General features: G+C 64.0%; 52 protein-coding genes, 1 pseudogene and 1 riboswitch (2 of these 54 cut by a window edge). Of the genes and pseudogenes, 24 read left to right on the plus strand and 29 right to left on the minus strand.

Going from position 1 to position 56197, the window contains the following annotated elements:
• The 17 genes and pseudogenes from ACT4OC_RS00275 to ACT4OC_RS00355 form a co-directional block, all read right to left on the minus strand.
• Nucleotides 1–667, minus strand: the beginning of a protein-coding gene (locus ACT4OC_RS00275) for a cation diffusion facilitator family transporter (protein WP_444837089.1). 722 nt of this gene lie to the left of the window's left edge; the window shows 667 of its 1389 coding nt (coding positions 1–667); the start codon lies at nucleotides 665–667; the stop codon falls past the left edge of the window.
• Nucleotides 668–786: 119 nt separating this feature from the next.
• Nucleotides 787–1755, minus strand: a complete 969-nt coding sequence (locus ACT4OC_RS00280; protein ID WP_444837090.1) for a zinc-binding dehydrogenase — start codon at nucleotides 1753–1755, stop codon at nucleotides 787–789.
• 30 nt (nucleotides 1756–1785) lie between these two features.
• Nucleotides 1786–2781: pseudogene (locus tag ACT4OC_RS00285) on the minus strand (NAD(P)H-dependent flavin oxidoreductase).
• Nucleotides 2782–2968: 187 nt separating this feature from the next.
• The gene (locus ACT4OC_RS00290; RefSeq protein WP_444837091.1) at nucleotides 2969–3742 is read right to left on the minus strand and encodes a fumarylacetoacetate hydrolase family protein; all 774 of its coding nucleotides are present in this window, start codon (nucleotides 3740–3742) and stop codon (nucleotides 2969–2971) included.
• Nucleotides 3739–4758 carry a 2-dehydropantoate 2-reductase gene (locus ACT4OC_RS00295; RefSeq protein ID WP_444837092.1) on the minus strand — a complete coding sequence of 340 codons (1020 nt, stop codon included), beginning with the start codon at nucleotides 4756–4758 and terminating at the stop codon, nucleotides 3739–3741. Before ACT4OC_RS00295 ends, ACT4OC_RS00290 begins: the two co-directional genes overlap by 4 nt.
• A 96-nt stretch (nucleotides 4759–4854) precedes the next feature.
• Nucleotides 4855–5316 carry a CBS domain-containing protein gene (locus ACT4OC_RS00300; RefSeq protein ID WP_444837093.1) on the minus strand — a complete coding sequence of 154 codons (462 nt, stop codon included), beginning with the start codon at nucleotides 5314–5316 and terminating at the stop codon, nucleotides 4855–4857.
• Between the two features lie 254 nt (nucleotides 5317–5570).
• Entirely contained in the window at nucleotides 5571–6866 is a 1296-nt protein-coding gene (oxlT, locus tag ACT4OC_RS00305) for an oxalate/formate MFS antiporter (protein ID WP_444837094.1), read from the minus strand.
• 307 nt (nucleotides 6867–7173) lie between these two features.
• Nucleotides 7174–8679: a tripartite tricarboxylate transporter permease gene (locus tag ACT4OC_RS00310; RefSeq protein ID WP_444837095.1), complete on the minus strand. Its 1506-nt coding sequence runs from the start codon at nucleotides 8677–8679 to the stop codon at nucleotides 7174–7176.
• 36 nt (nucleotides 8680–8715) lie between these two features.
• A complete protein-coding gene (locus tag ACT4OC_RS00315; RefSeq protein WP_444837096.1) occupies nucleotides 8716–9213 on the minus strand; it encodes a tripartite tricarboxylate transporter TctB family protein in 498 nt (165 codons plus the stop codon).
• Nucleotides 9214–9306: 93 nt separating this feature from the next.
• Nucleotides 9307–10302 carry a Bug family tripartite tricarboxylate transporter substrate binding protein gene (locus tag ACT4OC_RS00320; protein ID WP_444837097.1) on the minus strand — a complete coding sequence of 332 codons (996 nt, stop codon included), beginning with the start codon at nucleotides 10300–10302 and terminating at the stop codon, nucleotides 9307–9309.
• 505 nt (nucleotides 10303–10807) lie between these two features.
• A complete protein-coding gene (locus ACT4OC_RS00325) occupies nucleotides 10808–10945 on the minus strand; it encodes a hypothetical protein (RefSeq protein ID WP_444837098.1) in 138 nt (45 codons plus the stop codon).
• A gap of 255 nt (nucleotides 10946–11200) precedes the next feature.
• On the minus strand, nucleotides 11201–11539 hold the full coding sequence (locus ACT4OC_RS00330) for a DUF190 domain-containing protein (RefSeq protein WP_444837099.1): 339 nt from the start codon (nucleotides 11537–11539) through the stop codon (nucleotides 11201–11203).
• 2 nt (nucleotides 11540–11541) lie between these two features.
• Nucleotides 11542–11973 carry a fluoride efflux transporter CrcB gene (gene crcB / locus ACT4OC_RS00335; protein ID WP_444837100.1) on the minus strand — a complete coding sequence of 144 codons (432 nt, stop codon included), beginning with the start codon at nucleotides 11971–11973 and terminating at the stop codon, nucleotides 11542–11544.
• Nucleotides 11974–11981: 8 nt separating this feature from the next.
• Nucleotides 11982–12380, minus strand: a complete 399-nt coding sequence (gene crcB, locus ACT4OC_RS00340; RefSeq protein ID WP_444837145.1) for a fluoride efflux transporter CrcB — start codon at nucleotides 12378–12380, stop codon at nucleotides 11982–11984.
• A gap of 194 nt (nucleotides 12381–12574) precedes the next feature.
• Nucleotides 12575–12638: riboswitch (Fluoride riboswitch) on the minus strand.
• Nucleotides 12639–12757: 119 nt separating this feature from the next.
• Entirely contained in the window at nucleotides 12758–14035 is a 1278-nt protein-coding gene (frc, locus tag ACT4OC_RS00345; protein WP_444837101.1) for a formyl-CoA transferase, read from the minus strand.
• Between the two features lie 67 nt (nucleotides 14036–14102).
• Nucleotides 14103–15830: an oxalyl-CoA decarboxylase gene (gene oxc, locus ACT4OC_RS00350; RefSeq protein ID WP_444837102.1), complete on the minus strand. Its 1728-nt coding sequence runs from the start codon at nucleotides 15828–15830 to the stop codon at nucleotides 14103–14105.
• A 56-nt stretch (nucleotides 15831–15886) separates the two neighbouring features.
• Nucleotides 15887–16585, minus strand: coding sequence for a GntR family transcriptional regulator (locus ACT4OC_RS00355; protein ID WP_444837146.1), 699 nt, complete (start codon nucleotides 16583–16585; stop codon nucleotides 15887–15889).
• Nucleotides 16586–16857: 272 nt separating this feature from the next.
• Here ACT4OC_RS00355 and ACT4OC_RS00360 point away from each other — a divergent pair, with 272 nt between their 5' ends.
• Together ACT4OC_RS00360 and ACT4OC_RS00365 are read left to right on the plus strand one after the other, a co-directional pair.
• Complete coding sequence (locus tag ACT4OC_RS00360) at nucleotides 16858–18984, plus strand: acetate--CoA ligase family protein (RefSeq protein ID WP_444837103.1); 2127 nt, start codon at nucleotides 16858–16860, stop codon at nucleotides 18982–18984.
• Nucleotides 18985–19127: 143 nt separating this feature from the next.
• Nucleotides 19128–19958, plus strand: coding sequence for an IclR family transcriptional regulator (locus tag ACT4OC_RS00365; RefSeq protein WP_444837104.1), 831 nt, complete (start codon nucleotides 19128–19130; stop codon nucleotides 19956–19958).
• A 15-nt stretch (nucleotides 19959–19973) separates the two neighbouring features.
• Here the strand turns inward: ACT4OC_RS00365 and ACT4OC_RS00370 are convergent, their stop codons facing one another.
• Nucleotides 19974–21812 carry a tetratricopeptide repeat protein gene (locus ACT4OC_RS00370; protein WP_444837105.1) on the minus strand — a complete coding sequence of 613 codons (1839 nt, stop codon included), beginning with the start codon at nucleotides 21810–21812 and terminating at the stop codon, nucleotides 19974–19976.
• Nucleotides 21813–22038: 226 nt separating this feature from the next.
• Between ACT4OC_RS00370 and ACT4OC_RS00375 the strand changes: the two genes are divergently transcribed.
• From ACT4OC_RS00375 to ACT4OC_RS00410, 8 genes are all read left to right on the plus strand, one after another.
• Nucleotides 22039–23007, plus strand: a complete 969-nt coding sequence (locus ACT4OC_RS00375) for a Bug family tripartite tricarboxylate transporter substrate binding protein (protein ID WP_444837106.1) — start codon at nucleotides 22039–22041, stop codon at nucleotides 23005–23007.
• Nucleotides 23004–23501, plus strand: coding sequence for a tripartite tricarboxylate transporter TctB family protein (locus ACT4OC_RS00380; RefSeq protein WP_444837107.1), 498 nt, complete (start codon nucleotides 23004–23006; stop codon nucleotides 23499–23501). Before ACT4OC_RS00375 ends, ACT4OC_RS00380 begins: the two co-directional genes overlap by 4 nt.
• Before the next feature lie 29 nt (nucleotides 23502–23530).
• The gene (locus tag ACT4OC_RS00385; RefSeq protein ID WP_444837147.1) at nucleotides 23531–25000 is read left to right on the plus strand and encodes a tripartite tricarboxylate transporter permease; all 1470 of its coding nucleotides are present in this window, start codon (nucleotides 23531–23533) and stop codon (nucleotides 24998–25000) included.
• A gap of 248 nt (nucleotides 25001–25248) precedes the next feature.
• Nucleotides 25249–26469 (plus strand): SMP-30/gluconolactonase/LRE family protein, encoded by a 1221-nt coding sequence (locus tag ACT4OC_RS00390; protein WP_444837108.1) that lies wholly within the window; start codon nucleotides 25249–25251, stop codon nucleotides 26467–26469.
• A gap of 199 nt (nucleotides 26470–26668) precedes the next feature.
• A complete protein-coding gene (gcl, locus tag ACT4OC_RS00395; RefSeq protein WP_444837109.1) occupies nucleotides 26669–28456 on the plus strand; it encodes a glyoxylate carboligase in 1788 nt (595 codons plus the stop codon).
• A gap of 34 nt (nucleotides 28457–28490) precedes the next feature.
• Nucleotides 28491–29276, plus strand: coding sequence for a hydroxypyruvate isomerase (gene hyi / locus ACT4OC_RS00400; protein WP_444837110.1), 786 nt, complete (start codon nucleotides 28491–28493; stop codon nucleotides 29274–29276).
• Nucleotides 29277–29285: 9 nt separating this feature from the next.
• On the plus strand, nucleotides 29286–30173 hold the full coding sequence (locus ACT4OC_RS00405) for a 2-hydroxy-3-oxopropionate reductase (RefSeq protein ID WP_444837148.1): 888 nt from the start codon (nucleotides 29286–29288) through the stop codon (nucleotides 30171–30173).
• Between the two features lie 213 nt (nucleotides 30174–30386).
• Nucleotides 30387–30773: a DUF1236 domain-containing protein gene (locus tag ACT4OC_RS00410; protein WP_444837149.1), complete on the plus strand. Its 387-nt coding sequence runs from the start codon at nucleotides 30387–30389 to the stop codon at nucleotides 30771–30773.
• A 53-nt stretch (nucleotides 30774–30826) separates the two neighbouring features.
• Here the strand turns inward: ACT4OC_RS00410 and ACT4OC_RS00415 are convergent, their stop codons facing one another.
• From ACT4OC_RS00415 to ACT4OC_RS00425, 3 genes are all read right to left on the minus strand, one after another.
• On the minus strand, nucleotides 30827–31180 hold the full coding sequence (locus ACT4OC_RS00415; RefSeq protein WP_444837111.1) for a VanZ family protein: 354 nt from the start codon (nucleotides 31178–31180) through the stop codon (nucleotides 30827–30829).
• An 84-nt stretch (nucleotides 31181–31264) separates the two neighbouring features.
• Nucleotides 31265–31870, minus strand: coding sequence for a thiamine pyrophosphate-dependent enzyme (locus ACT4OC_RS00420; protein ID WP_444837112.1), 606 nt, complete (start codon nucleotides 31868–31870; stop codon nucleotides 31265–31267).
• An 8-nt stretch (nucleotides 31871–31878) separates the two neighbouring features.
• Complete coding sequence (locus ACT4OC_RS00425; RefSeq protein ID WP_444837113.1) at nucleotides 31879–32412, minus strand: thiamine pyrophosphate-binding protein; 534 nt, start codon at nucleotides 32410–32412, stop codon at nucleotides 31879–31881.
• A gap of 182 nt (nucleotides 32413–32594) precedes the next feature.
• Here ACT4OC_RS00425 and ACT4OC_RS00430 point away from each other — a divergent pair, with 182 nt between their 5' ends.
• The gene (locus ACT4OC_RS00430; RefSeq protein ID WP_444837114.1) at nucleotides 32595–33644 is read left to right on the plus strand and encodes a hydroxyacid dehydrogenase; all 1050 of its coding nucleotides are present in this window, start codon (nucleotides 32595–32597) and stop codon (nucleotides 33642–33644) included.
• 29 nt (nucleotides 33645–33673) lie between these two features.
• Here ACT4OC_RS00430 and ACT4OC_RS00435 read toward each other — a convergent pair whose 3' ends face one another.
• Together ACT4OC_RS00435 and ACT4OC_RS00440 are read right to left on the minus strand one after the other, a co-directional pair.
• Nucleotides 33674–34297 (minus strand): LuxR C-terminal-related transcriptional regulator, encoded by a 624-nt coding sequence (locus ACT4OC_RS00435; protein WP_444837115.1) that lies wholly within the window; start codon nucleotides 34295–34297, stop codon nucleotides 33674–33676.
• A gap of 481 nt (nucleotides 34298–34778) precedes the next feature.
• Nucleotides 34779–35306: a hypothetical protein gene (locus ACT4OC_RS00440; protein WP_444837116.1), complete on the minus strand. Its 528-nt coding sequence runs from the start codon at nucleotides 35304–35306 to the stop codon at nucleotides 34779–34781.
• A 143-nt stretch (nucleotides 35307–35449) separates the two neighbouring features.
• Between ACT4OC_RS00440 and ACT4OC_RS00445 the strand changes: the two genes are divergently transcribed.
• The 6 genes from ACT4OC_RS00445 (at nucleotide 35450) to ACT4OC_RS00470 (ending at nucleotide 44609) form a co-directional block, all read left to right on the plus strand.
• On the plus strand, nucleotides 35450–36022 hold the full coding sequence (locus ACT4OC_RS00445; RefSeq protein ID WP_444837117.1) for a hypothetical protein: 573 nt from the start codon (nucleotides 35450–35452) through the stop codon (nucleotides 36020–36022).
• A 517-nt stretch (nucleotides 36023–36539) separates the two neighbouring features.
• Nucleotides 36540–37319, plus strand: a complete 780-nt coding sequence (locus tag ACT4OC_RS00450; protein WP_444837118.1) for a hypothetical protein — start codon at nucleotides 36540–36542, stop codon at nucleotides 37317–37319.
• 122 nt (nucleotides 37320–37441) lie between these two features.
• Nucleotides 37442–39361: a hypothetical protein gene (locus ACT4OC_RS00455; RefSeq protein ID WP_444837119.1), complete on the plus strand. Its 1920-nt coding sequence runs from the start codon at nucleotides 37442–37444 to the stop codon at nucleotides 39359–39361.
• A gap of 362 nt (nucleotides 39362–39723) precedes the next feature.
• Nucleotides 39724–41613: a type I secretion system permease/ATPase gene (locus ACT4OC_RS00460; RefSeq protein WP_444837120.1), complete on the plus strand. Its 1890-nt coding sequence runs from the start codon at nucleotides 39724–39726 to the stop codon at nucleotides 41611–41613.
• Between the two features lie 7 nt (nucleotides 41614–41620).
• Nucleotides 41621–42979, plus strand: coding sequence for an HlyD family type I secretion periplasmic adaptor subunit (locus tag ACT4OC_RS00465; protein WP_444837121.1), 1359 nt, complete (start codon nucleotides 41621–41623; stop codon nucleotides 42977–42979).
• Nucleotides 42980–43049: 70 nt separating this feature from the next.
• Nucleotides 43050–44609, plus strand: coding sequence for a GNAT family N-acetyltransferase (locus ACT4OC_RS00470; protein WP_444837122.1), 1560 nt, complete (start codon nucleotides 43050–43052; stop codon nucleotides 44607–44609).
• Between the two features lie 365 nt (nucleotides 44610–44974).
• On the opposite strand, the gene ilvD is transcribed toward ACT4OC_RS00470, so the two are convergent.
• The gene (gene ilvD / locus ACT4OC_RS00475) at nucleotides 44975–46816 is read right to left on the minus strand and encodes a dihydroxy-acid dehydratase (protein WP_444837123.1); all 1842 of its coding nucleotides are present in this window, start codon (nucleotides 46814–46816) and stop codon (nucleotides 44975–44977) included.
• 192 nt (nucleotides 46817–47008) lie between these two features.
• Here ilvD and ACT4OC_RS00480 point away from each other — a divergent pair, with 192 nt between their 5' ends.
• Complete coding sequence (locus ACT4OC_RS00480) at nucleotides 47009–47569, plus strand: carboxymuconolactone decarboxylase family protein (protein WP_444837124.1); 561 nt, start codon at nucleotides 47009–47011, stop codon at nucleotides 47567–47569.
• A 37-nt stretch (nucleotides 47570–47606) separates the two neighbouring features.
• Complete coding sequence (locus ACT4OC_RS00485; protein ID WP_444837125.1) at nucleotides 47607–48134, plus strand: VOC family protein; 528 nt, start codon at nucleotides 47607–47609, stop codon at nucleotides 48132–48134.
• 110 nt (nucleotides 48135–48244) lie between these two features.
• Here the strand turns inward: ACT4OC_RS00485 and ACT4OC_RS00490 are convergent, their stop codons facing one another.
• Complete coding sequence (locus ACT4OC_RS00490; protein WP_444837126.1) at nucleotides 48245–48931, minus strand: CBS domain-containing protein; 687 nt, start codon at nucleotides 48929–48931, stop codon at nucleotides 48245–48247.
• Nucleotides 48932–49143: 212 nt separating this feature from the next.
• On the opposite strand from ACT4OC_RS00490, the gene ACT4OC_RS00495 reads away from it, so the two are divergent.
• Nucleotides 49144–49599, plus strand: coding sequence for a host attachment protein (locus tag ACT4OC_RS00495; RefSeq protein WP_444837127.1), 456 nt, complete (start codon nucleotides 49144–49146; stop codon nucleotides 49597–49599).
• Nucleotides 49600–49695: 96 nt separating this feature from the next.
• Here the strand turns inward: ACT4OC_RS00495 and ACT4OC_RS00500 are convergent, their stop codons facing one another.
• Nucleotides 49696–50112, minus strand: coding sequence for a DUF3775 domain-containing protein (locus ACT4OC_RS00500; RefSeq protein ID WP_444837128.1), 417 nt, complete (start codon nucleotides 50110–50112; stop codon nucleotides 49696–49698).
• A 249-nt stretch (nucleotides 50113–50361) separates the two neighbouring features.
• Here ACT4OC_RS00500 and ACT4OC_RS00505 point away from each other — a divergent pair, with 249 nt between their 5' ends.
• The 4 genes from ACT4OC_RS00505 (at nucleotide 50362) to ACT4OC_RS00520 (ending at nucleotide 53645) form a co-directional block, all read left to right on the plus strand.
• On the plus strand, nucleotides 50362–51450 hold the full coding sequence (locus ACT4OC_RS00505; RefSeq protein WP_444837129.1) for an alpha/beta fold hydrolase: 1089 nt from the start codon (nucleotides 50362–50364) through the stop codon (nucleotides 51448–51450).
• Nucleotides 51451–51510: 60 nt separating this feature from the next.
• Entirely contained in the window at nucleotides 51511–52365 is an 855-nt protein-coding gene (locus tag ACT4OC_RS00510) for a 3-hydroxybutyryl-CoA dehydrogenase (protein WP_444837130.1), read from the plus strand.
• 181 nt (nucleotides 52366–52546) lie between these two features.
• A complete protein-coding gene (locus ACT4OC_RS00515) occupies nucleotides 52547–53089 on the plus strand; it encodes a YeeE/YedE thiosulfate transporter family protein (RefSeq protein WP_444837150.1) in 543 nt (180 codons plus the stop codon).
• Between the two features lie 10 nt (nucleotides 53090–53099).
• Entirely contained in the window at nucleotides 53100–53645 is a 546-nt protein-coding gene (locus tag ACT4OC_RS00520) for a YeeE/YedE thiosulfate transporter family protein (protein WP_444837131.1), read from the plus strand.
• Here ACT4OC_RS00520 and ACT4OC_RS00525 read toward each other — a convergent pair.
• From ACT4OC_RS00525 to ACT4OC_RS00535, 3 genes are all read right to left on the minus strand, one after another.
• A complete protein-coding gene (locus ACT4OC_RS00525; protein ID WP_444837132.1) occupies nucleotides 53642–53959 on the minus strand; it encodes an ArsR/SmtB family transcription factor in 318 nt (105 codons plus the stop codon). The genes ACT4OC_RS00520 and ACT4OC_RS00525 overlap by 4 nt on opposite strands.
• Before the next feature lie 74 nt (nucleotides 53960–54033).
• On the minus strand, nucleotides 54034–54969 hold the full coding sequence (locus tag ACT4OC_RS00530) for a hypothetical protein (RefSeq protein WP_444837133.1): 936 nt from the start codon (nucleotides 54967–54969) through the stop codon (nucleotides 54034–54036).
• Nucleotides 54970–55139: 170 nt separating this feature from the next.
• On the minus strand, nucleotides 55140–56197 hold the 3' portion of the coding sequence (locus ACT4OC_RS00535; RefSeq protein WP_444837134.1) for a TRAP transporter large permease. Its footprint extends 322 nt past the window's final position; only the last 1058 of its 1380 coding nucleotides appear in the window; the start codon falls outside the window, past its right edge; the stop codon is at nucleotides 55140–55142.

A 56197-nucleotide genomic window follows, 5' to 3' on the forward strand; every position in this document is an offset into this window, starting at 1 on the left:
CGGCTTCCGCCTGTCCGGCGATGCCTTCGGGGGCGCGGTCGAGCAGGGTTTCCACCGTGGCGCGGGTCATCTTCAGCCCGAGCAAGCCGATCATGATGGCGACCGCGATGGCAGCGGCCGCATCGCCCCACCAGAATCCCAGGCCCGCGAGGATCAGGCCGGCGATGACGGCAAAGGAGCCGAGCATGTCGGAGGCGAAGTGCAGCGCATCGGCCTCCAGCGCCTGGCTGCGCGTCTCGCGCGCGGCGCGATGCAGCGCGCGCGCCCGCCAGTAGTTCACGACGATGTCGATGACGAGCACGATGAAGGGAATGGCCGAGACGGTCGGCGGCGGCGCGCCCGCGCGCAGCCGGCTATAGGCTTCGACCAGGATGCCGCCGGCCAGGAGGTAGAGCAGGGCGGTGACGCCGAGCGCGGAAAGGCTCTCGAACTTGCCGTGGCCGTAATGATGCTCTGCGTCCGCCGGCTGGTCCGACACCCGCACCACCGCCCAGGTGACGCTGGTCGCGACCAGATCGATCGAGGAATGCAATGCCTCCGAGATCAGCGCCAGCGAGCCGATGGCGATGCCGACCACGAGCTTGGCCAGCGCCAGGCTGCCGCTGGCCAGGACCGAGATCGCCGCGACGGAGGTCTTCTGGCCGTTGTGCCGGGTGAGGGAGGTCATGGGCGGCGGTTTAACAGCCCACGGGGCAACATCAAGCGGCCATCCACAAGAGCACGTCGCAACAAGCCCGCAGAAGCGCTCTTGTTGCGAATTGTTCTGATTAAGGCACGAGAGCGGAGCTACATCGTCACCACGATCTTGCCGAGGTGTTTGTTGGCCTCCATGTGCTCGAACGCCTTGCCGATGTCGGCGAATTTGAAGACCTTGTCGATCGGCAGCTGCAGCTTGCGGCTTTCCACCGCGCCCCAGATGTCCTTGCGCACTTCCTCGAAGATTTCGCGGATCTCCTCGATAGAACGGGTGCGGAAGGTAACGCCGATGTAGTTGATGCGGCGCGCGGCGTGCAGGTCGAAATTGAAGTCGCCATGGGTGCCGCCGAGGCGGCCGACATTGACGATGCGGCCCTTGACCCTGGTGGCCTTCAGGTTCTGGTTGGCGACGGGGCCCGACACCTGATCGACGATGAGGTCGACGCCTTCGCCATTGGTTGCCTTCAACACCTCGTCGACCCAGCCGGGATCGGAGGAGTCGACGGCAAGATCGGCGCCGAACTCTTTCAATCGGCTGCGCCGCATCGCGTCGGTGGAGGAACCGACCACGAGTCTTGCGCCCTTCAGCTTCGCAATCTGCATCGCCATCAGCCCGACGCCGGAGCTCGCGCCCTGAACGAGCACGCTCTGGCCCGGCTGCAGCGCGCCGTTGGTGACGACGGCGTTGTGCATGGTGGCCAGCGCCACGGGCAGGGTGGCCGCCTCGTCGAAATTCATGTTGGACGGCGCGCGGAACAGGCGGCCGTGATCGGCAAGGGTGTACTCGGCGAACGCCGCGCCGCCGGAGCCCATGACGCGGTCGCCGACCTTCACACCCTTGGCGTCGGGCCCGAGCTCGGCGACTTCGCCGGCCCATTCCATGCCGAGCACGGTGCCGGCGCCGCCGGCCGAACCATGCACATGGCCCTTGGTCATGCCGAGGTCGGCGCGGTTCAGCCCGCAGGCGTGAACCTTGACCAGCACCTGGGTGCCCTTGGGCGAGGGTTTTGCGACGTCAGCAATCGCGGGGCCGGCGGCCCCATAGACATAAGCCTTCATGGGAGCCTCTTTTTGTTGCTCGGCGCGCGATTACTCGGCCGCCTGGCGCTGCGCGCCGGACAGCATGCCTTCCAGCCGGCCGCGCACGATCGCCTCCGCCTCGCGCATGATGCGGGAGACCAGCTCGGCGCAGCTCGGGATGTCGTGGATCAGGCCCTGCACCTGGCCGGCCGACCAGATGCCGTGATCGGCATCGCCGGTGGCGTAGACCATCTTGCCGCGCGCGCCCGCGACGAGCTCGCGGATGTCCTCGAACTTGGCGCCTTCCTTCTCCATCGCCACCACCTTGGTGGAGACGGCGTTCCTCGCCACGCGCGAGGTGTTGCGCATGGTCCGGAAGATCAGCTCGGTCTCGCGCTCGTCATTGGCGACGATGCGCTCCTTGACCAGCTGGTGGATCGGGCTCTCCTTGGTGCACATGAAGCGCGTGCCCATGTTGATGCCGTCGGCACCGAGCGCAAGGGCGGCGACGAGGCCGCGGGCATCGCCGAAGCCGCCGGAGGCGATCATCGGGATCTTGATCTTGTCGGCGGCCGCCGGGATCAGGATCAGGCCGGGCGTATCGTCTTCACCGGGATGGCCGGCGCATTCGAAGCCGTCGATCGAAATGCCGTCGACGCCCATGCGCTCGGCGGACAGCGCGTGCCGCACGCTGGTACACTTATGCAGCACCTTGATGCCGTGCTTCCTGAACTCGTCGACATGCTCCTGCGGCTAGTTGCCGGCGGTCTCGACGATCTTGATGCCGGCCTCGATGATGGCCTGGCGGTATTCGGCATAGGGCGGCGGCTTGATCGCGGGCAGGATGGTAAGGTTCACGCCGAACGGCTTGTCGGTCATGTCGCGGCAGTGCGCGATTTCCTTGGTGAGGTCTTCCGGCGTCGGCTGCGTCAGCGCGGTGATCATGCCGAGCGCGCCGGCATTGGCGACGGCTGCGACCAGTTCGGCGCGGCCGACCCATTGCATGCCGCCTTGCACGATCGGGTGTTCGATGCCGAACGTTTCGGTGAAGCGCGTTTTGAACATTGCCTGCCCTCTGTTTTCGGCGGCGATAACGCCGCTTATTCCGCGGCGCGGACGGCCGCGCACGCTCTCGTTGGCAGGGCAGGATGCCGTCCGGACCGTCAAAAGTCTATCCTGCACGGGCCCAGGTCCCATGCGGAAACGGCAAGGCGAGGGGCGGAAATTCGCCCGGCTTTGGCGGCAGTTGGGCCTACTGGCGAAACTCGTTTGTGAGCTCGCCGATTCCGTCGATTGCGATCGTGATGGTGTTGGCCGGCTCCTTCATGACGCCGACGCCGACCGATGTGCCGCAGGCAATCAGGTCGCCGGGCAAGAGGGTCATGTCGCGCGATATCAGGCTGACCAGCTCCTGCGCGCTGAAGATCATGTCGGAGATCGGGTAGTTCTGGCGCTCTACGCCATTGAGGATGGTGCGGACGACCAGCGTTGCCGGATCGATGCCGGCGACGATGACGGGACCGAACGGACCGTAGCCGTCGATGCCCTTGGAACGCGCCCACTGCGCGAAGGTGGAATCGCGGGTCAGGATGTCGTTGGCGGTGATGTCGTTGACGCAGGTGTAGCCGAAGATGAAGTCGTCGGCCTCGCCGGGAGAGACTTCGCTGCAGATCTTGCCGATGACGATGCCGAGCTCACCCTCATAGGTCGTCTTGCCGGAATATGCGGTGGGAGGACGGATCACGGCGCCGGGGGCGGCGACCGAGGTCGTCGCCTTCAACAGATAGAGCGGCTCGGGCGGCTTCGGCTGGTCGAGCTTGGCTGCGAGGGAGTGAAAATTGTTCCACAACGCGACGATCTTGCTCGGCTCGCTCGGCGCCAGCAGCTCGACGTCGTCGAGCGCCAGCCGCTTTCCGGTGGGCCGGGATGCGCCGAACATGTCGCCGTCATGGACGGCGATCCCGCCGCCCGTCAGCGTGCCGAAACCGGTCTCGCCGTCATGGCAGAAGCGAAGCCACGCGGTCATGCGAACGCGGCCGCCCTGGGCTCGGCGGAACGGACGCTGGCCTCGTACAGCCCGGCGATGCTGGCGCGCTGGGCCACCAGCGCCAGCACGGCGTCGAGCGCCGGCGTGGATATCCCGGTCAGGCGGCCCATCTCCTGCACCACGGTGACCAGGGGATCGATCTCCATCGGCCGGCTGCGCTCGAGATCCTGCAGCATCGAGGTCTTGTGCGCGCCGACCTTGCGCGCGCCTTCGATGCGGCGCTCGACGTCGACGCGAAATTTGACGCCGAAGCTTTCGGCGATGGCCTGGCTCTCCAGCATGATCGCCTTGGACAGCGCGCGCGTGCCGGGGTCGCTGCAGATGACGTCGAGCGTGCCATGGGTCAGTGCGCTGATCGGGTTGAAGCAGACATTGCCCCACAGCTTCAGCCAGATCTCGTCGCGGATGCGGTCGAGCACGGGGGCCTGCATGCCGGCCCTGGCGAAGGCGTCGGAGAGTCGCTGCACGTCAGCCGTGGTCTCGCCGGAGGGCTCGCCGAGCGGAAAGCGGTCGCCATAGACATGACGGATCACGCCGGGCGCCTCGATTTCGGTGGCGGGATAGACGATGCAGCCGATGGCGCGCTCGGGGCCGAGCTCGCGCCACTGCCTCCCGCCGGGATCGATGCTCTCCAGCGTCGAGCCTTCGAGCGCGCCGCCGTGCTTGTGGAAATACCAGTAGGGGATGCCGTTGACGGCGGTGACGATGCGGGTGTTCGGCCCGAGCAGCGGCTGCATCTGCTCGAGCACGCCGGTGATGGAATGCGCCTTCAGGCAGATGATGACGTAGTCCTGCGGCCCAAGCTCGGCGGGCCTGTCGGTGCAGCGCGGATGCACGACGTGCTCCTCGCCGCCGATCAGGAGCTTCAGCCCGTGTTGCTTCATCGCCGCCAGGTGGGCGCCGCGCGCCACCAGGCTGACTTCCACGCCTGCCCTCGCAAGCTGCACGCCGAGATAGCCGCCGATCGCGCCGGCGCCGTAAATGCAGATCTTCATGTGACCCTTTGAATTCGGGAAGATGGGATTTCCGGCAGGTCGGACGCGCCTGCGCCGAGCGAGGGCCTTCGGGACGGCGCGCGTTGCTGCTGGGGCTCAGGTCGCGGAGTAGGCTACGCGCTGCGCCTCTGCTGCGAAGGGAGTTGCTGCCGCGGATGCCGCCTCGTCGAACGCCGTCGAGATGTCGCGGATGCTGATGACGCCGATCAGGCTGTAGTTCTCGATGACAGGCAGGTGGCGGATGTGGTGCTTTTTCATGAGATGGCGGGCATCCTCGAGCGTGTCGGTCGAGGAGCAGGAGACGAGCTGCTGCACCGAGATCAGCTGCGATACCTTCATGCTGACGCCGGCAGCGCCGTGCTCGGCGATGGCGCGGACCACGTCGCGCTCGGTGAACATGCCGACGGCGGTGTTGCCTTCGGTGCGCACGACGTCCTTGACCACCAGCGCGCTGATATTGCCCGAGCGCATCAGTTGGGCAGCGATGGCGACGGTCTCATTCATCCGGACCGTTGCAACACGGGCAGCCTTCTTTCGCAGGATATCTCCGACTTGCATCGCAACCTCCATGGCTAAGTGACCGGGCCATTCTGGTATACATAATGCCAATTGTCAAGGTGGTCGATGTGAAATTGGGAGTGGAGGCGGATATTTTAAGTGTCAGTAATATTGACTGTTTTCCCGGTAGCGGCGAATTCCTGCCGCTTCAGCAGTCCGGATCGGCCGCGCTAAACCGATCCCAGGTATGCCAAAGCGCCAAAAGAAAACGCGCCCACCCGGAGGTGGACGCGTCAGCGAGGTTCGGCGTGGCGTCAGGCTTCGCGGGTCTGCGCCGCGACGACTGCCTTGCGCCAGGGTTTCAGGACCAGCAGCGCGAGCAGCGAAGCCAGGATGTTGGCGCCGGCCGCGACCCAGAACACCATGTCCCAGTTGCCCGAGGTCTGCTGCATGTAGTTGCCGACCGGCACCAGCAACGCCGCCGTGCCCTTGGCCGTATAGAGCAGGCCGGCATTGGTGGCGGCGAATTTCGCGCCGAACGTATCCGTGCAGGTCGAGGGGAAGAGCGAGTAGATCTCGCCCCAGGCGAAGAACACGAAGCCGGAGAGCAGCACGAACCACACCGGATCGTGGCCGAGCATGTAGAGGCCCCAGATGCCGATGCCTTCCATGCCGAAGGCGATGAACATGGTGTTCTCGCGGCCGATCATGTCGGAGATCCAGCCAAAGAACGGACGGGTCAGTCCGTTGAGGATGCGGTCGATGGTCGCTGCGAAGGTCACCGCGGTCATGGTCATGCCGACCAGCGTCACCGGCACGACGTCGACCTTCCAGTCCACGCCGATCGGCTTGAGGTTCGCGGTCACCAAGAGGCCGCCGGCGCCGACGATCACGAACATGAAATACATCAGCCAGAAAATCGGCTGACGGATCACCTCGGTCGGCGCGTAGTTGCGGCGGCCCTGGATGACGTTGACGTTGGCAACCGTGGCCGGCACCTGGCCGGGCTTCGGCGAGAACAGGAAGAAGGCGAGGATGACGATGACGATGCCCTGGCCGAGACCGAAATAGAGGAAGGTGGTCTGGAAGCCGGAGTCCTTGATCATCGCCTGGATCGGCGCGACCGTCAGCGCAGAGCCCGCGCCGAAACCGGCGGCGGTGATGCCGGCCGCAAGACCGCGCTTGTCGGGAAACCACTTCAGCGCGTTGCCGACGCAGGTGCCATAAACGCCGCCGGCGCCGATGCCGGCGATGATCATGCCGAGATAGAAGCCGCCGAGCGTGGTGGCGTAGGCGTTGATCGCCCAGCCGATGGCGCAGAGGATGCCGCCGAGCAGCACGACGATACGCGGGCCGTATTTGTCGACGAACCAGCCCTCGACCGGCACCAGCCAGGTCTCGAACAGGACGAAGAGGGTGAAGGCCCACTGGATCGAGGCGCGATCCCATCCGAAGGTTTTCTGGATGTCGGGGACGAAGAACGTCCAGCCGTATTGGTAGTTCGCGATCATCACCATTGCGGCGACGCCGATGGCCAGCTGAGACCAGCGATAGGCGTCGCTGACGCGGGCCGATGATGCGGGCGCCGCTACCTGAACCGTGTCCGTCATTTTCCCTCCATTGTTGTCCGCTGCTCTATCTGGATGTGACAGCTGGTCGCAAACACTGGTATATATTATGCCAGTAGACAAGAGAAAATTGGCGACGTCACCGGATTAATCTTGGTGCTTGTGAAAAATCGAGCTGGACCAAAAGTTTAGGGCAGTGCCGTGGCTACGGCACCGCCCTAAAGCGTGTGGTCGGTGGTATTTTTAGTCTAGAGCGTGACCCGGAAAAGTGTGAAGCGGTTTTCCGAAAAGAGCATGCTCGAACACCAACCCAAAGCGCGATGACGATTCATCCCAACCGCATCGCGCTTTAGGCCGCCACGGTACGCGTGCGAATGCGCGTGTAGCCTTCCTGGATCGCCGACCAGAACAGGGCGATCAGGCCCAGCACCATGATCGAGGAGACCAGCCCGTTCGAGAAGAACACGCCGAGCGAGCCGCCCGATCCCAGCAGCGACTGCCGGAAGGCTTCTTCCGCCTTGTCGCCGAGCACGATGGCGAGCACCAGCGGTGCGAGCGGATAGTTGCACTTCTTGAGCAGGTAGCCGATCACGCCGAACACCAGCATCAACACCACGTCGAAGGTGCTGGAGTGCACCGAATAGGCACCGATTGCGCAGAGCACCAGGATCAGCGGCGCGATGATGCTGAAGGGTACGCGCAGGATCGCCGCGAAGATCGGCACGCAGGTGAGCACGACGATGAGGCCAACGAGGTTGCCGAGATACATCGAGGCGATCAGGCCCCAGACGAACTCCTTCTGCTCCACGAACAGCATCGGCCCGGGCTGCAGGCCCCAGATCAGGAGACCGCCGAGCAGCACGGCCGCCGTCGGCGAGCCGGGTACGCCGAGCGAGAGCATCGGCAACAGCGCCGCGGTGCCGGCGGCATGTGCCGCGGTTTCCGGCGCGACGACGCCTTCGATCTCGCCCTTGCCGAAATTCTTGCCGTTCTTGGCGACGCGCTTGGCGATGCCGTAGCTCATGAAAGAGGCGGGGGTTGCGCCGGCCGGCGTCACGCCCATCCAGCAGCCGATCACGCACGAGCGCAACGAGGTGATCCAGAATTTCGGCAGCCGCATCCAGGTCTGCAGCACGACGCGCAGGTCGATCTTGCCGTTGCCGCCGCGGAAGGCGAGACCTTCCTCCATCGTGAGCAGGATTTCACCGATGCCGAACAGGCCGATGACGGCGATCAGGAAGTCGAAGCCGTTGAGCAGATGGGTGAAGCCGAAGGTCAGGCGCAACTGGCCGGTGATGGAATCGAGCCCCACGGCAGCGAGCGCAAAGCCGATCATCATGGCGGCAATGGTCTTGAACGGCGGCTCCTTGCTGAGACCCACGAAACTGCAGAACGCGAGGAAGTACACCGCGAACTTTTCCGCAGGTCCAAATTGCAGCGCAAAGCTGGCGACCAGCGGCGCCACCAGCGTGATCATGATGACGGCGAACAGCGCGCCGACGAAGGAGGAGGTGAAGGCAGCCGTCAAGGCTTCGCCGGCCTTGCCCTGCTGCGCCATCGGATAGCCGTCGAATGTCGTCGCCACCGACCATGGCTCGCCCGGGATGTTGAACAGGATCGAGGTGATCGCGCCGCCGAACAGGGCGCCCCAATAGATGCAGGACAGCATGATGATGGCCGACGTCGGCGACATGCTGAAGGTGAGGGGCAGCAGTATCGCCACCCCGTTGGCGCCGCCGAGGCCGGGCAGCACGCCGATGAGGACGCCGAGCACGATGCCCAGCACCATCACCATGATGTTGAACGGCTGCAGGGCGACCGCGAAACCGTGAAACAGATTGACGAGTTCTTCCATGGGAGTGAGTCCTGCAGCCGCGAGCTGTTGCTGAAACTAGAGACCGAGCCATTCCTCGATCGGGCCTTTGGGCAACGGGACCAAAAACCAGCGTTCGAAGATGAAATAGGTGACGATCGGCATTCCGAGCGCAACACCGGCGACCATCGGCCAGCTGTACTTGCCGAGCCATCGCATGAACCAGCCGATGAAGATCATCGATGCGAGGTACAGCCCGGTGAACGGCATCGCGCCGACGTATATCGTGGTAGGGACCACGACGCTCAGCACCTGGCGAAGCTGGCCCCATTCGGCAAACAGCCCGCGGCCGTTGTCATGCAAGCCGTGCCAGAGATTGATGATGCTCGAGACGACGATGAGCAGGCCGATATAGAACGGAAAGAAGCCGGCACGCGGCCCTTCCGCGCCCCAGTTGATGCCGGCCTTGAGGCTGCCGACGATGACGATCACGCCGAACAACGCGATCGCCACCGCCACGCCGGCTTCCACGGACTTGTGGGTGGGGCCGGCGGCTTTGTGGCTATTCGTAGTCATGGAAACTCCGTGCGGACCGCGGCGTGTGCCGCGGCCGTTGCTGGGTCGACTTGCAAACTTCCAGACGCTGCTACTTCCCGACTTCTCGCGGGATTAATTTCCGGCGCTGATGAAGCCGGCTGCTTTCATCAGGGTCTCGTGCCGCTTTTCCTCGGTCTCGACCCACTTGGCGTATTCGGCGCCGGTCATAAAGGTGGTGTTGAAGGCGCCGCTCTTCATGAAGTCCTGCCACTCCGGCGTGGCGCGCACCTTGGTGAAGAGGTCGATGTAGTATTGAACCTGGTCCTTGGTCGCTTTGGGGCCCATGAAGATGCCGCGCAGCATCACATATTCGAGGTCGAGGCCTTGCGACTTGCAGGTCGGAATGTCCTTCCAGGCCTTGCCGTCGGCAATCTGCTCGGCGTAGTTCATCGGCTTGCCGTCAAACACGCAGAGCGGGCGAAGCTTGCCGCCGCGCCATTGCGCGACCGCCTCGATCGGATTGTTGACAGTGGAGTCGACGTGGTTGCCGACCAGCTGAACGGCGACTTCGCCGCCGCCCTTGTATGGAATGTAGGTGAACTTGGCGCCGGACGCCTTTTCCATGCCGACCGTGATGATCTGGTCTTCCTGCTTGGATCCCGTGCCGCCCATCTTGAATCCGCCGGCCTTGGCGGCATCGACGTATTCCTTCGCCGTCTTGTACGGCTTCTCGGCGTTGACCCAGAGCACGAACTCGTCGAGCGCCAGCATTGCAACCGGCGTCAGATCCTTCCAGTTGAAGGGGATGCCCGTCGCCAGCGGCGTGGTGAACAGATTTGACAGCGTGATGATGATCTTGTGCGGGTTGTTGGCGGACGCCTTGACGTCGAGAAAGCCCTCGCCGCCGGCGCCGCCGGACTTGTTGATCACCACCAGCGGCTGCTTCATCAGATTGTGCTTGGTGACGATGCCCTGGATGGTGCGAGCCATCTGGTCGGCGCCGCCGCCGGTCCCCGCCGGCACGATGAACTCGACCGGTCGAACCGGCTCCCAGGCGGCCGAAGCCGCCATGCTGCTTGCGCCTAAAACGGCTGCCGTGAACGCGATCTTGAGGACTGAACTGCTCATTGGTTTCTCTCCCGTCCGATATTTGTCAGATGGCCGGTCTACGCCGGCTTGACCATCCACCAGGCTACTTGCGCGCTAGTCGTCTTGCTTTATCTCCTTAGGATAGCTGCCGCCATCGCAGAGAGTCCGCGAGGAGGAATTGTAGGGAAGCGCGGCAAGCGCGGCATCCGCGTCTTTGGGATAATCGGAGAGTCCGCGCAACGTGGTTGGCCGCCCCATTGTTGGGCGAGCCACTGAAGCGCATACGGTGCTGGTGAATTGCACCCCTCCATCCCCGCTTTAAGCTCCAGTCTAGGCAAGAGCGTTCCGGCGAGTTTGGTATTTTAAATGCCAGCAGGCAAGCGCCCTGTTGCGCTTTTCTTCGCGATGGCCAATTTGTCGCAGGGGGCAAGTGGCGGCGCATAGCGGGCACAAAAAAAGGCCCCGGAAGAACCGGGGCCGCAAGTCTTGGGAGGAAACTGGGAAAACCTCGGCGCATGGCGCCGAAGTCCTTAATGCTGAAGCCTTAGAGGCCGAAGCGGGGCAGATCGCCGTTGCGCAGCGCGATGCGGGCAGAGGCCATCAGCGCGCGATCGATCGCAGCCATCAGACGCGAAAGGACAGGGGTGTTGGGCGCGAGCCCGATAGCGGCAGTCTTGGCCATGACAGTCCTCTTCCTGGAGTACGGCGCGCTGACGTCTCGCTGTAGCGGTTATGTATGTATACCAGATGCCAAGATGCAACGACTTCGTTTGCATGGCAGCAATAATGCTCTTGCAACGCGATATCCGGATCATGGGCGCTGCGATAATCCGATCGCGCAGGGTCCGAGATCGGCAGCCAGTTCGACAGCAGGCTCGCGATCGATGCGAGACCGCGGCCCGCCGCAAGCGTCCGCACGCGGTCGAGCGGCGCCCGTCTATTCCACTTTTTCTCCGTACTGCAGGACCTGGACCTTCTCCAGGGTAATGAGGCCGCTGGTCATCATGCCGTCGAGCACGGGAAGGAAGCGGTTGATGTTCTCCTCGCTGTCGACGATCTCGATGACCAGGGGCAGATCTTCGGATAATCGCAGGATCTTGCTGGTATGGAGCCGGCTTGACTTGCCGAATCCCATGGGGCCGCGGAGCACGGTAGCGCCGGCTAGATGCTGCTCTCGCGCCTTGACCACGATCGCTTCGTACAGCGGCGAGCCGTCGCAGCGATCGTCCTCGCCGATGAAGATGCGGAGCAGAAGCGCTTGTCTTGGAATCTGCATGATCAGCTGCCTTTCAACCGATTGAGGCGGGTGGCGAGCATGTGCCCGAGCCAGACGGCGAGCAACCAGCAAGTGACCGAAACCGCGATGTAGGCCCAGCCAGTCCACGACAACCCGGTACGAAACAACATGAAAGTCTCGAGGCTGAACGCCGAAAACGTCGTGTACCCGCCGCAGAATCCGGTCATGATGAATTGTCGCTGCCGGGCGCCGGCGAAAATCCGCCCCTCCGGGCCGCTGAGCGTGCCGTAGAAGCCGATGATGAACGAACCCGTCACGTTGACCAACAGCGTCGCCCACGGCAATCCCGGCCCGGTTGCAAGTGCCAGGGACACGAGGTAGCGCGTAACTCCGCCGACGACACTGCCGGCGGCCACAAAGGCATACAGCACCGCGATGCGCCGCCGATCCGGGACGTTGGTTGGGGGCGTCATCGCTCGCCTCACACTCCCAGCCATTCGGTAAGGGCGAATCCGCATGCCACCGCGAGAAGGCAGAGCGCAACCGAGGATACGACATTTCCCGCCGCACGCCGCATCTCGCCGTCGTGCAACAGGTTCAGTGTCTGCAGGCTGAAGGAGGAAACGGTGGTGTAGCAGCCGAGGAAGCCGGTCACGGCAAGCAGCCAGGGTTGGGGCGATGCTAGCAGCGAGGCGTCTTTCGTCGCCAGCGCGGCGAAGATTCCGATCAGGAACGCGCCGCTGACGTTCACCGTCATGGTGCCCCACGGGAACGTCTCGCCAATACGCCGCGCGACCAGCCCGGATACGAAGTACCGCGCAGTTCCGCCGGCTATGCTGCCGATCACGACGCAGATCAATCCGGCAAGCACGTTTCCAATCCTCTCGCTGACCGTCGCAAGGCCGACACCGCAATCGAAACAAGTCCCAGCACGCAGACCTTTCGTGGAATCCGGGCCGGCAAGGTAGGTGGTCTTGCTTCTGCGGTCACGTCTTGCCTCGCTTGTTTCGAGGCAACAAAAAACCCGCCACGGGCGGGTTCACCACGCTCCGCCGCGGCGAGGCTTCGCGCCTCACCTCAGCAGGAGTCATCAGCCCACGGCGGGCGGGTATCGGGGGACTCCATCCCCATATTGTTGGACAAGTTTATCATCCAACGCGCAGCAAAGGGAAGCTCAAACCCGCGGCAGGCGCTGGTTGCGAAAAAGGCCGCCGGTTTTCGGCGGCCTCTTGTTCGTTTTCGGGGATGCTTGCCCGTCTACTCCGCGGCCTGCTTGCGCGGCGGTTCGAGGGCGCCGGAGTCGTGGATCTCGGCGACCTGGTGATCGCTGAAGCCGAGCACCTGGCGCAGGATCTCGTCGGTGTGCTCGCCGAGCAGCGGCGAGCGGGTGACATCGCTCGGTGAATCCGACAGCTTGATCGGGTTACCGACCGAGATGTACTTGCCGCGGGTGGGGTGGTCGACCTCGACCACCGTGCCGGTGTCGCGCAGCGACTGGTCCTCGATGATCTCCTTCATCGAAAGGATCGGGCCGCAGGGGATGTCGTCCTTGTTGAGGATTTCCATCGCCTCGAACTTGGTCTTGGTCATCGTCCACTGCTCGATGCGGGCGAAGATCTCGTTCAGCCGCGACAGCCGGGCAGGCGGCTTGGCGTAGTCGGGATGGGTCTTCCAGCCGGGCTCGCCGATCACGTCGCAGATCTTTTCCCACACCGGCGCCTGGGTGATGAAATAGAGATAGGCGTTGGGATCGGTCTCCCAGCCCTTGCACTTGACGATGCGGCCGGGCTGGCCGCCGCCGGAATCGTTGCCGGCGCGCGGCACGGCATCGCCGAACGGAATGCCTTCGCCGAACTGGCTGTATTCCTTCAGCGGGCCGTGGGCGAGGCGCTGCTGGTCGCGCAGCTTGACGCGGCAGAGGTTGAGCACGCCATCCTGCATCGCGGCCGTAACCTTCTGGCCCTGGCCGGTCATGGTGCGCTGGAACAGCGCGGCGAGGATGCCGATCGCGAGATGCAGGCCGGTGCCGGTGTCGCCGATCTGTGCGCCGGTGACCAACGGGAGCCCATCGTGGAAGCCGGTGGTGGAGGCGGCGCCGCCGGTGCATTGGGCGACATTTTCATAGACCTTGCATTCTTCGTACGGGCCCGGGCCAAAACCTTTGATGGAGGCCACGATCATCTTCGGATTGATGCTGTGGATCTTCTCCCAGGGGAAACCCATGCGATCGAGCACGCCGGGGCCGAAATTCTCCACCAGCACGTCGCAGCTCTTGATCAGCGCGGTGAGGACTTCCTTGCCCTTGGGGTTCTTGGTGTCGAGCGTGATCGAGCGCTTGTTGTGGTTCAGCATGGTGAAATACAGGCTGTCCACGTTGGGAATGTCCTGCAGCTGGCCGCGCGTGATGTCGCCGACGCCGGGACGCTCGACCTTGATCACGTCGGCGCCCAACCAGGCGAGCAACTGCGTGCAGGTCGGGCCCGACTGGACGTGGGTGAAATCGAGAATGCGAACGCCCGTAAGCGCCTTGGTCATAGTGTTTGCTCCGTAACTCTCTGTCTGCTCCTGCAACCGCAGGGAATATTTTGGATTGAGGGGTGACTTACTTCTTCTTCAGAACGCTCTGCGGATTGAGGTTGCCGATGCGGCCGCTCTCGGAGCCGGCCGCCGGATCGATCACCGCGTTGATCAGCGTCGGCTTGCCGGAATCCATCGCCTCGTTGACGGCGCGCTTGAGCTCGTCCGGGGAGGTGGCGTTGACGCCGACGCCGCCGAAGGCCTCCATCATCTTGTCGTAGCGCGCGCCCTTGACGAACACGGTGGTCGCCGGATCGGAATTGACGTTGTTGACGTCGGTGCCGCGATAGATGCCGTCGTTGTTGAAGATGACGACGCAGACCGGAAGGTTGTAGCGGCAGATGGTCTCGATCTCCATGCCGGAGAAGCCGAAGGCGCTGTCGCCTTCGACCGCGAGCACGGGATGGCCGGTCTCGAGCGCGGCCGCGATCGCCTGGCCCATGCCGATGCCCATCACGCCCCAGGTGCCGACGTCGAGACGCTTGCGCGGCTTATACATGTCGATGACGCCGCGGGCGAGGTCGAGCGTGTTGGCGCCTTCGTTGACGAGGATGGCGTCGGGACGTTCCTTGATGACGTTCTTCAAGACGCCGAGCGCGCCGTGATAGTCCATCGGCGACTTGTTGTTCATCAGCTTCGGCGCCATCTTGGCGACGTTCTCTTCGCGCTTGGACGTTACGGTCTTGATCCAGTCGGCGGGCGCGGTCCAGCCGCTGCCCATGGCCTGGTTGAAGGCGGCGACGCAGGAGCCGATATCGCCCACGACGGGCGCGACGATCTCGACGTTGGAATCCATTTCCTTCGGCTCGATGTCGACCTGGATGAATTTCTTCGGCGCCTCACCCCAGGTCTTGCCCTTGCCGTGCGAGAGCAGCCAGTTGAGCCGCGCGCCGATCAGCATCACGACGTCGGATTCCTTCAACACCGTGGAGCGGGCCGCTCCGGCGCATTGCGGATGGGTGTCCGGCAGCAGGCCCTTCGCCATGCTCATCGGCAGGAACGGCACGCCGCTCTTCTCGACGAAGCTGCGAATCTCGTCGTCGGCCTGCGCATAAGCCGCGCCCTTTCCGAGGATGATGAGAGGACGCTTTGCACCCTTCAGCACGTCGAGCGCGCGCTTGACGGAGGCAGGGGCGGGGATCTGCGCGGGCGCTGCGTCGATCACTTTCACCAGCGACCTCTGGCCGGCGTCGGCATTCATCACCTGACCGAACAGCTTCGCAGGCAGGTCGAGATAGACACCGCCGGGACGGCCGGAGACCGCGGCGCGGATCGCGCGCGCAAGGCCGATCCCGATGTCCTGGGCGTGCAGCACGCGATAGGCCGCCTTGCACAGCGGCTTTGCGATCGCGAGCTGATCCATCTCTTCATAGTCGCCCTGCTGCAGGTCGACGATTTCGCGCTCGGACGAACCCGAAATCAGGATCATCGGATAACAGTTGGTAGTGGCGTGGGCGAGCGCCGTGAGGCCGTTGAGAAAACCCGGCGCCGAGACGGTGAGACATACGCCCGGCTTCTTGGTGAGGAAGCCGGCGATGCCAGCGGCATATCCGGCGTTCTGCTCGTGACGAAAGGAGATCACGCGAATACCGGCGGCCTGCGCCATGCGGCCCAAATCCGTGATCGGGATACCCGGCACATTGTAGATCATCTTGATGCCGTTGAGCTTGAGCGCATCGATGACGAGATGAAAGCCATCGGTGAGCTCCTGCTCGGTGCCCGGTGCTTCGGACTTGACTGCAGTATTCAGCATGGGCGTGGTCTCCCTGATCCCTGGTTCGGACGAGTTCTTCGTCTCTGGGTGAACGGTTACGTGAACAGCTCCTGGCCGTGCGCCTCGACGTAAGCCGCAAGGCCCAGCGTGTGGTCGCGCGCGCGCTTTTCGGCAAGCTCGGTATCGCGTGCTTCCAGCGCCTCGATGATGGCGAGGTGCTCGGGAAGGGAGGTGGCGGTACGATCCCTTCGTCCGATGGTGAGCTGGCGATAGCCGCGCACGTGCAACAGAATGTCGTTGGTCATGTCGATCAGCGTCGGCGACTCCGACAGCGAGATCAGCGCCTGGTGGAAAGCGATGTTCGCCTTCGAATATTCCTCGACATGGTCCTGCGGCAGGCGATTCTTCAGGTCGAAGTCCTTGAAGAAATCGCGTAGCGCCGAGATGTCGCGCTTGCGCGCGGTGGTGGTGATCAGCCGCGCCGCCATGCTCTCCAGCGCCGCCCAGGCGCGGATCATGTCGACGATCTCGGTCTTGGTGCGGCGGACGACGATGATGCCGCGGCGCGGCACCGTCTTCACGAAGCCGTCCTGCTCGAGCATCGCGATGGCTTCGCGGATCGGCGTGCGACTCACGCCGAGCCGCTCCGACAGCGCGCGCTCGTCCAGCATGACCGGTTCGGGCGTGGAATAGATGTCCATCTTGAGAATGGCATCCTTCAACGCCTCGTAGGCCTTGTTCTTGAAACTGGTCTCTGGCGCAATCCGAACGATCGCTATGTCTGCATCAGCCATGGTTGGCGGCGCCTTGGTTACCTTGCTCTGGGGCACGATTCGTCTCCTCCATGTGGGAGACACGTTCTACCAGAAGATAGTCACGGAGGTTTTTGGCATACCAAATACCAGTATGTCAAGTTGCCTCTGTTTTCCGTCAATCGACTCGCTAAGCTGGCTTGACAAGTCTTCTTGTGGCATACCAAATACCATGAGTTTGGCAGCGCCAGGAGGAAGCCCAGATGTCAAATGCCAAGGAAGCCACCGCCAGAGTGCTCCAGGAGGAACCCCCGATGTCGAACAAAGACGCCGTCCGCAAAGTGCTTGACGCGGTCAAAGCGGAAAAGCGCGCCAGCCTGACTGCGCCCGAGGGCAAGCTGGTCTGCGACGCCTACGGCATTCCGGTTCCAAAGGAGGGCGTGGCGAAGTCGGCCACGGAGGCCGGCAAGCTCGCCAGCGGCATGGGCTTCCCGGTCGTGATGAAGATCGTCTCCCCGGACATTCTCCACAAGACGGAGGCCGGCGGCGTGGTGGTCGGCGTGAAGACGGCAGAGGACGCCCAGAAGACCTACGACGCGATCCTGGCCAATGCGAAGAAGTACGAGGCCGACGCCAGGATCGAAGGCGTGCAAGTGCAGCAGATGCTGGCCGGCGGCACCGAGGTCATCGTCGGCTCCATCACCGACGGCTCGTTCGGCAAGCTGGTCGCCTTCGGGCTCGGCGGCGTGCTGGTCGAGGTGTTGAAGGACATCACCTTCCGCCTGGCGCCCGCCACCAGGGAAGATGCGCTATCGATGCTCGACGGCATCCAGGCCCATGACATGCTGAAGGGCGTGCGCGGCGGCGATCCTGTCAACCGCGACGCGCTTGCCGACGTCATCGTCAAGGTCTCGCAGCTGGTCAGCGATTTCCCCGAAATCGTCGAGCTCGACCTCAATCCAGTCTTTGCGACCAAGAAGGACGCGATCGCCGCCGACGTGCGCATCGTCGTCGATTTCGACTACAAGCCGCGCCCGGCGCCGCGGCCGACCGAGGAAATCGTCGCGGCGATGAACCGCATCATGCAGCCGAAGGCGGTCGCCGTGATCGGCGCCTCCGCCGAGGACGGCAAGATCGGCAATTCCGTGATGAAGAACCTGATCAACGGCGGCTACAAGGGCGAGATCTACCCGATCCATCCGAAGGCTGCCGACATCCTGGGCTACAAGGCCTACAAGAGCGTCAAGGACGTGCCCGGTGTGATCGACACCGCGGTGTTTGCCATCCCCGCCAAGTTCGTCGCGGGTGCGCTAGCGGAATGCGGCGAGAAGAAAATTCCCGGCGCCGTGCTGATTCCGTCGGGCTTCGCCGAAGCCGGCGCCCCCGAATTGCAGGCCGAGATCGTCGAGGTCGGCAAGAAGTACAACGTCCGCCTGATGGGCCCGAACATCTACGGCTTCTACTATACGTGGTCCAACCTCTGCGCCACCTTCTGCACCGCCTACGACGTCAAGGGCCATGCGGCACTGTCGTCGCAGTCGGGCGGCATCGGCATGGCGATCATCGGCTTCTCGCGCTCGGCCAAGATGGGCGTCTCCGCCATCGTCGGCCTCGGCAACAAGTCGGACATCGACGAGGACGACCTGCTCGCCTTCTTCGAGCAGGATCCGAACACCAACCTGATCGCGCAGCACTGCGAAGACCTCAAGGACGGCCGCGCCTTCGCGGAAGCCGCCAAGCGCGTCGCCAGGAAGAAGCCGGTGATCGTGCTGAAGGCGGGCCGCACCTCGGCGGGTGCCAAGGCTGCGTCCTCGCATACCGGCGCGCTCGCCGGCAACGACAGGATTTACGAGGACGTGTTCAAGCAGTCCGGCGTGATCCGCGCACGCTCGCTCCGGCAATTGCTGGAGTTCGCCCGCGGCGTTCCGGTGCTGCCGACGCCGAAGGGCGAGAACGTGCTGATCATCACCGGTGCCGGCGGCTCGGGCGTGCTGCTGTCGGACTCCTGTGTCGACAACGGCCTGTCGCTGATGGCGATGCCGCCGGATCTCGATGCCGCGTTCCGCAAGTTCATTCCGCCGTTCGGTGCCGCCGGCAACCCCGTCGACATCACCGGCGGCGAGCCGCCGATCACCTACATCAACACCGTGAAGCTCGGCCTGTCCGACGATCGCATCCATTCGCTGATCCTCGGCTACTGGCACACCATCGTCACCCCGCCGATGGTGTTCGCCCGCAACATGGTCGAGGTGAAGAAGGAGATGGAGGCCAAGGGCTTCGTGAAGCCGATCGTGGCCTCGCTTGCCGGCGACGTCGAGGTCGAGGAGGCCGCCGAATATCTCTACCAGAACGGCATCCCGGCCTATGCCTACTCGACCGAGCTGCCGGTCGAGGTGCTCGGCGCCAAGTACAAGTGGGCGCGCGGCGCGGGCCTGCTGTAGGACCCAGCCGTCATTGCGAGCGCAGCGAAGCAATCCATCTAACCGCTTGAGGAAGCTGGATTGCTTCGTCGCTTCGCTCCTCGCAATGACGGTCACTTGGAGACGCAGAGGAGGCTCATCACGCGTCAGCAACGAGATAGGCCGTGATCCGACGCAAGGCCACCAGCGTGAAAGAGGCGGACGAGCCTGACGTCAGGGATGGCGGCGTGCAGTCGGTCGATCGCGCGCTTTCGATCCTCGAGACGCTGGCCGAGGACGATGAGGGCTATCGCCTCAGCGACCTCGCGGTCCGCACCGGCCTTTCGACCTCGACTGCGCACCGCCTGCTGGCGACGCTGGAGAAGCGCCGCTTCGTGCAGTTCGACCGCACCGAATCGAAATGGCACATCGGCGCGCACAGCTTTTCCGTCGGCGCGACCTTCGCCCGCCGCCGCAATTTTTCCGCGCAGGCGATGCCGTATCTGCGCAAGCTGCGCGATCAGACGCGCGAAACCGCCAACCTCGCCGTGGTCGACGATGAATCCATCATCGTGCTGATCCGCGCCGAAAGCCGCGAGATCATGCGCTCGCTCACCAAGGTCGGCGGCCGGGTGGCGATGGTCGCCTCCGGGGTCGGTAAGGCGGTGCTGGCGACTTATGCCGACGAGGACGTCAACGCCATCATCCGCCATCACGGCATGCCGCGGCTCACCGAGAAATCCATCGTGCGGCCTTCCGACCTGTTTCGCGAGCTCGAGAAGGTGCGCGGCCAGGGTTTTGCCGTCGACGACGAGGAAGCCTGCATGGGCCTGCGCTGCATCGCTGCCGTGGTCTACAACGATTGCAGCGAGCCGCTGGCGGCGATTTCCGTCTCCGGCATGACCAGTCGCGTCACCGACGACCGCCTGCCGCTGCTGGGCCGGCTCGTGCGCGACGTCGCAACCGAGCTGACGCTTGCGCTCGGCGGCGTGCTGCCGCCGGCGCAGCGCGCGTGAGGCGCGTCGGTCGCGCTACAGATTCGAAATCTGCAGCAGCTTGCGGTCGCCGAGCCAGGTCTTCGCAAGGTTAGCCTCGGCCTTGCGCGCCGCCCTGGTCTCGCCGCGCGCCTTGTGCAGCTCCGCGAGGCCGTAATAGGACCAGGCGTTCGCCGGCGCCTTGCGCAGCGCGAGCTCGAATTGCTGCTTGGCCTCGCCATAGCGACCGGCCTGCAGCAGGGCCGCGGCCAGCGACTGCCGGATCGGATAGTACCAATAAGGCGGCTCGGTGTAGGGCAGGGCATCTTGCAGCGCCGCCGCACGCTCGAACTGTGCGACGGCCGCGCGCTTGTCGCCTTTGGCCTGCGCCACGCGGGCCAGGATCACGGTGCGTGCGATGCGAAGCACTTCCTGCGCCGGGACGTTGGATTCCTTCAACAGCTTGAAGTCCGAATCGCGCTCCAGCTTCCCGATCGCATCGGCCGCTGCCGTTGCGCCTGCGAAGTCGCGGGTCGACGCCATCGCAACGCCGCGCGCGTAGAGCCACAGACCCTTGACGTAAGGGATCGCATCGCCCGGATCCGGCAAGGCCAGGATGGTCTGCGGCGTGCTGAACTGCGCATGCGCGAAGTAGGGCGCAGCCTTGACCGGCTGCACCATGGCGATGCCGCGGGCGGCCTCGTCGGGAATCAGCTTGCCCAGCTTTTCCGCCGCGGCGATCACGGTCGGGCCGTCGCCGGCCATCTGCGCCGACGCCATCACGAAGTGCACGTTGTGCGGATAATAGCCCATCCGGTAGACGCCCATCGGCGCATTGGCCTCCGTGAGGTACTTTTCATCGACCTCGACCGCGGTCTTGTTGTCCTTCAACGCGTCGAGATAGCGGCCGACCCGGTAGTAGATGTGGCTCGGCATGTGCACGAGATGGCCGGCGCCGGGGATGGCGTTGCGCAAGCGGTCGGCATAGGGCTCGGCGCGCTTGGGCCGATCGGATGCCTCGACGGCGTGGATGTAGAAGTGGATCGCGCCGGGATGGTCGGGACTGCGCGCCAGCACGCGCTCCAGCGTCGGCACGATCGGTGCGCTCTGCGGGTTCGGCTCGCGGCCCCCCGGCTTCCAGTAATCCCAGGGGCTGAGATCCATCACCGCTTCGGCATAGAGCGTGACGATCTCGTCGTCGGCGGGAAATTGCGCCGCGGCCTTGGCCATTTCGGCAGCGTAGGCCTTGTCCAGTGGCGCGCGCTCGGCCTTTGGGTCGTTGCTGTAACGTACGGCGAGCGCGCCGATCAGCGCCTGCTCGCGCGGGATCGCGTTGCCGGCCAGCGCCTTTGCTTTCTGCGCGGCGGTATAGGCGGGCGCGACCGCATCCTCCTGCATCGGCAGATTGATGTTGGGCCCGAGCACGTACGCCTCGCCCCAGAAGCACATGGCGCATTCGGGATCGAGCTTCTGCGCCTTGCGGAACGCGCGTTGCGCTTCGCCATGGTTGAACGCGTAGGCGAGGCGCAGACCCTGGTCGAAATAGGCCTGTGCCTTGTCGTTCGCGGTCGTGATCTTGTAGGCGACGGAGCCGAGGCCGCTCCATAGCGGCGGCTCGGTGTCCGCGAATGCGGGTGCGGGACTGGCGGCGCTCATCTCGGCGCGCGGCACTTCGGTCTGCGCCAGGCGGAGCATCATCCTTGCAGGGCCGCCGGCGGCCGCCGCGCCGCAGAGCGTGATCGCGGGATCGGCGAGGGATATGTCCGCGGCGGCGGTAGCGCCCGCATCTGCGAAACTGGCGATGCTGCCTGCGAGTTGCGTTGCCAGTGCCGTGCCTGCCAAGGCTGCAGCACCCGCGGAAACCAGCAGCCCGTGTGATCGTCTGGAAGTGGCCATGTCGTAACTCCATCGTTGGACGCGGACGGCCACCCCGATGCGCAACGTCGCGACGTCATTCATGCTGGTGACGCCGGCACTCACCTGCCAGCCACAAGATTGTGAGCTGCGACGTCGGATGCGGGATTTGGCAAGCATCTGGACAGCGGCGGGCTTTTTGGATGTTATGCGGTCAAATGACGCAGGCGCCGTCAGGGTTAGCCGCGTCCCCCCGGGAGAAAGCCCAATGATTCCATCCTGCAGGCGCCTGATTGGCGCCGTCGTCGCGTTTACCGTTGCGGCCGCCGGCCCGGCGCTCGCGCAGCAACTCGAGCTCAAGGTGATGGCGCCGGCGGCCCCTGGCGGTGGATGGGATCAGACTGCGCGGTCGATGCAGCAGGCGCTCGTCGCCGCCAAGATTGCGCGCAGCGTCCAGGTCACCAATGTTCCCGGCGCCGGCGGCAGCGTCGGAATCGCGCAATTCGTCAACGGCGCCAAGGGCGACGGCAACCAGCTGATGGTCAATGGCTTCGTCATGGTCGGCGCGCTCGCCATGAACAAGTCGCCGGTGACGCTCGATCAGGTGACGCCGATCGCGCGGCTGACCGAGGAGATTCAGGTGATCGTCGTGCCGGCGAGCTCGCCGATCAAGACCGCGCAGGATCTGGCCGCAGCCGTCAAGGCCGACATCGCCAAGGTCACCTTTGCCGGCGGTTCAGCGGGAGGCGTCGACCATGTGATGGCGGCACTGTTCGCGGGCGCGGTCGGCGCCGACCCGAAGAAGGTCAACTACATTCCGTTCTCCGGCGGCGGCGAGTCACTGGCCGCGATCCTCGGCGCCAAGGTCACCGCGGGCATTTCCGGGCTCAGCGAATACGAAGGGCAGATCAAGTCCGGCAAGCTGCGCGCGATCGGCGTGACCTCGGAGAAGCGGATACCGGGCGTCGATATTCCGACCTTCAGGGAGCAGGGCATCGATCTCGTGCTCGCCAACTGGCGCTCGGTGGTCGCACCTCCGGGCATCACGGCCGAGCAGCGCAAGACGCTGAGCGATGCCGTGGAGAAGATGGTCAAGTCCGACGCATGGAAGGACATCCTCAAGCAGAAGGGCTGGGCGGACGCCTATCTCGGCGGTGACGCCTTCGCGGATTTCCTGAAGAAGGAGACGGTTCGCATCACCGACGTGCTGAAGTCGGTCGGTCTCGTCAAATCATGACGGATGGCCCATCGGGCGCTTCGCCGCCTCCGGCAGCGCCGGACGTCGATCGCGCCGGCCTCGTGATCGCGTTCCTGCTCGCGGCGCTGGCCGCCGTGCTGGTGTGGGACGCAAGCCGGCTGCCGGCCGGCGCAATGTACGGGGTGGGGCCCGGGGCGATGCCGATCGTCGTTGCCGTCGGGCTCGGGCTTCTCGCGATCGGCAATCTGATCGATGCGCTGCGCGGCAACCTGCCGCCGCGGGAGAGTGCCGATCCCAGGCCCGTGTTGTTGATCCTTGGCGGGCTTGCGCTGCTGATCGCCATCATCGGATCGGGCGGCGGCTTCATCCTGGCGACGTCGGCGCTGTTCGTCGCGACGTCGGCGGCGTTCGGGCGGCGTGCCGTTCTGAAAGACCTCGCCATTGCGATCGTGCTGACCAGCCTGATCTATCTCGCCTTCGACAAGCTGCTGACCTTGAGCCTTCCCGCCGGGCCGCTGGAGCGACTGCTGTGATCGAAACTTTCGCCGCACTGGCGCAAGGCATGGCGGTGGCGCTGCAGCCCATGAACCTGCTCTATGCGCTGATCGGCGTGTTTCTCGGAACGGCGGTCGGCGTGCTCCCCGGGATCGGTCCCGCGCTGACGGTCGCCTTGCTGCTGCCGGTGACCTACAAGCTCGATCCCGGCGGCTCGCTGATCATGTTCGCCGGCATCTACTATGGCGGCATGTACGGCGGATCGACCACCGCCATTCTCATCAACACGCCCGGCGAGAGCGCCTCGATGGCGACCGCGCTCGAGGGCAACAAGATGGCCAAGGCTGGCCGCGGCGGTCCGGCTCTGGCGACCGCGGCGATCGGCTCGTTCGTGGCGGGCACGATCGCCACAATCGGCCTTGCGTTCCTCGCGCCCTGGCTGGTCGACGTCGCGGTGAAATTCGGGCCCGAAGATTACTTCGCGTTGATGTGCGTTGCGTTCATCACGGTGTCGGCAACCTTCGGCGATTCGCCGATCCGCGGCCTGACCAGCCTGTTCATCGGGCTTTCGCTTGGGCTCGTCGGCATCGACAAGCTCACCGGCCAGGCCCGCCTCGCTTTCGGCATCCCCGAGCTGCTCGACGGCGTCGAGGTGACGACGCTCGCCGTCGGCCTGTTCGCCGTGGGGGAGGCGCTTTATGTCGCCTCGCGCCGTCACCACGCCGAGGAAAAGCTCGAGCCGGTGCGCGGCTCGCTCTGGATGACGAAGCAGGACTGGAAGCGCTCATGGCGAGCATGGCTGCGCGGCACCATGTTCGGCTTTCCGATCGGCGCGCTTCCGGCCGGCGGCGCAGAGATTCCGACCTTCCTGTCCTATTCCACCGAGAAGCGGCTGACCAAGCATCCCGAGGAATTCGGCAAGGGCGCCATCGAAGGCGTGGCGGGGCCGGAAGCCGCCAACAACGCCTCCGCCGCCGGCACGCTGGTTCCGTTGCTGACGCTGGGCCTGCCGACGTCCGCGACCGCCGCAATGATGCTGGCCGGCTTCCAGCAGTACGGCCTCAACCCCGGACCGCTGCTGTTCGCGGAGCGGCCCGATCTCGTTTGGGGCCTGATCGCCAGCCTGTTCATCGCCAACGCCATGCTGCTCGTGCTCAACCTGCCGCTGGTAGGCCTGTGGGTGAGGCTGCTGGCGATCCCGCAGCCGTGGCTGTATGCGGGTATCCTTGTGTTCGCGACGATGGGTACCATTGCCGCAAAACCGTCGGTGGTCGAGCTGTCGATGCTGGCGGGCTTTGGCGTGCTGGGTTTCCTGATGCGCCGGTTCGATTTCCCGATCGCGCCGGTCGTGGTCGGCCTCATCCTCGGGCCGATCGCAGAGAGCCAGCTTCGCCGCGCGCTGGCGATCAGCCTCGGCGATCCCATGACGCTGGTGCAAAGCCCGATCTCGGCCACGCTGCTCGCGGTTGCCCTGATCGCGCTGCTGGCGCCGTTCGTGCTGAAGGGATTGGGACGCTTCAAGGCGAGCGAAGACTAACTGTATCGAAGCCGGCGGCCATCGGCCCATTAGTGACGCCGCTGAATGATCGCGATCATTGTGTTGATCGCCGATCATTTGGCGCGATGGCGGGTTCGTCTCCGCGCACGCGACATTGCCTGCCATCTTGCTTGCACGATTCAGTCACAAGCTGATCTCATCGCCGCTCGCAACCGGTCGCGGACCGGATTGGGTTTGCGGCGGCCGGGCCGGGATCAACCGGCGGGCACATGCATTGGGAGGATGTGATGACACGCGAAGTGCGCGATCCCGAGTCAATGATTTCTCGACGAACGCTTGTCCAGGGCCTGGCCATCGCGGCCGGCGCCACAATTGCCGGTGCAGGCAGCGCGCTCGCCCAGGGCGGGCCGGCGGCACCGCCGTCCACCGTGACGACCCCGCCGCGCGATTTCAGCCCGCGCGGCGCACCGACCACCTATTTCTGGGATCCCGACATCATCGCGGTCGATCCGTCGTTCAACAACCTCGCTCAGCCGAACGCGCCGATCCAGCGCCTCTATACCGGAGTGCTGTGGGCCGAAGGTCCAGCCTGGAGCGCGCAGGGCCGATACCTCTTGTGGAGCGACATTCCCAATAATCGCCAGATGCGGTGGTCGGAGGATGACGGGCGCGTCAGCGTCTTCCGCACGCCGTCCAACAACTCCAACGGCAATTCGTTCGATTTCCAGGGCCGGCAGCTCTCCTGCGAGCATCTCACCCGTCGCGTGGTGCGCTACGAGCACGACGGCACCGCGACCGTGCTCGCAGATTCCTACAACGGCAAGAAGCTCAACTCGCCGAACGATGTCGTCGCCCATCCCGACGGCAGCTACTGGTTCACCGATCCGCCCTATGGCGGCCAGCTCTATGAAGGCGAGCCGGACATTGCCGGAGGTCCCAGCAATGCCGGCGGCAAGCTGAACCCACGGATCGGCCAGCCGGCCGGCTTCGCGCCGGGCAGGCGGGAGCTGCCGACCAACTGCTATCGCATCGATCCCTCCGGGCGGATCGATCTCGTGGTGACCGAGGAGCAGGTGCCAGATCCCAACGGCCTTTGCTTCTCGCCGGACTACAAGAAATTGTATGTCGCCAGCACCGGCAAGGGGCCGGGCGATACGGGGCCGGGCGGCAAGGGCGAAATCTTCGTGGCCGATGTCGGCACCGACAACAAGCTGTCGAACTTCAAGCGGTTCAGCGATTGCATGGTTGATGGCGTGAAGTGCGGCCCCGACGGGCTGCGCTGCGACGTCAACGGCAATCTCTGGGCATCCAGCAATGCCGGCCGCTCCGTCGGCTACAGCGGCGTGACGGTGTGGACCCCCGACGGCAAGCTGATCGGCCGCATCCGACTGCCCGAAGTCTGCGGCAACGTCTGCTTCGGCGGCCCCAAGCGCAACCGCCTGTTCATGGCCGCAAGCCAGTCGCTTTATGCCGTCTACACGGCGACACAAGGCGCAGGGCCAGGCTGAGCGGGTCGGCACAGGAGACGCCGGCCGATGCGCCGGCGTCTCTTGGTTCAATCCATTTCCCGCATTCTTCAAGCGGCTGATTTCGCTGACCTTTGCTAAACCCATCCCACGCTGCGGGAAATAAAATCGCGCTCGTTGAGATCGCTCCTTCCCGCCGCGATGATCGTCCTCGTCGGACATCATCAAGGGAAGCGGTGAAATGGCGAAGATGCGAGCTGTCGATGCTGCCGTGCGCATTCTGGAGAAGGAGGGCGTCTCCATCGCCTTCGGCGTTCCCGGCGCCGCGATCAATCCGCTCTACTCCGCGCTGAAGGCGAGGGGGAGCATCAACCACATCCTGGCACGCCATGTCGAAGGCGCTTCGCACATGGCGGAGGGATACACCCGCGCCAGGGCCGGCAACATCGGCGTGTGCATCGGCACCTCGGGGCCGGCCGGCACCGACATGATCACCGGGCTCTATTCGGCGATCGCCGATTCCATCCCGATCCTCTGCATCACCGGCCAGGCGCCGCGGGCGCGGCTCTACAAGGAGGACTTTCAGGCCATCGACATCGAGTCGATTGCAAAGCCCGTGACCAAGTGGGCCGTTACCGTGCGCGAGCCGGGGCTGGTGCCGCGCGTGTTCAGCCAGGCGTTTCATCTCATGCGTTCGGGACGGCCGGGGCCGGTGCTGATCGACCTGCCGCTCGACGTGCAACTCGCCGAGATCGAGTTCGACGACACGACCTATGCGCCGCTGCCGGTGTACAAGCCCGTCGCGACCCGCAAGCAGGTCGAGAAGGCGCTGGAGATGCTCAATGCCGCCGAGCGGCCGCTGATCGTCGCCGGCGGCGGCGTCATCAATGCCGATGCGTCGGATCTGCTGGTCGCCTTCGCCGAGACCGTCAACGTGCCCGTGGTGCCGACGCTGATGGGGTGGGGCGCCATCCCCGACGACCACGCGCTGATGGCGGGCATGGTGGGGCTGCAGACCAGCCACCGCTACGGCAACGCCACGATGCTGCAGTCCGACTTCGTGCTGGGGATCGGCAACCGCTGGGCCAACCGGCACACCGGCTCGATCGAGACCTACACCAAGGGCCGCAAGTTCGTGCATGTCGACATCGAGCCGACACAGATCGGCCGCGTGTTCAATCCCGATCTCGGCATCGTCTCCGATGCCAAGGCGGCGCTGGAATTGTTCGTCACCGTCGCCCGGGAATGGCGCAAGGCCGGCAAGTTGAAGGAGCGGCAGGCCTGGCCTGCGGCTTGCCAGGACCGCAAGCGCTCGATGCTGCGCCGGAGCAATTTCGACGACATCCCGATCAAGCCGCAGCGCGTCTACGCCGAGATGACCAAGGCGTTTTCCCGCGACACCTGCTTCGTCAGCGTGATCGGCCTCTCGCAGATCGCGGGCGCGCAATTCCTCGGCGTGTACAAGCCGCGCAACTGGATCAACGCGGGGCAGGCGGGCCCGCTCGGCTGGACGCTGCCGGCGGCGCTTGGCGTGCGCGCGGCCGATCCCGATCGCGAGATCGTCGCGCTGTCGGGCGACTACGACTTCCAGTTCCTGATCGAGGAGCTCGCGGTCGGCGCGCAGTTCAAGCTGCCCTACCTCCACGTGGTCGTGAACAATTCCTATCTCGGCCTGATCCGCCAGGCCCAGCGCGGCCTCGACATGGACTATCACGTCCAGCTCTCGTTCGAGAACATCAACGCGCCGGAGATCGGCGTCTACGGCGTCGACCACGTCGCGGTCGCGGAGGGGCTCGGCTGCAAGGCGATCCGCGTCACCGATCCGCACCAGGCGCAGGCGGCGTTCGCCACCGCACGGCAGTGGATGAAGGAATACCGGGTGCCTGTCGTGGTCGAGTTCATCCTCGAGCGCGTCACCAACATCGCGATGGGAACGGAGATCGACAACATCGTCGAGTTCGAGGAGATCCTCGATCTACCGCTCGACGAAGTGCCGGTCGCCCGCAGCGACGCACTGCAGCCGGCCTGAAGCCGGCCCATTCCGCAACACGGGGAAATCCATCGTGCCCAGATTTGCCGCCAATCTCACCATGCTGTTCGGCGAGATGCCGTTCATCGACCGCTTCGCCGCCGCGCGCGCCGCCGGATTCCGCGGCGTCGAATATCTCTTCCCTTACGATTTCGACAAGGCGGAGCTGCGCGAGCAGCTGACCCAGCACGGCCTGATGCAGGTGCTGCACAATCTGCCCGCCGGCAACTGGGCGGCCGGCGAACGCGGCATCGCCATCCGGCCCGACCGGGTCGAGGAGTTCCGCGACGGCGTGCATCGCGCCATCGAATACGCCAGGGCGCTCGACTGCAAGCAGCTGAATTGCCTCGTCGGCATCGCGCCCGCCGATGCCGACATGTTCGAGCTCAACGAAGTGCTGGTCTGCAACCTGCGCTACGCTGCCGGTGCGCTGTCGCAGGAGGGCATCAGGCTGCTGATCGAACCGATCAACACGATCGACATTCCCGGCTTCTTCCTGAATCGCACCGAGCAGGCGGCGCAGATCGTCGCCGACGTCGGCTCGCCCAATCTCTTCATCCAGTACGACATCTACCACATGCAGATCATGGAGGGCGACATCGCGCGCTCGCTGCAGAAGCACCTGGCGCGCATCGCTCATGTCCAGCTTGCCGACAATCCCGGCCGCAACGAGCCGGGAACGGGCGAGATCAACTATCCCTTCCTGTTCCGACACCTCGATGCGATCGGCTACCGTGGCTGGGTGGGATGCGAATACAAGCCGCGCACCACGACGGTCGACGGGCTCGGCTGGCATGCCGCACAGATCTTCGAAACCTAGGGAAGAGACATCATGAAAATCGGTTTCATCGGCCTCGGTACCATGGGGCGCCCGATGGCTGGCCATCTCCAGGCGGGGCAGCACAAGCTGTTCCTGCACGACATCACGCCGCTGCCGAAGGAGCTGATTGAAGGCGGCGCCGTCGCCTGCAAATCCGGCAGGGAAGTGGCGCAGCAGTCCGATGTCGTCATCGTCATGGTCCCGGACACGCCGCATGTCGAGGCGGTGCTGTTCGGCACTGAGGGCGTCGCCGCCGGACTATCCAAAGGCAAGATCGTGGTCGACATGAGCTCGATCTCGCCGCTGGCGACGAAGGAGTTTGCCGGCAAGATCGAGGCGCTCGGCGCCGACTATCTCGACGCACCGGTGTCCGGCGGCGAGGTGGGCGCGAAGGCTGCGAGCCTCACCATCATGGTCGGCGGGCCCGAGCGCGCTTTCAACGCCGTGAAGCCGGTATTCGACAAGATGGGCAAGAACGTCACCCACGTCGGCGCCAATGGCGACGGCCAGACCACCAAGGTCGCCAACCAGATCATCGTCGCGCTGACCATCCAGGCCGTCGGCGAAGCGCTGCTGTTCGCCTCGCGCGCCGGTGCGGACCCTGCGCTGGTGCGGCAGGCGCTGATGGGCGGCTTTGCCTCCTCGCGCATCCTCGAAGTACATGGCGAGCGGATGGTGAAGCGCAATTTCGCACCCGGCTTCCGCATCGAGCTGCACCAGAAGGATCTCAATCTCGCGCTGGAGGGCGCGCGCAGCCTCGGGCTGTCGCTGCCGAGCACCGCGCTGGCGCAGCAGATGTTCTCATCCTGTGCGGCGCATGGCGGCAAGGCCTGGGATCATTCCGCGCTGGTGCGGGCGCTCGAGATGATGGCGGATCACGAGGTCGCGAAGGCGTAAGGTCTCCCTGTGGCGCGGAAATCCCTTGCGTTTCCGCCACAACTCCCCCCGCGGGGCTTTGGCTCCGCGGGGATTTTTCCGACCCTCAATGTCAAGGCATTGTTCCGCGGAATATGAGACGCGCGTCGTGTTTGCAGAGTTCCGGGTCGAGGGAACCGGAACATCATGTTCCTCCGGTGGTTGAGAGATAGCTTTCAACCGCTGGAGGACATGATGAACAAACGTGTTGCTGTTTCGTTGATCGCCGCTTCGCTGCTGGCGTCCGGCTCGGCTTTCGCGCAATCCACGACGGTGCAAGGTGCGGAAGAGGGCGCGCGTGCTGGCGCTGAAGTCGGCGGGCCGATCGGCGGCATCGTCGGCGGCACCGTGGGCGCAGCCGTTGGCGCTGCCGTCGAGATTCCGAATGCCGTGATTACCTCAATCCCGCGCGGTGAGCGCTCCGTCGTCGTGCGTGAGCAGGTTGTGGTCGGCGAGCCGCTGCCGCCGAGCGTGGAGCTGCGCGTCGTGCCGAACCACACCGAATATCGCTATGCCGTGGTCAACGATCGCCGCGTGATCGTGGAGCCGCGCACGCGACGGGTGATCCGCGTTATCGACTGATAGCTGGTCTGTTGCGTGAAGTCCCTGTGCGGCCCGGCTGCGCAGGGACCTTCTTATGACGTCTGCGGGCGGGTGCGGCTGACGAGGAGATCGATGACTGCGGCGGCGGCGAGGCCGGCGCAGGCGGCCAGCGCATCGACCACGAAATCCGACAGTCGCGCGTGCCGCCCCGGCGCCCAGAACTGCATGATCTCGATCGCGCCGGACATCGCGACCGCAAGGATCGCGATCGGGATGCGGTTGGTCCGGTAGGCCAGCCCGAATGCGAGCCCCACCATCACAAAGGCGAGCGCGTGCTCGCCGTTCTGGCCGAGATGGAAATGCGGCCGGTAGCCCGGCGGACCGAGCGTCACGAAGGTGACGGCGGCGGCGAGGCCCCAGGCAAGCAGGCGAAGAAAACCGGTCATGCAGGCGGCATAACACGAATAGCGCAGCAGTATTCCGCAGATGCGAAATGCTCGCCGTATTTGGTTAACGCCGGGCGCGCCGGCTCACAGCGGCTGGCGCACCCCAAGCCCGTGCATGAAGCGTTCCCTGATCTGCACGGGGTCGCGACGGGTGGCGCCGCTTCCCGGCTTGTCGTCGATGCGCACGCCGATCAAGGTCGGCCCGTCGGTCACGAGGGACTGCTCGATCAGCCGCTCGAAATCCTCTTCATCCGCGGCCCACGAGCTGTTGGCGAGCCCGCTGGCAACGGCGATTGCGACGAGATCGGCCGTTGTCGCGCCCGGTGTCGGCTGCGAGCCGGTGATCTGGTAGATGCCGTTGTCCATGACGACCATTGTGAGATTCTGCGGCGCCAGCGTCGCGATCGTGGCGAGACAGCCGAGCTGCATCAGCAGCGAGCCGTCGCCCTCCAGCGCAATCACCCGCCGCTTCGGCTGCGCCAGCGCAACGCCAAGCGCGATCGGGAAGGCGAGGCCCATGCTGCCGAGCATGTAGAAATTCTGCGGGCGGTGGCCGGCGGCCCAGAGGTCGAAATTGGTGTTGCCGATGCCGCCGACCACGGCTTCCTCGTTCTTCAGTCTGGCCACCAGGCGCGAGGTGAGGTCGAAGCGGTTCATCACCTTGGTGTTGCGGGCAGGGGTCGTATTCATCGGCGCGCTCACTTGTCGAAGGTCTTGCCGCCGGTCAGCAGCGGCGACAGGATCAGCGCCACCGGCGCCTGGGTGGTGACGGCCTGCTTGATTGAGCGGTCGGCGATGAATTCGAACTCGTCGAGCCTCGTGCAGGTGTGGTGCTCCATCGCGAGCGAGTCCAGCACGGGCCGCATGGTGCGGCAGACCAGCGACTGGCCGAGATTGAACTCGCCGAGCGTGCCGCGCTCGGAGACGAACATGATCAGCGGGATCTGCGAGGGCACGACGAGGGAGGCCAGCACGTTGGCGAGCGTGGCAAAGCCCGAGGTCTGCATCAGCATGGCGCCGCGCATGCCGCCCATCCAGGCGCCGGCGATGATGCCGACCGCCTCTTCCTCGCGCGCGGTCGGAAAGACGTTGAAGAAGGGATCGCCGTGCAGGTTCTTGATCAGCGGCGTCAGCACGCGGTCCGGCACATAGGGCACCAGTCTTATGTCGTTGCGCTTGAGCGTCTGCAGCACGATCTCGTGCCAGCTCTGCGCGGTCTCCGCGGCCGCCATCGAAGTCTCCCTTGTCCCGCGACGTCTTGCGGCCGCGAGGATCGCGCCGTGAAACTTGACGCGGCGGACGGGATTGTCAACATGGCTGACGCGTTACCGTGATCTGCGTGGCGCGGCGGTGTCTTTTCCCGGCGGCGCATGGGATCAAGAAGTAACGAGCATTGGGGGAGCGGTTCAGGCAAATGTCGGTCAACAACAAGCGCGTCTTCTACGTCAAGTATCTCGCCCACGACATCTATGCCGAAATCATGAAGGGCCGGCCCGACGTGCGGCTCGACCGGCTGGAGAACGAGAGCCCGGCCGATGTCTTCACCCCGATCCTCGGCGCCGCGCATGCCTACCAGGTCGGCGCCGCGCGCGATGAGCTGGCGCGGCACTTTCACGTCGACCGGGATTTTCTGAAGCGGACGCCGAACCTCCTGATCGTCTCCTCCAACGGCGCGGGATTCGACCCCGTCGACGTTGCGGCCTGCACGGAGGCGGGCGTGCTGGTCGTCAATCAGTCCGGCGGCAACGCCAATTCCGTCGCCGAGCACGCCCTCGGCATGCTGCTGACGCTGTCGAAGCGTATCCTGGAATCCGACCGCGCGCTGCGGCGCGAGCGCAACGTCAACCGCAACGCGCTGATCGGCAACGAGGCCAGGGGCAAGACCATCGGCATTGTCGGGATCGGCAATGTCGGCCGCCGCATCGCCGAGCTCTGCAACGGCATGCTGCACATGAAGGTGGTCGCCTACGATCCCTATCTCACGGCAGAGGAGATCGCGGCGCGGGGCGGGGAGAAGGTCGAGCTCGACGATCTCTTGCGCCGCTCCGATTTCGTCTCGATCAGTTGCCCGCTCGATGCCGGCAGCCGCGGCATGATCGGCGCCGGGCAGTTCTCCCTGATGCAGCCGCACGCCTTCTTCATCACCACCGCGCGCGGCTTCATCCATGACGAGCGTGCGCTGTACGACGCGCTGAAGGAGAAGCGCATCGCCGGCGCCGGCCTCGACGTCTGGGACAAGGAGCCGCCGCCGCCGGAGCATCCGCTGCTGCAGTTCGACAACGTGCTGGCGAGCCCGCACACGGCGGGCGTCACCAGGGAAGCGCGGATCAACATGGGCCGCATCGCCGCCGAGCAGCTGCTCGATGCGCTCGACGGCAAGCGCCCGCCGCGGGTCATCAATTCCGAAGTGTGGCCGGACTACGCGAAGCGGTTCGCGGCGACGTTTGGCGTGACGCCGAAGTAGGGGGTTCTCGATCGCGCGCCGCGCGTTCTCTACGGCTCGGCTTCGCCTTCCGCTGCAGGCTTGATGCTCGCTTCCGGTCTCGGAGCGTCCTTGTGGCCTGCAAGAAAGTTTCCGGAGCGCACGGCGACCTCGGTCCGGTTCCGCGCGTTCAATTTCCTCATGATGTGGCGGAGATGAACCTTCACCGTGTGTTCGCTCATGTTCAGGTCGTAGGCAATTTGTTTGTTTGCCTTGCCGCTGCGGATCTCCTCTACGACTTCCAGCTGTCGATGGGTCAGTAGCGTACTGGTCCTCGTCCGTGCGGTCTCCTCGCCGTCCGGCACGATGCTGCTGGCGGGAATGAAGACTCCGCCGGCCTTGACCAGGCGCACGGCTTCGACGGCGACGTTGAAGCTCAAGCTCGTCGGGATGTAGCCGCGTACGCCGCTTTTCAGGACGCGAATGATATGGTTGAGGTCGTCAGCATCGGAGACGATCACCACCGGGATCGTCGCTGCGTTGGTCTCGAGAAAGTCGAGGTCGGCCGCACTCGATTCGTTGATGCCGTCGATCACGACGATGATCACCGCGGCATGGACCGCATTCGCTATTTCCGACGTCAGCCACTCCGCGACGCTGGAGAAGGAAAAGACGTCATGATCGACATAGGCCATCTCCAGACATTGCGCGAGGCAGTCACGGAAGACGGTCCGATCGTGGATGATGACGATGCCGGGTTTCTTCGATCCGTTCGACCTCGGCCCTTCATCGCCAGCTTCGGGAGCAAGCTCGTCGTCCGCATGTCCAATGCCGGGCGCCGGGTGCGAAGGCAATCTTCGCTGATCCTGGCCGTTAGTCGAAAGCCTCCCCAAATTCGAGGCCGTCTTAATGCGCGCACTCAAATGCAATTCAGTACGCATGACACAACTCCAAACTAAAGGGGTAGCTGCACTACCGCTTCTTGTTGTCGTCGCAACGCAATTTGATCTCCGGTCGGGTTATCCTAAGGTCAGAAGACAGTACTGCTTGTACTGCTTGTCCAAACTTTGCGCAATATGCTGCGAAAATTTGAAGGAATTCTGCGAAGTGTGGCCTGCTTGTGTCATTTTGGGGAACTCACGTCGTGTTCGCTATCGTATTAGCCGTGCGTGCCTTTTAGCCGTGCATGCCTTTGCGCAGAGAGGCGATATGCGCATCGAAAAATTGCGTCCACGCCGCTGTGACGTCCTCACGTTGCGCGAATGACGCAATCGTCTCATCTTCCGGTTCGTCCGACCACCTCTCCAGACCTGTCAGCCCGGCCCCCTCGTGAAGCATCCCGCTACCGAAGAAGGTAGCGCTGAACGCGGCCGCATTGCTGCATCCAAGCTCGAAATCCCTGTTGCGGTCGGTGCTCAACAGAAGCAACTGCTCGGCCATCAGGTCCGACGCCGATGCAGTGATGTCTTCCCATGCGCGGCACTGCACAATGCACAAGGAATTCCCGGAGATCCTGCTGCTTTCCAGCCTCGCAACGATGCTGATCAACATGACCAGGAAGCCGATGACGTACGGATCGGACCAGGCAATATCCGATATCCCGCCGAGCCGCTGACGACTGCCTTCCACGATCGGCGAGATCGTGGCGACGGCTGATCTGCGGGCTTTGCGTTTCCTTGAGAATTCCAATGCCCACTGCAACATAGCGGCACCTGCCGTGGTCTCCTCGAAGCTAGCGGATGCGTGCCCTGGCTTGCTCCCGGTTTCTCTCGATCATATATTCGAAGCAGCGCGCGCTCCAAGCAGCCAACGCCGGTGCGCGACACGCGCGTCCCGGGGCCGCTAGCATGGTGTCCAGCCGACTTCCGCCAAAGCCTGATTTTGATGCGATCGCAGCGTCGGCTCCGTCCACGGCGGACCGGCGCACGCAAATCCTGGCGCTGATCGGCAATCTCGTTTCGAGCTGGACCAACAACGAGAGCCTGTTCATCTACGTTCTCATGATCCTGTTGCGGACAACCCAGGAGTCGGCGGCGCTCACCTTCGCGACGCTCAACACGACGCGGGCGCGGCTCGACCTGATTCAGCGCCTGGCCAAGATCAAGATCACGGACAAGAACCTCGACAAGGCCCTTTCCAAGCTCATCGAGCGCTTCAACGAATCAACCGCGGTCCGCAACGAGTTCAATCACTGCATGTACATCGTCGATACGAACGGACAGATCACCCATACTCAATCGATGCGCATCGTTCAAACCAAAGAAAGCCTGCAGTTCGGCGAGATGAAGCCGATGGATGACGCGCGGTTGAAGAGCATGGTCAAGGCAACGAAGGACATGACGCGCATCAACCGCGAGATCTGGGAGTTCTTGCCCCGCCTGGAAGAACATTTGCTCTCAACCGAGAAGCGCCCCTCCTGAACGCTGTCTCCTGTGGTGACTTGTCCACCGGCAAGCCGGAATTTGGTGGACAACCGGCGCGTGTCAATCGAGTAGTGATTTTCGTAGTAGCTAAGATCAATATTAACGACACAGATGCAGCGATGCGGCCCTGCCAGAATGGATGCCCCCCCTCCCTCGAACGGCTGAATCTTGTTGGTCAGCATGCCTCGTTAGGCTTACTACTCGCGTTGCGAACGGGCCATGCCGGCCGATTGGGTGAGTTATCCCTACCCATTGGGTCATGCAAACGAGACGGTTCAAGCCAAGAAAATCCGTCGGACTAATGCTTAGGTTGAGCGCCGTCCCCGAATGTGCGGCTAGTCCGTCGTTTGCCCATGAGCAACCTTGACGATGCGGAGTCTCGCAAAAAATTGCGGGGGGATCGCAGCCGGGAAATCCGGCGTTCATCGCATCGTTAAGCATCGGTCATCGCAGACGTAGAAGATCAGCGGTTTCCGAAGCGGCGCGATGCTCCTTACCGAACAGGAGTACCGTCATGGGTTGGTGGGATAATCAGGAACAGGAACAGGAACAGGATCAAGACCAGAAGCAGGCGCAAGCAGAACTTCAAGCTCAGCTTCAGCTTCAGGGCCAGGGCCAGGGTCAGGGTCAGGGCCAGCTCCAGTTTGCCGTTCAGTCGCTCGAGTCCGAGAGCGACAACAAGAACAGCAACGAGAACGACAACGACAACAAGAACAGCAATGAGAACGAGATCGACAACAAGCTCGAGAACAGCGTCGACAACAAGGTCGACAACAAGGTCGACAACAAGGTCGACAATGATCTCGACAACTCGATCGAAAACGAGGTCGAGAACACGATCGAGAACGAGGTCGATGTCGACGTCGGCATCGACGTAGATCTCGACCTCAAGGCGGACGGCCTGAGCAGCCCGGTCATCGATCTTTCCGACCTCAGCGACGTCAAGGGCTCGGTCATCATGCCGGACGTGGTTTACCAGACCCTCAACGGCGATGGCAGCCAGTTCAACATCGATCAGGTCAACAACCTGATCGACCATGACGTCAATTTCTCCAGCCTGAAGGGCGGCGACTTCGACGCCGACATGAAGGCCTCGGGCGGCGACGTCGATGTCGACTCGAAGATCGACGACATCACCGGCGCGGCGGCGAGTGGCGTCACTGCGACCGCCGATGCAGCCAATACGCTGGACGCGTTCAACCAGACCATCACTCAGGGTGCAAACATCCAGTTCAACAGCGTCACCTTGAACGTGGCTGGAAACGATCTCACGGATAGCCACGATCTTGGCTAACGACTAATCGGCCCCGCGCGGCGTTTCGCCGCGCGGGTCTTTTCATGGCTCCCTCAAGAAAATCCTTCTTTCGAACGGCCCGTGCGCAAATTCGTGTTCGAGCCTAATCAGGGGAGGCTCAAATGATACCCGGCGGCGTTACCGAAACGATCTGGCATTTCATTGGCCATTTTCAGATTATTCACGACATTGCCCGCGATCGCCTCGACTACGATCAATCTTCATTCCTGAGGCAGCCGGAGGATTACACGACCCCGCGGCCCGAGTATGCCTTCAGCGCGAATCCCGACTATCTCGTCAGCCACGGGATCCCGATTGCCCCGCTGGCCCTGTTCGATGAAGCGTTTGCCGGGCGTATTCACCAGATCAGGCTGCGGTCGCCATCGCAGCCCGAACAGGAATTCGACGCGCACCTCGGCGGACTTGATCCTCCGCTTCGCTCCGGCGGAGGAGGCGGCGGTGGAGGCGGCAGCCTGGACCGCGAAGTATCGATCACCTATCAACCAGGCGGCCAGCAGACTCAGCTGGAGATCAATCAGTACAATCTTCTCTCGGACAACGATGTGTTTGTCCAGGGATGTGGTGCCGCGCCTGCCATCGATAGCAATATCGCACAGCTTGCCGAGCATGCGGAGGCCGTCCTCCAAGAAATGGCTGATGGCGCCAACAATGTGATTCCTACCGAGTGGTGGATGACCCAGAGCGGCGAGGGCGTCGTCGAATTCCTGAAGACCTACGACGGCGAACAGGACGGCACGCCGTCTGCCAACTCTGTCGAGCCGGGCTATTACCTGAACGGCGAGCTTCAAGCGCCGGCACCGGAAGCGCCGTTGCCGAAGCTGGAGCTTTACGAGAAGCCGGATTTCGGCAACGGCGTCGGGCAGTGGGCTGAAGCCGGAGCCAACACCAGCTTCAACGCAGCCCTGATCGTGGATCTCACCGAGTCGGGTCAGACCATGATCGTGATGGGCGATTATTTCAGCACCAACGCGATCTTCCAGACCAATTCGCTGATCGACCATGACGACGTTCAGGTCGCGGGCGGCACGGTGTCGGAACCCTCGACCGGCAACAACACAACCGACAACATCGCCGATTTCGTCGAGCATCCTGGCCTCTACTCGACAATTCCCGCGCACTTCGGCGGTTGGCAATGGCAGGTCGACGTGGTGAATGGCGACTACTACAGCATCCATACCATGACGCAAACCAACCTCCTGCTCGACAATGACGTCGTCGTTCAGACCGGTTCGGAGGCCCACTACGAGGCCGTCGCCGGTGCGAACGGGCAGGTCAACCTGGCGGAAGTGTTCAACGGGGACATCCACTACGATCTCATCATCGTGGCGGGCGCCTATCACGGCATGAACGTGATCTTCCAGAACAACATCCTGCTCGACAATGACGAGATACAGCAGGTGGCGGACGGCTCCGATTCATCCCACGCTGCTAGTTCCGGCGATAACCAGCTCATCAATGCGGCAACGATTGAACGCTTCGGCGAAGACAATTTCCTGCCGATGAACGACGACATCATGGCCATTGTCGCCGCGATCGCCAGTGGTGCGGCCAGCCTCGATCCCTCGTTAACTCAAATCCTGGCTGGACCGGACGGTGTCATCAACGTCCTGTATGTCACCGGAGACTATTACGACGTGAACGCGATCTGGCAGACCAACGTCACTTCCGACATCGACGTCATGCTGCAGCTTCTCGAGCCTTCCGCCAACCCAGCTTCGGCCAATCCGGATGACCCCGCAACCCAGTCGGTATCGACCGGGGGAAATAAGCTGATCAACGAGGCCGTCATCGTCGATGTCGCTGCGACCGACACATATGTGAACGGCGACGTCTATACCGACACCATTTTGATCCAGGCAAACCTGCTGCCGACCGGTCTCGACAATACCGTCAATGGAGATACCCAGACGCTAGTCACGGAGCTGGTCGCTTTCGTCGACGAGACCCAGACCGAAGCGCCAGCCACCCAGGCGGCGGCGGGCCCACCGCCCGACGATCCGATTGCGAACGTCCTGCACTAGGGAGCGGGGCAAAGATTGAAACGCGGCCGACAACAAGGCCGCAGGGCTCGTGAGGAGGAGGCTGTCGGATGGCGCGGGGCGAGGGCGAGATTGAGGATGCGCAAGACGTGTCGGAGCAGCCGACTGAACTGGATTTCGTCGACTTCCAGACGGCGAGAGTTCTTCCGTTTTCGGCAAGACAGGGCACAGAGGTCCGCCGTGAAGCTGCTCCGCCCCGTCCGCACTTGTCCGACCCACTGGGAATGAGCGCGCTCGTGGTCGAGCTTGAGCGGTCGGTCGCCGCAGCGGCGCAAGCCTCCGTGGCTAAATCTGAAGCCGGGCTGGAAACGAGATCCGAATCGCCCTCAACCCCCGAGCCAGCAATGTCGCCGCCCCCGCGAGCCGAGGCGCGGCCCCCATCGGCCCATGCCTCCGTTTCCAAAGGCTCGTCGTTGCCCGCCATAGCCAACGGACACGGCGGGGGCGGTGGTGCTCCGAATGGCGGCGGTGGCGGCGGAGGAGGAGGTGGCGGCGGCGCCCCGCCTCTGCATCGCAGATCCAGCGAGTCCGAGTTTCGCGACGTGCTCGGCAAGGGTCTTGCCGGCGTGCGGCGCAACCTTGTGACCGTCGGAATCTTCTCCGTCATGGTCAACCTGCTGGTGCTGGCGATTCCAGTCTACCTGTTCAACATGTCGGATCGCGTGTTGCAGAGCCGCAGCACCGACACGCTGGTGATGCTCACGATCATTGTTGCGGCTGCGATTGCAGCGCACGCACTCATGGACGTTATGCGCCGGCTCATCCTGATGCGCGTGGCTGTCGAGACCGAAGCGCGGCTCGGCGGGCCCGTGTTGAGCGCAGCCGCGAAGGCGGCGCAGGGCGGCTCTAGCCGGGAGTTCCAGACGCTTGCCGATCTGCAGCACCTGCGCGCCTTCATCACCGGTCCGGTTCTGCTTACGATGTTCGATGCGCCGGTGGCGCCGGTCTATTTCGCGGTCGTGTTCCTCATCCATCCCCAGCTCGGGCTGATCGTACTGGGGGCCGGCGTCGCTCTCATGGGAGTGGCGCTGCTCAACCAGAGGATCACGGCGATTCCGTTCACCAGGGCGAACGCCTACGGAACGCGAGCCAACCTTCAGGCCGAAGCTATGGCGCGCAATGCCCAGGTCATCAACGCCATGGGAATGATCCCGGAAGGCGTCATCTTCTGGGGCCGCGAGACAGTGGAATCGCTGAAGGCGCAGGTCGCCGGGCAGGATCTCAATATCATCATGACGGGCCTCTCCAAGTTCCTGCGGCTCGGTACCCAGATCACGATCCTCGCCTGGGGCGCGTACCTCGCGCTGGAAAATCAACTGACCAGCGGCATGATCATTGCCGCTTCGATCGTCGCGAGCCGCGGCCTGGCGCCGCTCGAGGGCACTATCGAAGGTTGGCGCAATTTCGTGCAGGCGCGCTCGGCCTATGGTCGGGTCAAGACCTTGCTGCAGAGCTCGCCGCTGAACCTGGACCGGTTGCGGCTGCCGCGCCCGCAGGGCCATCTCAGCGTCGAACGCGTGCTGTATGTTCCGCCGCCGAACAAGAAAGTCATCCTCAACGGCATCACCTTCCAGCTGCAGCCGGGTGAGTCGATGGCGATCGTCGGCGATTCCGGAACCGGCAAAACCATGCTGGCACGCATGCTGGTCGGCTCGATCATCCCCACGGCGGGCAATGTTCGCCTCGACATGATGGACCTGCGGAACTGGGATCCGCGGCAGTTCGGCGAGAACACGGGATATCTGCCCCAAGACGTCCAGCTCTTCCCGGCGTCAATCAAGGCCAACATCGCGCGGATGCGCGTCGATGCCCGCGACGAGGACATCTTCGATGCGGCCGAACTCGCCGACGTGCACGAGATGGTATCGAGCTTCGCGCAAGGCTATGAAACAATCGTCGGGATGGACGGCAGCCCGTTGTCAGGCGGCCAGCGGCAGCGGATCGGACTGGCGCGGGCGTTCTTTGGCAATCCCCGCCTGATGGTTCTCGACGAACCGAATTCCAACCTCGATGCCAATGGCGAGCGTGCGCTGGCGCGCGCGCTGCTTCGCGCCAAGGAAAGAAAGATCACCGTCGTCACCGTCACGCAGCGAGCGGCGCTGCTGCGCAGCGTGGACAAGATCATGATCATGCAAAACGGCGCGGTGCAGGCCTTCGGCAATCGCGACGAGATCATCCCGCTCATTACAGGCAGGAAGCCGGACGGCGGCGGGCCGCCTGTTCTCAATTCGTGAGGCTATCATGTCGGGCAAGAAACAGGTTTCCCGGGATGTCGGAGGAAATGCGACCTGGTATGACTCGCTGCCGCGGTCAACCAGGTTCCCGACCATTGCAGGAGCCCTGATCATGGGCGCCATCGTGGCCGGGTTCGGCGTGTGGGGCAACATAGCGCCGATCGCGGGCGCCGTCGTTGCATCCGGCGTCTTCGTCGCGACCGGCCAGAACAAGATCGTCCAACACCTGGAAGGAGGCATGATCCGCGCGATCCATGTGCGCGAAGGCGATCCTGTCGAACAGGGTCAGTTGCTGCTCGAACTCGATGAGACGGCACCTCGCGCCGAGCTGCGCCGCCTGTTGCTGCGCCGCGTGCGCCTGACGGCCATCGACGCCAGGCTGCAGGCCGAGATGCGGGAAGAGGCCGAGGTGAAGTTTCCCTTTGACATTGAACAGCATTCGAATGGTGAGGTCGCAGAAATCCTGGAAAACCAGCGCCTGGCATTCACTGCGCGCAGAAACAATGTGAACACCGACATCGCCGGGATCATGGAGAGCATCAATGCTCTCAACGAACGCATTCAGGGCTCCAACGTCCAGCTCGATGCGGTCAAGCGGCAGATCGTTCTGCTCGACGACGAGATCAGCACCAAGGCGTATCTGCTGCAGACCGGACTGGTCCGCAAGCCCGAATTGCTGGTGTTGCAGCGGACGAAGGCCAACCTCGAAGGCGAAGTGGGACGAATCCTCGGTGACATCGGCGACGCCAGGGAGCGCATCGCCCGTGCCCATGAGCAGATCAATGGCGTGAGAAGGACGGCGATCAAGACGGCCGTCGACCAGATGCACGAGATACGCGGAGAGCTTGCCGATGTCCGCGAACGGATGCTCGCCGCCAAGGGCGTGCTCGATCGCGTGCGCATCACGGCGCCGGTCCGGGGCATCGTGGTCAAGCTGCGCTATCACACCGAGGGCGGTGTCATCGAGGCCAGCAAGGCCATCATGGAGATCCTGCCGTCGCAGGAGGAGCGGATCATCGAGGCACGGGTGCGCCCGCAGGACATCGACAGCGTCAAACACGGCCAGAAAGCCATGGTGCGCCTGACGGCGCTCAACCAGCGCATCACGCCGATGGTGTCAGGCGAGGTGATCTACCTTTCGGCAGATACGCTGGCCGACGAACGCAAATCCCAGCAGACCGGACCAACGGACATCTACATCGTGCGCGTCAAGCTCGACAGCGCCGAAGCGCTGGCCGTCCCGGACTTCAGCCCGACGCCGGGCATGCCGGCGGAGGTCTATATCAAGACGGCGGAGCGGACATTCTTCCAGTACCTCGTCAAGCCAATTCACGACAGCATGATGCGCGCGTTCCGCGAGCGATGAGCCGCCGTGTCTGGTTAGAGGAGAAGAAGGAAACCAAGAGCGTTGTGACCGGGACAATTGGAGCGAGGCCGTGCAAGTTGAAGTCATAGAGACGATGCCGTCATTTGAACGGCTGGAGCAGGACTGGAACGCTGTCTATGACGCGGATCCCGACGCCCAATTATTCCTGTCCTTCACTTGGCTCGCGAACTGGTTCCAGTGGATCGCCAGCCCCTGGCTCATCCTGGCGGTGAGGGCGAGCGATGCGCCGGACGCTCCCTATGTCGCCTTTCTGCCGTTGCGGACTTCGGTCAAGACGTCGGAGATCCCCTTTCACAATGAACTGAACATGGCGGGCAATTTTGCCGCCGACTACACCGGCATACTCTGCCGGCCGGGCTTCGAGCACCAGGCCATACCGGCGATCGCCCGATGGCTGAAGCAGATGAGCTGGGCTCGCTTCAATCTGGAGAACATCCGGATGTCAGAGGCGCGCTACCGCCTGCTGATGGCCCATTTTCCGAAGGCCACTTTCGAGATCAGCCAGCCCAGCCGCGTTGGCAAGGTCGACGGCATCGACAATACGCTGTGTCCCTTTGCCACGCTTCCGTCGGACTGGAACGGCTATCTTGACGGACTTAGCGCCAATACGCGGCAAAAAATCAGGCGCCTCCTGAAGCAAATCGAATCGTCCGACGAATACCGGATCACGGTGGCCACACCCGAGACGATCGAGCGTGATCTTGATACGTTGCTGCGCTTCTGGGAGATCAAGTGGACGCCGCGCAAGGGCAATCTCGTGCCCTCGCTGATCCGTTCCAACCGGGGGATGCTGATACGAAGCTTCAAGTCGGACTTGCTGTACCTCCCCACACTCTGGAAGGGGGACCAGCCGCTCGCAGTATTGGCAACGCTGATCGACCAGCGCAAGCGCAGCTTCCTGTTCTACATGACCGGGCGCGACGAAACCTTTGACGGGCCGCCGCCCGGCGTGATCCTGCACGCGCACAGCATTCGATACGCGATCGAGAACGGCTTTACCGAATATGATTTCCTGCGCGGCAACGAGTCCTACAAATATTCGTTCGGCGTGAAGGAGCGGCGCATCCGCTGCATCGTGATCGGCACCAAGAATGGACGCAATATCGGCGGCAGGCTCGATCGCCGCACCGTCCCGGCGGCGCTGAAGGAGGTGACCGAACTGCATAAGGCAGGGAAGCTGCCGCAGGCTGAGAAAGGCTACCGGCAGATTCTTGAGGTCGATTCCGAAAATGCGGATGCGATCCACCGGCTTGGCCAGTTGCTGACAAGCACAGGCGACCACACGGCGGCACGGCGGCAGTTCAAGACGTTAACGGCGATCCGGCCCGGTGCGTTCAAGGCCTGGCTTTGCTTGGCGCAATCCTGCGAAGCGCTCGCCCAGCATCTCGACGCCGCCAACGCCTACCGCCAGGTGATCAAGCTGCAACCGAATCTGTCTGACGGATTCAGCGGTCTCGGCCGAATGCTGCACAAGCTCGATCGTGTCGAGCAATTCGACGCGGCCATGGATCTGGTCCTCGACGGTGACCGGCAGGGCACCGAGCGGAACGGTCGGCCCCCGGGTCGTCGTGCGGTCGGAGCCGCGCTGGCCAGTACTCTGTCGCATTAACGCTGGACCGGGACGGTCACGCGTTCCCGGCAGGGATTTGGTTCGGCCACGACGCGGTTCCGACTGCGGAATCGGGGGAGAAGATTTCCTCCGCCGCCGGGTCGAATGGAGCAAGAAACCCACTGCCGAAGCCGGTTTCGGCAAAGCGCTCATTGCTATTTTCGACGATATCTCGACTACTTAGGCCCGAACCCTCATTTTCCAGGTGCGGCCGGCTGTGCCGGCCCATGAGGAAGATGCGATATGGCAAGGGTACGCAAATTGCTGGCGAACGCACAGGGCCGGATCGGCCGCCGGTTCGCCCAGTTCGTCGCCATCGCCGCCGCCAGTCTGCCGTCGGCGGGCGCCTAACCTACAGCCTCAAATCACTCCGGCACGATGCGAACGGCGCCGCGCGCCGCGCTGCTGGCGAATGCCGCGTAGGATTTCAGCGCGGTCGACACCGCGCGCTTGCGCGGCGTGGGTTTCCACGCCGCCTTGCCCCTGGCGACCATCGCCGCACGGCGGCGCTCGAGCTCTGCGTCCGGTACGGCGAGGTTGATCTTGCGGCCGGGAATATCGAGCTCGATGATGTCGCCTTCCTCGACGAGGCCGATCAGTCCGCCTTCCGCCGCTTCCGGCGAGATGTGGCCGATCGATAGGCCCGAGGAGCCGCCGGAGAAACGTCCGTCGGTGATGAGCGCGCAGGCTTTGCCGAGGCCCTTCGATTTCAGATAGCTGGTCGGATACAGCATCTCCTGCATGCCGGGGCCGCCGCGCGGGCCTTCATAGCGCACCACGACCACGTCGCCGGCCTTCACCTTGTTGCCCAGGATGGCTTCGACGGAGGCGTCCTGGCTCTCGAAGATGCGGGCGGGGCCGGAGAATTTCAGAATGCTCTCGTCGACGCCGGCGGTCTTCACGATGCAGCCGTCCTTGGCGAGGTTGCCGAACAGCACGGCCAGGCCGCCATCCTTCGAATAGGCATGCGCGGCATTGCGGATGACGCCCTTCTCGCGGTCGAGATCGACATCGTCAAAGCGGCGGTCTTGGCTGAAGGCAGTCTGCGTCGGCACGCCGCCGGGCGCGGCTTTGTAGAAATTGCGGACCTTCTCGCTCGAGGTGCGGGCGATGTCCCAGCGGTCCAGCGCATCGGCAAGTGTCGTTGCATGCACCGTCGGGACATTCGTCGTGATCAGGCCGGCGCGGTCGAGCTCGCCGAGAATGCCCATGATGCCGCCGGCGTGGTGCACGTCTTCCATGTGCACGTCCTGCACCGAAGGTGCGACCTTGCACAGCACCGGCACTTTCCGCGACAACCGGTCGATGTCGCTCATCGAGAACGGCACCTCTCCCTCATGCGCGGCGGCGAGCAGATGCAGCACGGTGTTGGTCGAGCCGCCCATCGCGATATCGAGCGTCATGGCGTTCTCGAACGCCTTGAAACTGGCAATGCCGCGCGGCAGCACGCCGGCATCGTCCTGCTCGTAGTGGCGGCGGGCGAGATCGACGATGAGATGACCGGCCTCGACGAACAGGCTCTTGCGGTCGGCATGCGTCGCCAGCACCGATCCGTTGCCGGGCAGCGCAAGGCCCAGCGCCTCGGTGAGGCAGTTCATGGAATTGGCGGTGAACATGCCCGAGCAGGAGCCGCAGGTCGGGCAGGCCGAGCGCTCGATCGTCTCGACATCGGCATCCGCGACGTTGCTGTCGGCCGCCGCCACCATGGCGTCGATCAGGTCGACCGCGCGCTTCTTGCCCTTCAGCACGATCTTGCCCGACTCCATCGGCCCGCCGGAGACGAATACGGTCGGGATGTTGATGCGCAGCGCGGCCATCAGCATGCCGGGCGTGATCTTGTCGCAGTTGGAGATGCAGACCATGGCGTCGGCGCAATGCGCGTTGACCATGTACTCGACGCTGTCTGCGATCAGTTCGCGCGAGGGCAGGCTGTAGAGCATGCCGTCATGGCCCATGGCGATGCCGTCGTCGACCGCGATGGTGTTGAATTCCTTGGCGACGCCGCCGGCCTTCTCGATCTCGCGCGCCACCAATTGCCCGAGATCCTGCAGATGCACGTGGCCCGGCACGAACTGGGTGAAGGAGTTCACCACCGCGATGATCGGCTTGCCGAAATCCTCGTTCTTCATGCCGGTCGCGCGCCAGAGACCGCGGGCGCCTGCCATGTTGCGGCCATGGGTGGTGGTGCGGGAACGATAGGGCGGCATCGTAAATCCTTGGGCTGGTTCGGGATTTTTATCGGAATTGCCGCCCTTATGCCCGGCCGGGGCGCAAGACTCAAGGGTGGGCGCGCATGGCAGCACCGCGTAACCGGCCGTTTTGGCCGCCTCGTCTTGATTGGCGTCTCGAAGTCGGGAAACTGCGGATACGAAAACGAGGAATATCCGAGGGAGACCCCATTGGCCCGATTGCCCCTGATCGATCCGCAGGCGACGAGCGGCGATATCCGCGCCTCGTTCGACCGGATGCCGGTGAAGCTCAATATCTTCCGCATGATGGCCCATGCGGAAGCCAACATGATCCCGGCGATGCGGTTCGCCAATTCCATCCTGCACAAGCAGAAACTCAGCCACATCGACCGCGAGCTGCTGATCCTGCAGGTCGCTCGCATCGAGGGCGGAGAATATGAATGGCGGCAGCACGTGCCGATCGCTCTCGGCGTCGGGGTGGCCCAGGCGCAGATAGATGCGCTGGAGGGGGGCGACCATACGGCCCCGGCGTTCGGCGAGGCCCAGCGCGCTTTGCTCGCCTTCGGCCGCGAGGTGGTCGAGAACGTCCGCGTGCCTGATGCCGTGTTCGCCGCCGTGCGAAAGCATTTCAGCGATCGGGAGATCGTCGAATCGATCTTCACCATCGGCTGCTACATGATGATGGCGCGGCTGACCGAGGCGACCGAGACCGATCTCGATCCGGCCGCCGGAATGAGCGTGTTCGACGCCGGCAAGAAGCGGAGCGCCTGATGCCGGATGAGCGGACCTTGACGATGGAAGTCGGTCGATGAGTGCGTTGTTCGGAAAGGTCTGCCAGAACGGCTACGTGGTGCGCGATATCGCCGCCGCCATGAAGTTCTGGACCGAGGTATTGCGCGTCGGCCCGTTCTTCTATGTCCCGTCGGTGAAGGTCGACTGGTTCAGGTATCGCGGCGCCGATTCTGCCGTCGAGATGAGCATTGCGCTCGCCAATTCCGGCGACCTGCAGATCGAGTTGATCCAGCAGCGCAACGACGCGCCCTCGATGTATCTCGATTTCCTCCACGCGCATGGCGAAGGGTTGCAGCACATGTCGTACTGGAGCACGGACTACCAGGCCCTCTACGACCGGGCGATCGCGGCAGGTTTTAAGGTTGGGCACGAAGGCCAGATCGGCGGTCCGAAGGGGCGGTTCGCCTACTTCGAGACATCCGGCCACACCGGCACGGTGATCGAGATATCCGACATCAGCGGCTCCAAGGGCCGCTTCTTCGAGCGCGTGAAAGCGGCCGCCGCCGATTGGGACGGCAGCGATCCGGTGCGCCTGGCCGGGTAGAGCAGAGCATGATCCGGAAAAGTGTGAAGCGGTTTTCCGACGAGATCATGCTCAAACAACAACCTAAAGCGCGATGACTATTCATCCCATCGCGCTTTAGGCCGGGCAGGCTAGTAGCCGTACGTCGGGGCGCGCATCAGGCGGTCGTTCACGCCGTTGACGCCGGGGATGGATTTGGCCGCGACGTTGACGGCCTGCCGCTCCTCGTCGTTGTCGACGAAGCCCCAGAGCTCGACCACGCCTTGGGTCACCATCACGTTCATCTTGTGGGCATGAGCCCAGGGCTGCTGCTTGAGCTCGTCGAGGAGCTTGCTGCGGATCGCCGCGTCCGGAAGACTGACATCGAGCTTCGGCCCGGCGCTTGCGACGGCCTGGATGATGTTCGCGCGGCTGACGATCCCGAGCAGGTCTCCGCTCATGTCCACCACCGGCACGCGCTTGATGTGATTCCTTTCGAACAGCTCCGCGATCTCGTGCAAGGGCGTCTCGGGAACGACCGTTATGACGGTCCGCGTCATCACGTCCTGCACGCTCGTAGCGTGCGACTTGATGTAGTCCGTGGCGAGCGTGCGCGCGTCCGAAAGCATCCACAGCCACCAGGAATAATGGCGCTCCGTTCCGATCTCGGCGCGGCGCATCAGGTCGGATTCCGTAACGATGCCAGCGAGCTTTCCAGCTTCATCGAGCACAGGAACGGCGCTAATGCGCTCCTTGATCAGGAGCCTGGCGGCATCCTGGATGGTTGCGTTCTCACTAATGGTAATGACGGGTGAAGTCATCACATCCCGGGCGATCATGAAGGCCTCCCTTGCTGCGGATGCCCCTGAATATGCGCCATTGTAGCGCAGGAACTTGATGCGCATCAAACGTCATCTACGCTCGACGATTATGTTTTGTTCCACCACGTCCGCGCCGGCATCCGGTCGGGTACCGCGCCGTGCTCCGGGAGCCTCCCGACAGGCTGTCCCCTTCGGGGCCGTGGCTCCCGTTCATCAGGAGTCCCCAAGGGATGAACAAGCTGAGAATACCGCACGATGCATTCGTCTTCGTGGGGGACGGCCGCAAGGCCATCTTCCTGCGCAACGAAGGCGACGAGAAATTCCCCAACCTGAAGACCGAAAAGGTGCTGGAGGACGACGACAATCCGCCGACCCACGAGCAGGGCACCGACAGGCCCGGTGCCCTCGGCAAGGCGATGGGTTCGGGCCGCCGCAGCGCGGTCGAGCCGGCGGACTGGCATGATCTCAACGAGCATCGCTTTGCCAGGACGGTTGCAGGCGCGATCGAGCAGGTGATGCGGGAGAGGAAAGTGCGGGCCCTGGTGATCGTGGCCCCGCCGCGAACGCTGGCGGACCTGCGCAATGCGCTGCATGCCGACGTCGCCGCACGCGTGATCGCGGAGGTCAACAAGGATCTCACCCGTCATCCCGTGGGCGAGATCGAGAAGCATCTCACCGGCGGCTGATGGGGCGGCTCTCGCCCGGCGAAGGGAAGGGGAGCGGCGCGGCAGGTCTGCCGCGCCCGAATAATGGTGAATGCGCGCCGGGTGCGGCGGCCGGCGTCAGAGCGGCCGCTCGAACTCCTCGGCCGAATGACCGAACTGGGAGAGCGCATCTTCGAGATAGTCGCTGAGCAGCGGTATGCCCATCAGATACTGCGCCGTGCGCCTGTTGTGCGCGCGGTCCGCTTCGGAGCGGATTTCCTGCCAGTCGCCGATGTCGCCGTCGCCGCGGCCGAGCCAGGCCAGCGCGACCAGGTCGACCTGCTCGTCCACGTTGAGGCCGCGGATCATGGCGCTCAGCTCGGTCCGGGCGGGATCGGATGCGTGATCTTCCAGCACCGACAGCATGGCGTCGTCGCTGCCATTGGATGCGGAATCGGGATCGGTGACCACGTCCTTGACGTCGAACTGGCGCGCCTTGAGGAGGATCGCGGCGACCTTCTCGGGCGAGATCGCGAGATCGGGAATTTCGTCCATGGCTGTCTCCCTTTGGCAGCAATTGCAGTCTAACCTAGCGCCTGCCGGCCCCGCGCCCTTGAGAAAGGTCAAATGAAAGGTCAAATGACCGCATTGAACAATCGATCCTCTGGCGGGATGGTTCCTGCGGAGGATGAGACGCCGGAGGCAGCGCGGCGGGCCGGCGATACCGTGAGCACGCGCATGGGCGAGCCATCGGACAAAATTCAGAGGCCGGCCCCTTCGGGCGCAGCCTGGCCGCAGGATCCGATGCTGTGGCCGTATGCTGCCGGCAAGTTCGCCGTGGATGCGATGTTCTGGTGGCTCGATCGGGGAGCCGAGCGCGCCGCGCCCGCCGACAAGCCGGAGCTGCCGTGGACCACGCCGAACAGGGTTGCACTCGAGCTTGCCACCATGCGCCTGCGCGATTTTTCGCAAGGGAGCGGCCAAGGGAGCGGCCAAGGCAGCGGCGGCCGGCCGGTTCTGATCTGTGGGCCCTATGCGCTGCACAGCACGCTGATCGCCGACTTCGCCCCCGGCCACAGCATCGTCGAGCGGCTGCGGCAGAGCGGCCTCGATCGCATCTTCCTCACCGACTGGCGCTCGGCCTCGCCCGACATGCGCTACCTTGCGATCGACCAGTACCTCGCCGACCTCAACGTCGCCGTCGATGAATTGGCGGCGCCGGTCGATCTGATCGGCCTGTGCCAGGGCGGATGGCTGTCGCTGCTCTATGCCGCGCGCTTTCCGGAAAAGGTGCGGCGGCTGATTCTGGCGGGCACCCCGGTGGACCTGTCCGTCGATTCCGGACTGGTGCGGCTGGTTGGCAGCGCGCCGCAGGCGGCGTTCGAGGGAATCGTGGAAAGCGGTGGCGGCATCGTCAAGGGCGCGCATATCCTGCGGTTCTGGAGCCGCGCCGCCGACACCGCCCTGGTGCTGCAACGGACGCTGTCACCGGATTCGGCCGCCGACCGCGAATTGCATGAGCGTTTCGTGCGCTGGCACGACGAGACGGTGGATTTGCCGGGCACCTACTACCTGCAGGTGGTGCACTGGATCTATCGGGAGAACCGGATCGTGAACGGGACGTTCGTGGCGCTCGGCCGCCCCGTTCGCCTCGGCGACGTGAAGATCCCCGTCTTCCTGCTGGCCGGCAGCGACGACGAGATCGTCCCCTCGCCACAGGCGATGGCGACGGCCTCGCGGCTCGGCACGCCCGCGATCCAGATCGAGCGTGCCGTCGTGCCCTCCAGCCATCTCGGCCTCTATCTCGGCAGCCAGACCCTCGCCGCCGCCTGGCCGCGGATTGCCGATTGGCTGCAGGCCGATCGGGCGGTTCCGGTCGCAGCCCGGCTCTGATATCAGGGCGGCATGGATAGGGGCGGCGCCGGCCGCCCCACGGAACAGGGACGAAACGACATGATTGAATCGGTAGGCATCGTAGGGGCGGGCACCATGGGCAACGGCATCGCGCAGATCTGCGCGGCGGCCGGGCTCGGCGTGACCATGGTGGACATTTCGGATGCCGCGGTGAAGCGGGGGCTTTCCACCATCGACGGCAGCCTCGACCGCCTGGTCAAGAAGGAGAAGATGAGCGCCGCCGACCGCGAGGCGGCATTGGCGCGCATCGATGCGACGACCGACAAGGCAAAGCTCGCCAATTGCGACCTCGTCATCGAGGCTGCGACAGAGAACGAGGAACTGAAGGTCAAGATCCTCAAGGATCTCTGCGCGACCCTGCGCCCGCAGGCGCTGATCGCGACCAACACGTCGTCGATCTCGATCACCAAGCTCGCCGCCGCGACCGATCGTCCCGATCGCTTCATCGGCATGCACTTCTTCAACCCCGTTCCGGTGATGGCGCTGCTGGAGCTGATCCGTGGCCTGCAGACCTCCGACGACACCCACGCCAAGGCGGAAGCGTTCGCCAAGCGTGTCGGCAAGGTGCCGATCACCGCGCGCAACAGCCCGGGCTTTGCCGTCAACCGCATCCTCTGCCCGATGATCAACGAGGCGGTGTTCGCGCTGCAGGAGGGGATCGCCACAGCCGAGGAGATCGACGCCGGCATGAAGCTCGGCTGCAATCATCCGATCGGCCCGCTGGCGCTCGCCGACCTGATCGGCCTCGACACCATGCTCTCGGTGATGGAGGTGTTCTACACCGGCTTCAACGACCCGAAATACCGGCCCGCGCCGCTGCTCAAGGAAATGGTCGACGCCGGCCGCCTCGGCCGCAAGAGCGGCCGCGGCTTCTACGATTACGGCAAGAACTGACGCGGCATGCGCAAAGGACGGGGGCCGCTGCACTCCGCAGCGGCCGCGTCACCCGAGTTCGCTGGCCTCTATACTTTAGATATTGCTAAATTAGAATTTGTGAATACAATCGCCCGCAATGCCGCATGATGTTCGCGCTGGACCATGGCTGCATGACGGGGGAGAGACGCGCGTGACCACGATCACCCATGATATCGCTCACGAAGTTCGACGGACGTCGCGGATCGACTGGTCGCCCTACCTTGTCGGTTCCGGAATAGGGATCTTGAGCTGGGTCGCATTCGGGCTGTTCGGCGATCCCCTCGGTGTCACGACGGCCTATTCGCGCATCGCCTCGCTGTTTGCAGCGCCGGTGATCGGCGCGGACGCGGTTGCGCAGAACAGCTACTGGAAAAGCATGCCGCTGAAGTGGGATTATGGCGTGTGGTTCCTGGTCGGCATCCCCCTTGGCGCCTTCGTGTCGGCGGTGCTGTCGGGCACATGGCGGCTCGAGCTCGTGCCGGAGGTCTGGGAAGAGCGCTTCGGGCCTTCCGTCATCAAGCGCTTCGTTGCGGCCTTTCTCGGCGGCGCCGTCATCATGTACGGCGCGCGGCTGGCCGGTGGGTGTACCAGCGGTCACGGCATTTCCGGCGGCTTGCAGCTCGCCGTTTCGAGCTGGCTCTTCCTCGGGGTGATGTTCGCCACGGGTCTTGCCGTGTCCGCCCTGATGTTCCGGAAGTCGTGAGGAGGTCCCGATGACGACGATGCTGGCGATCTTCGGCCCGCTGCTGATGGGCGGTGCGTTCGGCTTCCTGCTGCAGCGCGGCAAGGTGACGAGCTGCAACGTGATCGAGAACCAGTTCCGCCTGCGCGACTTCACGGTGCTCAAGGTGATGGGCACCGCCATCGTGGTCGGCGGCATCGGCGTGCTGCTGCTGATCGATACCGGCAACAGCAAATACTACGTCAAGGACGCCAACATTCTCGGCGTTGCACTCGGTGCCGCGCTGTTCGGTGTCGGGATGGTGGTCTATGGCTACTGCCCGGGAACGGCGCTGGGCGCGATCGCGTCGGGCAGCGTTCATGCGCTGGTCGGCGCGCTCGGCATGGTGGCTGGGGCCATTCTCTACGCGCTGAGCTTCGACTGGCTGAAGAGCCACGTGCTCAATGTATGGAAACTCGGCAAGATCCGGTTGCCCGACATCACGGGTGTGCCGGACGCGGCCTGGTTTGTCGGCCTCGCGGTTTGCGCCGCGTTGTTCTTCTGGTGGATCGAATCCAGGGGCGCCAGGAAGGCCTAGCGGCCCCTGCGCCCGCAGAACAGCCGGTGCAGGGTCGAGAACAGCTCCTCGATCCGCGGATCGGCGATGCGATACCAGATCGTCTGGCTGTCGCGGCGGAACGCGACCAGACCCTCGCCACGCAGCTTGGCAAGGTGCTGCGATAGCGCCGAATTCGACAGGCCGACCTCGTCGGCGAGTGCGCTCACATTGGCCTCGCCGAGCTCGACCAGCTTGCACAGGATCAGGAGCCGGTGCTCATTGGCGAACATGCGCATGAGCGCGGCCAATTCGGTCGCTTTCTTCTCCAGCGTGGCTGTGTCGGGCTTGCGCATGCCGATCATCAATCACAGCCGGCCGCGGATCGTCAACAACCGACCGGCTCGACCGGACGCGGTCACGGCCTGGTTTAGAACGGCGACGCTGCTGCCCTGACCGCAGCCTCGCTGCGACGCGCGACTGGAGCGACGCCGACGGGCGTCGTCCCGGCCTGCTGCACGGGCGCGCCGAGCGCTGCCGTCTCGGTGCGATAATGCGGCAGTTCGCCCTCCAGCGAATAGAACACGCAGAGCGCGAGACTGGCCCACACCGCGCCGCTGAAATACAGCGACATCCAGGCGATCTCGCCCTTCCAGTGGGCGATATCGTGGGTCTTGATCCAGCGCGTGGAGACGTCGCGCAGGCCCTCGAGCAATCCGAGCAGCTGGTTGCCCTCCGCGACGTTGGCGCGCCAGCGGCTGAAATACATGGGAACGTCGACCGTCATCAGAAAGGCGAGGTAGCCGACGATCCCCGCGATCGACAGCACGAGCACGATGCGCGCCGCGCCGTGGAATTCCGGCAGCAGCCGGACGAGGCCGATGCCGACCAGCAAGAACGCGACGGCCCACAGCGAATTCTCGATCGCGTTGTAGAGGAAGTTGGTGGTCACCACCGCGTACCAGGAAAAGCATTCGGCGATCAGGATCAGCGGCACGATGATCCATGCGACGTGCAGCACGGTGTCCGATCCGGTGATCGTGCCGAGCTGCTGCAGGATGATCGCCCATTGCAGGACGAAGCAGACCTCGGCAACCGTGGCGACGGAGCGTCCGACCAGCACGCTCGACAGCCAGGTGTCGAACAGGCAGATGCGCTGCACGTCCGCGCGCGGCAGCACGGAGCGGAAGGCGCAGCCGAAAACGTAAGTCCCGCAGAGCAGCAGCATCAGCTCCATGCTGCCGACCGGCTGTGCGCGCAGCTCGCGATAGAGCAGGAGCCACAGCACGATATTGACCGTGCTGACCAGCGTCAGCATGGCCCACCACCACGCCAGGGGATTTTGTCGCGTACGCCACAGGCTCATTCCACCGCTCCACAGAATTAATCGAGCTGACACTCAGCTGTATTAATTCTGTCATGGAACGAGGCGAGTCACGACAAAAAATCGCGAGCGCGCTCCGTCATATAACTGTCATAAAACGCCTGCGGTCGGGAGGGAGCCGCCGTGGCATGCGCCGACGGCGGCGATTGCCCTCAGTCGAGGAATCCGAAGCGCCGCGGCAGCCAGAGGACGATCTCCGGGAAGATCATGCACAGTGCCACCGCCGTAAGCTGCAGCATGACGAACGGAACGATGCCGCGATAGATGTGCTTCATGGTCACCGACGGTGGCACCGTGCCCTTCATGTAGAACAGGGCAAAGCCGAACGGCGGGGTCAGGAACGCCGATTGCAGGTTCACCGCGATCAGGATGGTGAACCACAACATGAAGTCCTTGTTGGTCGCCAGATGCGGCTCGAAGCTGAGCTTGGTCAGGATCGGCCCGAAGATCGGCAACACGATCAGGCAGATTTCGAGCCAGTCGAAGAAGAACCCCATGATGAACACCAGCACCATCACGAAGATCATGATCTCCCAGCCGGTGTTGATGCCGAGCGTCTTGAGGATCTCCACCACCAGGTCGTCGCCGCCCAGAGCGCGGAACACGAAGGAGAACAGCGTCGCGCCGAAGACGATGAAGAACACCAGCGCGTTGGTCAGCGCCGCGCTCTCGATGACTTCCTTGAGCATCTTCATGTTGAGGCGCTTGTTCCACGCTGCCAGCGCCAGCGCGCCGGCCGAGCCGGTGCCGCCGGCTTCGGTCGGCGTCGCGAAGCCGCCGAAGATCGAGCCGAGCACGACGAAGATCAGCGCCGCTGGCGGCAGGAAGCTGCGCAGCACCATGCGCAACATCTCGCCACGCGTCTTCGGGCCGATATCGGCATGGAGCGGCGGCGCAAGGTGTGGCTTGGCGAACGCCAGGATGCCCTGGTAGACGAGGTACAGGGCCGAGAGCGCGAGTCCGGGAACGATCGCGGCCGTGAACAGCGTGCCCACCGAGATCGTCAGGATGTCGCCCATGATCACCAGCATGATGCTGGGCGGAATCAGGATGCCGAGCGTTCCGGCCGAGGCGATGGTGCCGACGGAAAGCTCCTTGGAGTAGCCGGCGGCCAGCATGGTCGGCAGCGCGATCAGCGTCAGCATGATGACCGAGGCGCCGACGATGCCGGTGGTCGCCGCCATGATGGTGCCCATCAGCGTCACCGACA

This window comes from Bradyrhizobium sp., from assembly GCF_052389815.1.
Taxonomy (GTDB): Bacteria; Pseudomonadota; Alphaproteobacteria; order Rhizobiales; family Xanthobacteraceae; genus Bradyrhizobium.

Excerpts from the sequence above, each read along its gene's own strand:
- ACT4OC_RS00500 (WP_444837128.1), bottom strand. The coding sequence starts at position 50,112 with ATGGACGAAATTCCCGATCTCGCGATCTCGCCCGAGAAGGTCGCCGCG.
- ACT4OC_RS00295 (WP_444837092.1), bottom strand. The coding sequence starts at position 4,758 with ATGAAGATCTGCATTTACGGCGCCGGCGCGATCGGCGGCTATCTCGGC.
- ACT4OC_RS00440 (WP_444837116.1), bottom strand. The coding sequence starts at position 35,306 with ATGTTGCAGTGGGCATTGGAATTCTCAAGGAAACGCAAAGCCCGCAGA.
- ACT4OC_RS00435 (WP_444837115.1), bottom strand. The coding sequence starts at position 34,297 with ATGGCCTATGTCGATCATGACGTCTTTTCCTTCTCCAGCGTCGCGGAG.
- ACT4OC_RS00320 (WP_444837097.1), bottom strand. The coding sequence starts at position 10,302 with ATGAGCAGTTCAGTCCTCAAGATCGCGTTCACGGCAGCCGTTTTAGGC.
- ACT4OC_RS00430 (WP_444837114.1), top strand. The coding sequence starts at position 32,595 with ATGTCGGTCAACAACAAGCGCGTCTTCTACGTCAAGTATCTCGCCCAC.
- ACT4OC_RS00315 (WP_444837096.1), bottom strand. The coding sequence starts at position 9,213 with ATGACTACGAATAGCCACAAAGCCGCCGGCCCCACCCACAAGTCCGTG.
- ACT4OC_RS00375 (WP_444837106.1), top strand. The coding sequence starts at position 22,039 with ATGATTCCATCCTGCAGGCGCCTGATTGGCGCCGTCGTCGCGTTTACC.
- ACT4OC_RS00355 (WP_444837146.1), bottom strand. The coding sequence starts at position 16,585 with ATGGCTGATGCAGACATAGCGATCGTTCGGATTGCGCCAGAGACCAGT.
- ACT4OC_RS00420 (WP_444837112.1), bottom strand. The coding sequence starts at position 31,870 with ATGAATACGACCCCTGCCCGCAACACCAAGGTGATGAACCGCTTCGAC.
- ACT4OC_RS00505 (WP_444837129.1), top strand. The coding sequence starts at position 50,362 with ATGCTGTGGCCGTATGCTGCCGGCAAGTTCGCCGTGGATGCGATGTTC.
- ilvD (WP_444837123.1), bottom strand. The coding sequence starts at position 46,816 with ATGCCGCCCTATCGTTCCCGCACCACCACCCATGGCCGCAACATGGCA.
- ACT4OC_RS00390 (WP_444837108.1), top strand. The coding sequence starts at position 25,249 with ATGACACGCGAAGTGCGCGATCCCGAGTCAATGATTTCTCGACGAACG.
- ACT4OC_RS00490 (WP_444837126.1), bottom strand. The coding sequence starts at position 48,931 with ATGATCGCCCGGGATGTGATGACTTCACCCGTCATTACCATTAGTGAG.
- ACT4OC_RS00460 (WP_444837120.1), top strand. The coding sequence starts at position 39,724 with ATGTCGCCGCCCCCGCGAGCCGAGGCGCGGCCCCCATCGGCCCATGCC.
- ACT4OC_RS00370 (WP_444837105.1), bottom strand. The coding sequence starts at position 21,812 with ATGGCCACTTCCAGACGATCACACGGGCTGCTGGTTTCCGCGGGTGCT.
- ACT4OC_RS00380 (WP_444837107.1), top strand. The coding sequence starts at position 23,004 with ATGACGGATGGCCCATCGGGCGCTTCGCCGCCTCCGGCAGCGCCGGAC.
- oxlT (WP_444837094.1), bottom strand. The coding sequence starts at position 6,866 with ATGACGGACACGGTTCAGGTAGCGGCGCCCGCATCATCGGCCCGCGTC.
- ACT4OC_RS00410 (WP_444837149.1), top strand. The coding sequence starts at position 30,387 with ATGAACAAACGTGTTGCTGTTTCGTTGATCGCCGCTTCGCTGCTGGCG.
- ACT4OC_RS00525 (WP_444837132.1), bottom strand. The coding sequence starts at position 53,959 with ATGCGCAAGCCCGACACAGCCACGCTGGAGAAGAAAGCGACCGAATTG.
- ACT4OC_RS00385 (WP_444837147.1), top strand. The coding sequence starts at position 23,531 with ATGGCGGTGGCGCTGCAGCCCATGAACCTGCTCTATGCGCTGATCGGC.
- ACT4OC_RS00300 (WP_444837093.1), bottom strand. The coding sequence starts at position 5,316 with ATGCAAGTCGGAGATATCCTGCGAAAGAAGGCTGCCCGTGTTGCAACG.
- ACT4OC_RS00520 (WP_444837131.1), top strand. The coding sequence starts at position 53,100 with ATGACGACGATGCTGGCGATCTTCGGCCCGCTGCTGATGGGCGGTGCG.
- ACT4OC_RS00455 (WP_444837119.1), top strand. The coding sequence starts at position 37,442 with ATGATACCCGGCGGCGTTACCGAAACGATCTGGCATTTCATTGGCCAT.
- frc (WP_444837101.1), bottom strand. The coding sequence starts at position 14,035 with ATGACCAAGGCGCTTACGGGCGTTCGCATTCTCGATTTCACCCACGTC.
- ACT4OC_RS00360 (WP_444837103.1), top strand. The coding sequence starts at position 16,858 with ATGTCGAACAAAGACGCCGTCCGCAAAGTGCTTGACGCGGTCAAAGCG.
- ACT4OC_RS00325 (WP_444837098.1), bottom strand. The coding sequence starts at position 10,945 with ATGGCCAAGACTGCCGCTATCGGGCTCGCGCCCAACACCCCTGTCCTT.
- ACT4OC_RS00280 (WP_444837090.1), bottom strand. The coding sequence starts at position 1,755 with ATGAAGGCTTATGTCTATGGGGCCGCCGGCCCCGCGATTGCTGACGTC.
- gcl (WP_444837109.1), top strand. The coding sequence starts at position 26,669 with ATGGCGAAGATGCGAGCTGTCGATGCTGCCGTGCGCATTCTGGAGAAG.
- ACT4OC_RS00330 (WP_444837099.1), bottom strand. The coding sequence starts at position 11,539 with ATGCAGATTCCAAGACAAGCGCTTCTGCTCCGCATCTTCATCGGCGAG.
- ACT4OC_RS00495 (WP_444837127.1), top strand. The coding sequence starts at position 49,144 with ATGAACAAGCTGAGAATACCGCACGATGCATTCGTCTTCGTGGGGGAC.
- crcB (WP_444837100.1), bottom strand. The coding sequence starts at position 11,973 with ATGACGCCCCCAACCAACGTCCCGGATCGGCGGCGCATCGCGGTGCTG.
- ACT4OC_RS00485 (WP_444837125.1), top strand. The coding sequence starts at position 47,607 with ATGAGTGCGTTGTTCGGAAAGGTCTGCCAGAACGGCTACGTGGTGCGC.
- ACT4OC_RS00465 (WP_444837121.1), top strand. The coding sequence starts at position 41,621 with ATGTCGGGCAAGAAACAGGTTTCCCGGGATGTCGGAGGAAATGCGACC.
- ACT4OC_RS00415 (WP_444837111.1), bottom strand. The coding sequence starts at position 31,180 with ATGACCGGTTTTCTTCGCCTGCTTGCCTGGGGCCTCGCCGCCGCCGTC.
- oxc (WP_444837102.1), bottom strand. The coding sequence starts at position 15,830 with ATGCTGAATACTGCAGTCAAGTCCGAAGCACCGGGCACCGAGCAGGAG.
- ACT4OC_RS00425 (WP_444837113.1), bottom strand. The coding sequence starts at position 32,412 with ATGGCGGCCGCGGAGACCGCGCAGAGCTGGCACGAGATCGTGCTGCAG.
- ACT4OC_RS00530 (WP_444837133.1), bottom strand. The coding sequence starts at position 54,969 with ATGAGCCTGTGGCGTACGCGACAAAATCCCCTGGCGTGGTGGTGGGCC.
- ACT4OC_RS00510 (WP_444837130.1), top strand. The coding sequence starts at position 51,511 with ATGATTGAATCGGTAGGCATCGTAGGGGCGGGCACCATGGGCAACGGC.
- ACT4OC_RS00445 (WP_444837117.1), top strand. The coding sequence starts at position 35,450 with ATGGTGTCCAGCCGACTTCCGCCAAAGCCTGATTTTGATGCGATCGCA.
- ACT4OC_RS00290 (WP_444837091.1), bottom strand. The coding sequence starts at position 3,742 with ATGACCGCGTGGCTTCGCTTCTGCCATGACGGCGAGACCGGTTTCGGC.
- ACT4OC_RS00310 (WP_444837095.1), bottom strand. The coding sequence starts at position 8,679 with ATGGAAGAACTCGTCAATCTGTTTCACGGTTTCGCGGTCGCCCTGCAG.
- ACT4OC_RS00450 (WP_444837118.1), top strand. The coding sequence starts at position 36,540 with ATGGGTTGGTGGGATAATCAGGAACAGGAACAGGAACAGGATCAAGAC.